The 56409-nt window shown below is 72.9% G+C and carries 53 protein-coding genes (1 of these 53 only partly in view); 33 read left to right on the top strand and 20 right to left on the bottom strand.

Annotated features, from left to right (window positions below; genetic code table 11):
* The 7 genes from AB0H37_RS34505 to AB0H37_RS34475 all read left to right on the top strand — a co-directional run.
* On the top strand, nt 1–44 hold the end of the coding sequence (locus AB0H37_RS34505; RefSeq protein WP_329094292.1) for an FAD binding domain-containing protein. The gene continues 835 nt to the left of window position 1, outside the view; the window shows 44 of its 879 coding nt (coding positions 836–879); the start codon falls outside the window, past its left edge; its stop codon occupies nt 42–44.
* Entirely contained in the window at nt 44–529 is a 486-nt protein-coding gene (locus tag AB0H37_RS34500; protein ID WP_179833206.1) for a (2Fe-2S)-binding protein, read from the top strand. Before AB0H37_RS34505 ends, AB0H37_RS34500 begins: the two co-directional genes overlap by 1 nt.
* The gene (locus AB0H37_RS34495; RefSeq protein ID WP_360616927.1) at nt 526–1893 is read left to right on the top strand and encodes an 8-oxoguanine deaminase; all 1368 of its coding nucleotides are present in this window, start codon (nt 526–528) and stop codon (nt 1891–1893) included. The genes AB0H37_RS34500 and AB0H37_RS34495 overlap by 4 nt, the downstream gene beginning before the upstream one ends.
* Complete coding sequence (gene pucD / locus AB0H37_RS34490; RefSeq protein WP_360616926.1) at nt 1894–4203, top strand: xanthine dehydrogenase subunit D; 2310 nt, start codon at nt 1894–1896, stop codon at nt 4201–4203.
* On the top strand, nt 4200–5498 hold the full coding sequence (allB, locus tag AB0H37_RS34485) for an allantoinase AllB (RefSeq protein ID WP_360616925.1): 1299 nt from the start codon (nt 4200–4202) through the stop codon (nt 5496–5498). The genes pucD and allB overlap by 4 nt, the downstream gene beginning before the upstream one ends.
* Entirely contained in the window at nt 5495–6493 is a 999-nt protein-coding gene (gene alc / locus AB0H37_RS34480; RefSeq protein WP_360616924.1) for an allantoicase, read from the top strand. Before allB ends, alc begins: the two co-directional genes overlap by 4 nt.
* 79 nt (nt 6494–6572) lie before the next feature.
* The gene (locus tag AB0H37_RS34475) at nt 6573–7448 is read left to right on the top strand and encodes a hypothetical protein (RefSeq protein WP_360616923.1); all 876 of its coding nucleotides are present in this window, start codon (nt 6573–6575) and stop codon (nt 7446–7448) included.
* Between the two features lie 57 nt (nt 7449–7505).
* Here AB0H37_RS34475 and AB0H37_RS34470 read toward each other — a convergent pair whose 3' ends face one another.
* Both AB0H37_RS34470 and AB0H37_RS34465 read right to left on the bottom strand, forming a co-directional pair.
* Nucleotides 7506–7739 carry a DUF397 domain-containing protein gene (locus AB0H37_RS34470; protein WP_179833212.1) on the bottom strand — a complete coding sequence of 78 codons (234 nt, stop codon included), beginning with the start codon at nt 7737–7739 and terminating at the stop codon, nt 7506–7508.
* A 103-nt stretch (nt 7740–7842) separates the two neighbouring features.
* Complete coding sequence (locus tag AB0H37_RS34465) at nt 7843–8463, bottom strand: TetR family transcriptional regulator (protein WP_229810478.1); 621 nt, start codon at nt 8461–8463, stop codon at nt 7843–7845.
* A gap of 238 nt (nt 8464–8701) precedes the next feature.
* On the opposite strand from AB0H37_RS34465, the gene AB0H37_RS34460 reads away from it, so the two are divergent.
* Genes AB0H37_RS34460 through AB0H37_RS34450 form a run of 3 tightly spaced genes read left to right on the top strand, consistent with a single transcriptional unit; the run spans nt 8702 to nt 12601 of the window.
* Nucleotides 8702–10321 carry an AMP-binding protein gene (locus AB0H37_RS34460; protein ID WP_360616922.1) on the top strand — a complete coding sequence of 540 codons (1620 nt, stop codon included), beginning with the start codon at nt 8702–8704 and terminating at the stop codon, nt 10319–10321.
* Nucleotides 10322–11428, top strand: a complete 1107-nt coding sequence (locus AB0H37_RS34455; RefSeq protein ID WP_360616921.1) for an acyl-CoA dehydrogenase family protein — start codon at nt 10322–10324, stop codon at nt 11426–11428. It abuts the gene before it with no gap.
* A complete protein-coding gene (locus AB0H37_RS34450; RefSeq protein WP_329094277.1) occupies nt 11429–12601 on the top strand; it encodes an acyl-CoA dehydrogenase family protein in 1173 nt (390 codons plus the stop codon).
* Between the two features lie 60 nt (nt 12602–12661).
* On the opposite strand, the gene AB0H37_RS34445 is transcribed toward AB0H37_RS34450, so the two are convergent.
* Nucleotides 12662–14089, bottom strand: a complete 1428-nt coding sequence (locus tag AB0H37_RS34445; protein WP_329094276.1) for a glutamate decarboxylase — start codon at nt 14087–14089, stop codon at nt 12662–12664.
* A 122-nt stretch (nt 14090–14211) separates the two neighbouring features.
* Nucleotides 14212–14883: a TetR family transcriptional regulator gene (locus AB0H37_RS34440; protein WP_329094275.1), complete on the bottom strand. Its 672-nt coding sequence runs from the start codon at nt 14881–14883 to the stop codon at nt 14212–14214.
* Nucleotides 14884–15023: 140 nt separating this feature from the next.
* Between AB0H37_RS34440 and AB0H37_RS34435 the strand changes: the two genes are divergently transcribed.
* Nucleotides 15024–16643 carry an MFS transporter gene (locus tag AB0H37_RS34435; RefSeq protein ID WP_329094274.1) on the top strand — a complete coding sequence of 540 codons (1620 nt, stop codon included), beginning with the start codon at nt 15024–15026 and terminating at the stop codon, nt 16641–16643.
* Between the two features lie 21 nt (nt 16644–16664).
* A complete protein-coding gene (locus tag AB0H37_RS34430; RefSeq protein WP_360616920.1) occupies nt 16665–17345 on the top strand; it encodes a rhomboid-like protein in 681 nt (226 codons plus the stop codon).
* A gap of 6 nt (nt 17346–17351) precedes the next feature.
* Here AB0H37_RS34430 and AB0H37_RS34425 read toward each other — a convergent pair whose 3' ends face one another.
* Nucleotides 17352–18599 (bottom strand): hypothetical protein, encoded by a 1248-nt coding sequence (locus AB0H37_RS34425; protein ID WP_360616919.1) that lies wholly within the window; start codon nt 18597–18599, stop codon nt 17352–17354.
* 256 nt (nt 18600–18855) lie between these two features.
* Here AB0H37_RS34425 and egtA point away from each other — a divergent pair, with 256 nt between their 5' ends.
* Genes egtA through egtD form a run of 4 tightly spaced genes read left to right on the top strand, consistent with a single transcriptional unit; the run spans nt 18856 to nt 23172 of the window.
* Nucleotides 18856–20070 carry an ergothioneine biosynthesis glutamate--cysteine ligase EgtA gene (gene egtA, locus AB0H37_RS34420; RefSeq protein ID WP_360616918.1) on the top strand — a complete coding sequence of 405 codons (1215 nt, stop codon included), beginning with the start codon at nt 18856–18858 and terminating at the stop codon, nt 20068–20070.
* Nucleotides 20067–21434, top strand: a complete 1368-nt coding sequence (egtB, locus tag AB0H37_RS34415) for an ergothioneine biosynthesis protein EgtB (RefSeq protein WP_360616917.1) — start codon at nt 20067–20069, stop codon at nt 21432–21434. The genes egtA and egtB overlap by 4 nt, the downstream gene beginning before the upstream one ends.
* Nucleotides 21435–22169, top strand: a complete 735-nt coding sequence (gene egtC, locus AB0H37_RS34410; RefSeq protein WP_179833223.1) for an ergothioneine biosynthesis protein EgtC — start codon at nt 21435–21437, stop codon at nt 22167–22169.
* 46 nt (nt 22170–22215) lie between these two features.
* Entirely contained in the window at nt 22216–23172 is a 957-nt protein-coding gene (egtD, locus tag AB0H37_RS34405; protein WP_360616916.1) for an L-histidine N(alpha)-methyltransferase, read from the top strand.
* A gap of 47 nt (nt 23173–23219) precedes the next feature.
* Here the strand turns inward: egtD and AB0H37_RS34400 are convergent, their stop codons facing one another.
* Nucleotides 23220–24002: an SGNH/GDSL hydrolase family protein gene (locus tag AB0H37_RS34400; protein WP_229810477.1), complete on the bottom strand. Its 783-nt coding sequence runs from the start codon at nt 24000–24002 to the stop codon at nt 23220–23222.
* A 201-nt stretch (nt 24003–24203) separates the two neighbouring features.
* On the opposite strand from AB0H37_RS34400, the gene AB0H37_RS34395 reads away from it, so the two are divergent.
* Nucleotides 24204–25367, top strand: a complete 1164-nt coding sequence (locus AB0H37_RS34395) for an acyltransferase (RefSeq protein WP_360616915.1) — start codon at nt 24204–24206, stop codon at nt 25365–25367.
* A gap of 154 nt (nt 25368–25521) precedes the next feature.
* Here the strand turns inward: AB0H37_RS34395 and AB0H37_RS34390 are convergent, their stop codons facing one another.
* The gene (locus tag AB0H37_RS34390; RefSeq protein WP_179833226.1) at nt 25522–26046 is read right to left on the bottom strand and encodes a cysteine dioxygenase family protein; all 525 of its coding nucleotides are present in this window, start codon (nt 26044–26046) and stop codon (nt 25522–25524) included.
* Between the two features lie 182 nt (nt 26047–26228).
* Between AB0H37_RS34390 and AB0H37_RS34385 the strand changes: the two genes are divergently transcribed.
* Nucleotides 26229–27239, top strand: a complete 1011-nt coding sequence (locus tag AB0H37_RS34385; RefSeq protein WP_329094265.1) for a LacI family DNA-binding transcriptional regulator — start codon at nt 26229–26231, stop codon at nt 27237–27239.
* 3 nt (nt 27240–27242) lie between these two features.
* Here the strand turns inward: AB0H37_RS34385 and AB0H37_RS34380 are convergent, their stop codons facing one another.
* Nucleotides 27243–28706, bottom strand: a complete 1464-nt coding sequence (locus AB0H37_RS34380) for an aromatic amino acid ammonia-lyase (protein WP_179833228.1) — start codon at nt 28704–28706, stop codon at nt 27243–27245.
* Between the two features lie 162 nt (nt 28707–28868).
* Between AB0H37_RS34380 and AB0H37_RS34375 the strand changes: the two genes are divergently transcribed.
* Genes AB0H37_RS34375 through AB0H37_RS34360 form a run of 4 tightly spaced genes read left to right on the top strand, consistent with a single transcriptional unit; the run spans nt 28869 to nt 32307 of the window.
* Nucleotides 28869–30035 (top strand): ATP-binding cassette domain-containing protein, encoded by a 1167-nt coding sequence (locus AB0H37_RS34375; RefSeq protein ID WP_329094264.1) that lies wholly within the window; start codon nt 28869–28871, stop codon nt 30033–30035.
* Entirely contained in the window at nt 30035–30682 is a 648-nt protein-coding gene (locus AB0H37_RS34370) for an ABC transporter permease (protein ID WP_179833230.1), read from the top strand. Before AB0H37_RS34375 ends, AB0H37_RS34370 begins: the two co-directional genes overlap by 1 nt.
* Nucleotides 30679–31365 (top strand): ABC transporter permease subunit, encoded by a 687-nt coding sequence (locus tag AB0H37_RS34365; protein WP_149264104.1) that lies wholly within the window; start codon nt 30679–30681, stop codon nt 31363–31365. The genes AB0H37_RS34370 and AB0H37_RS34365 overlap by 4 nt, the downstream gene beginning before the upstream one ends.
* Nucleotides 31366–31383: 18 nt before the next feature.
* Entirely contained in the window at nt 31384–32307 is a 924-nt protein-coding gene (locus AB0H37_RS34360) for an ABC transporter substrate-binding protein (RefSeq protein WP_329094263.1), read from the top strand.
* Nucleotides 32308–32371: 64 nt separating this feature from the next.
* Here the strand turns inward: AB0H37_RS34360 and AB0H37_RS34355 are convergent, their stop codons facing one another.
* The 3 genes from AB0H37_RS34355 to AB0H37_RS34345 form a co-directional block, all read right to left on the bottom strand.
* The gene (locus AB0H37_RS34355) at nt 32372–33259 is read right to left on the bottom strand and encodes an endonuclease/exonuclease/phosphatase family protein (protein ID WP_329094262.1); all 888 of its coding nucleotides are present in this window, start codon (nt 33257–33259) and stop codon (nt 32372–32374) included.
* A 279-nt stretch (nt 33260–33538) separates the two neighbouring features.
* A complete protein-coding gene (locus AB0H37_RS34350) occupies nt 33539–34723 on the bottom strand; it encodes a cytochrome P450 (protein ID WP_360616914.1) in 1185 nt (394 codons plus the stop codon).
* A complete protein-coding gene (locus tag AB0H37_RS34345) occupies nt 34723–35532 on the bottom strand; it encodes an SAM-dependent methyltransferase (RefSeq protein ID WP_329094260.1) in 810 nt (269 codons plus the stop codon). The genes AB0H37_RS34350 and AB0H37_RS34345 overlap by 1 nt, the downstream gene beginning before the upstream one ends.
* A 230-nt stretch (nt 35533–35762) precedes the next feature.
* On the opposite strand from AB0H37_RS34345, the gene AB0H37_RS34340 reads away from it, so the two are divergent.
* From AB0H37_RS34340 to AB0H37_RS34330, 3 genes are all read left to right on the top strand, one after another.
* A complete protein-coding gene (locus AB0H37_RS34340) occupies nt 35763–36326 on the top strand; it encodes a GNAT family N-acetyltransferase (RefSeq protein ID WP_360616913.1) in 564 nt (187 codons plus the stop codon).
* Between the two features lie 222 nt (nt 36327–36548).
* Nucleotides 36549–37184, top strand: a complete 636-nt coding sequence (locus AB0H37_RS34335) for a hypothetical protein (RefSeq protein WP_360616912.1) — start codon at nt 36549–36551, stop codon at nt 37182–37184.
* Nucleotides 37185–37263: 79 nt separating this feature from the next.
* Complete coding sequence (locus AB0H37_RS34330; RefSeq protein ID WP_360616911.1) at nt 37264–38352, top strand: SDR family oxidoreductase; 1089 nt, start codon at nt 37264–37266, stop codon at nt 38350–38352.
* Here AB0H37_RS34330 and AB0H37_RS34325 read toward each other — a convergent pair.
* On the bottom strand, nt 38330–39091 hold the full coding sequence (locus tag AB0H37_RS34325) for an IclR family transcriptional regulator (RefSeq protein ID WP_179833238.1): 762 nt from the start codon (nt 39089–39091) through the stop codon (nt 38330–38332). The genes AB0H37_RS34330 and AB0H37_RS34325 overlap by 23 nt on opposite strands.
* A 92-nt stretch (nt 39092–39183) precedes the next feature.
* Here AB0H37_RS34325 and hutH point away from each other — a divergent pair, with 92 nt between their 5' ends.
* From hutH to AB0H37_RS34295, 6 genes are read left to right on the top strand one after another with little or no spacing between them, the layout of a single operon-like run.
* Nucleotides 39184–40728, top strand: a complete 1545-nt coding sequence (hutH, locus tag AB0H37_RS34320) for a histidine ammonia-lyase (protein WP_329094255.1) — start codon at nt 39184–39186, stop codon at nt 40726–40728.
* 11 nt (nt 40729–40739) lie between these two features.
* Nucleotides 40740–42395 carry a urocanate hydratase gene (gene hutU / locus AB0H37_RS34315; RefSeq protein WP_360616910.1) on the top strand — a complete coding sequence of 552 codons (1656 nt, stop codon included), beginning with the start codon at nt 40740–40742 and terminating at the stop codon, nt 42393–42395.
* Complete coding sequence (locus tag AB0H37_RS34310; protein ID WP_329094254.1) at nt 42392–43591, top strand: allantoate amidohydrolase; 1200 nt, start codon at nt 42392–42394, stop codon at nt 43589–43591. Before hutU ends, AB0H37_RS34310 begins: the two co-directional genes overlap by 4 nt.
* A 10-nt stretch (nt 43592–43601) precedes the next feature.
* Nucleotides 43602–44972 carry a formimidoylglutamate deiminase gene (locus tag AB0H37_RS34305; RefSeq protein ID WP_360616909.1) on the top strand — a complete coding sequence of 457 codons (1371 nt, stop codon included), beginning with the start codon at nt 43602–43604 and terminating at the stop codon, nt 44970–44972.
* Nucleotides 44969–46141, top strand: a complete 1173-nt coding sequence (hutI, locus tag AB0H37_RS34300; protein ID WP_329094252.1) for an imidazolonepropionase — start codon at nt 44969–44971, stop codon at nt 46139–46141. Before AB0H37_RS34305 ends, hutI begins: the two co-directional genes overlap by 4 nt.
* Nucleotides 46142–46161: 20 nt before the next feature.
* Entirely contained in the window at nt 46162–46698 is a 537-nt protein-coding gene (locus AB0H37_RS34295; RefSeq protein ID WP_089314234.1) for a ferritin-like domain-containing protein, read from the top strand.
* Here AB0H37_RS34295 and AB0H37_RS34290 read toward each other — a convergent pair.
* The 3 genes from AB0H37_RS34290 to AB0H37_RS34280 all read right to left on the bottom strand — a co-directional run bounded on the left by AB0H37_RS34290 (nt 46695) and on the right by AB0H37_RS34280 (nt 49472).
* Nucleotides 46695–47186 (bottom strand): flavin reductase family protein, encoded by a 492-nt coding sequence (locus AB0H37_RS34290; protein ID WP_179838469.1) that lies wholly within the window; start codon nt 47184–47186, stop codon nt 46695–46697. The genes AB0H37_RS34295 and AB0H37_RS34290 overlap by 4 nt on opposite strands.
* Entirely contained in the window at nt 47171–48874 is a 1704-nt protein-coding gene (gene sppA, locus AB0H37_RS34285; protein ID WP_179833244.1) for a signal peptide peptidase SppA, read from the bottom strand. The genes AB0H37_RS34290 and sppA overlap by 16 nt, the downstream gene beginning before the upstream one ends.
* Before the next feature lie 67 nt (nt 48875–48941).
* Nucleotides 48942–49472, bottom strand: coding sequence for a PaaI family thioesterase (locus AB0H37_RS34280; protein WP_229810473.1), 531 nt, complete (start codon nt 49470–49472; stop codon nt 48942–48944).
* Between the two features lie 100 nt (nt 49473–49572).
* Between AB0H37_RS34280 and AB0H37_RS34275 the strand changes: the two genes are divergently transcribed.
* Complete coding sequence (locus AB0H37_RS34275; protein ID WP_360616908.1) at nt 49573–50430, top strand: NUDIX domain-containing protein; 858 nt, start codon at nt 49573–49575, stop codon at nt 50428–50430.
* A gap of 14 nt (nt 50431–50444) precedes the next feature.
* Here the strand turns inward: AB0H37_RS34275 and AB0H37_RS34270 are convergent, their stop codons facing one another.
* The 3 genes from AB0H37_RS34270 to AB0H37_RS34260 all read right to left on the bottom strand — a co-directional run bounded on the left by AB0H37_RS34270 (nt 50445) and on the right by AB0H37_RS34260 (nt 53588).
* The gene (locus AB0H37_RS34270; RefSeq protein WP_360616907.1) at nt 50445–50795 is read right to left on the bottom strand and encodes an ACT domain-containing protein; all 351 of its coding nucleotides are present in this window, start codon (nt 50793–50795) and stop codon (nt 50445–50447) included.
* Nucleotides 50796–50804: 9 nt separating this feature from the next.
* Nucleotides 50805–53036, bottom strand: a complete 2232-nt coding sequence (glgB, locus tag AB0H37_RS34265) for a 1,4-alpha-glucan branching protein GlgB (RefSeq protein ID WP_360616906.1) — start codon at nt 53034–53036, stop codon at nt 50805–50807.
* A 333-nt stretch (nt 53037–53369) separates the two neighbouring features.
* Nucleotides 53370–53588, bottom strand: a complete 219-nt coding sequence (locus tag AB0H37_RS34260; RefSeq protein WP_179833249.1) for a hypothetical protein — start codon at nt 53586–53588, stop codon at nt 53370–53372.
* Between the two features lie 214 nt (nt 53589–53802).
* Here AB0H37_RS34260 and AB0H37_RS34255 point away from each other — a divergent pair, with 214 nt between their 5' ends.
* Nucleotides 53803–54570 (top strand): GntR family transcriptional regulator, encoded by a 768-nt coding sequence (locus tag AB0H37_RS34255; protein WP_229810472.1) that lies wholly within the window; start codon nt 53803–53805, stop codon nt 54568–54570.
* 21 nt (nt 54571–54591) lie between these two features.
* Here AB0H37_RS34255 and AB0H37_RS34250 read toward each other — a convergent pair whose 3' ends face one another.
* Both AB0H37_RS34250 and AB0H37_RS34245 read right to left on the bottom strand, forming a co-directional pair.
* Nucleotides 54592–56064 (bottom strand): aminoglycoside phosphotransferase, encoded by a 1473-nt coding sequence (locus AB0H37_RS34250; RefSeq protein ID WP_360616905.1) that lies wholly within the window; start codon nt 56062–56064, stop codon nt 54592–54594.
* The coding region (locus AB0H37_RS34245) for an alpha-glucosidase C-terminal domain-containing protein (protein WP_360616904.1) at nt 56061–56409 on the bottom strand (349 nt) is incomplete at its 5' end. The genes AB0H37_RS34245 and AB0H37_RS34250, both read right to left, overlap by 4 nt.

Raw genomic sequence — 56409 nt, 5'->3', positions numbered from 1 at the left:
GGGACGACTACCGCAAGGCGACCGTGGGAAAGGCGGCCTCGTGATGCGCGTGAACCTGACCGTCAACGGGTCCGAGGAGGCCGTGGACGAGGTGTGGGAGGGCGAGAGCCTGCTCTACATGCTCCGCGAGCGGATGGGCCTGCCCGGCTCCAAGAACGCCTGCGAGCAGGGCGAATGCGGCTCGTGCACCGTCTACCTGGACGGCGTGCCGGTGTGCGCCTGCCTGGTCGCGGCGGGCCAGGCCGAGGGACGGGAGGTCGTCACCGTGGAGGGCCTGGCGCAGGGGCCGCCGGGCGAGGAGCGCCTCGACCCCGTCCAGGAGGCGTTCGTCGAGGCGGGCGCCGTGCAGTGCGGGTTCTGCACGCCCGGCCTGATCGTCCAGGCGCACGACCTGATCGAGCGGAACCCGGCGCCGTCCGACGCGGAGATCCGCGAGGCGCTGGCCGGGAACCTGTGCCGCTGCACCGGCTACGAGAAGATCCTCGACGCGGTGCGCCTCGCGGCCGAGCGCAGGGCGGTCACCCGATGAAACGCGTCGTCATCGAGAACGCCCATGTCGCCACCGTGTCCGGGGACGAGTACCCGGGCGGTCACATCGTGGTCGAGGGTGACCGGATCACGGCCGTCGGGCCCGGCCCCGCCCCGAGGACGGACGCCGGCCCGGGGGAGGTCGAGCGGGTCGATGGCACGGGATGCCTGGCCACTCCCGGCCTGGTCAACTCCCACCACCACCTCTACCAGTGGGCCAGCCAGGGCATGGCCGTCGACGGCACCCTGTTCGAGTGGCTGACCACCCTCTACAAGCCGTGGTCGAAGATGGACGCCGAGGTCGTCGCGGGCGCCGTCACCGCCGGGCTCGGATGGCTCGCCAAGTCGGGCTGCACGACGTCCACCGACCACCACTACCTGTTCCCCAAGGGGCGCGGCGACCTGTTCGCGGCCGAGATCGAGGCCGCCCGGGAGATCGGCGTCCGGTTCCATCCGTGCCGGGGATCGATGGACCGCGGCGAGTCGCAGGGCGGGCTGCCGCCGGACGAGGTCGTCGAGGACCTCGACACGATCCTCGCCGAGACCGAGGCCGCGATCGACCGGTACCACGACCCCTCGCCCGGCTCCCTGCTGCGCGTCGCCGTCGCGCCCTGCTCGCCGTTCTCCGTCACGCGGGAGCTGCTGGTCGAGTCGGCCCGGCTGGCGCGCGACAAGGGCGTGCGCCTGCACACCCACCTCGCCGAGACGCTCGACGAGGAGGAGCACACGCGCGAGCAGTTCGGGATGACGCCGGCCGAGTACATGGACTCGATCGGCTGGCTGGGCCCCGACGTGTGGCTCGCGCACTGCGTCCACCTGCACGACACCGACGTCAAGCGGCTCGCCGAGACCCGCACCGGCACCGCGCACTGCCCGAGTTCCAACGCCCGCCTCGGCGCCGGGATCGCCCGCGTGTCGCACCTGCTGGAGGCGGGCGCGGCGGTCGGCCTCGGGGTGGACGGGGCGGCGTCGGCCGAACTCGTCCCGCTCGCCGGGGAGCTGCGGCAGGCGATCTACATGCAGCGCGCCCGGTACGGGCCGACCGCGCTGAACGCCCGGCAGGCCCTGGAGATGGCGACGCTCGGCGGCGCCCGCTGCCTCGGCCGCGAGGACGAGATCGGCGCCCTCGCACCGGGCCGGCTCGCCGACATCGCGCTGTGGCGCGTCGACGGCTTCCGCGCGGCCGTCGACGACCCCGTCGTCGCGCTGGCGTTCGGCCCGACGCCGCCACTGGAGCGCCTGCTCGTCGGCGGGCGCACCGTCGTGGACGGCGACACGCTCGTCACCGTCCCCCAGGACGAGGCCGCGCGGCGCGGCGCGGACGCCCAGCGCCGCCTGATGCGCCTCGCGGAGGAGGTGCTCTGAATGACGTCCCCGACCAAGAGCCCGGCCCACACGGCCACCCCGGAGATCGGCGGAGTCGGCGAGAGCCCGCTGCGCCCGGACGGCACGCTGAAGGTCGCGGGCGAGTTCGCCTACGCCTCCGACCTGTGGCTGGAGGGGATGCTGTGGGGCGCGACGCTCCGCAGCCCGCACCCCCGGGCGCGGATCCGGTCGCTCGACGTCGGGCCCGCCCTCGCGCTGCCCGGCGTCCGCGCCGTCCTCACCCACGAGGACGTGCCCGGCCGCAAGGTGTTCGGCATCGACCGCACCGACGACCAGCCGGTCCTCGCCATCGACCAGGTCCGGCACCAGGGCGAGCCGGTCGCGCTCGTCGCCGCCGACCACCCCGAGACGGCGCGGCGCGCGATGGACCGGATCGCCGTCGACTACGAGGTGCTGGAGCCGGTCACCGACCCGCGCGCGGTGATCGCCGACCCGGAGGGCCTGAAGGTCCAGGACCGCGGCGGCATCACCCGCCACCAGCCGGTCCGGGTCGGGGACGTGGACGCCGCCAGGGCCGCGGCGGCCGTCGTGGTGTCCGGCGAGTACGAGGTCGGCATCCAGGACCAGGCGTTCCTCGGGCCGGAGGCGGGCCTGGCGATCCCGGCCGAGGACGGCGGCGTCGACCTGCACGTCTCCACACAGTGGATCCACAACGACCTCAAGCAGATCGCGCCCTGCCTCGCGCTGCGCGAGGACCAGATCCACATGACGCTCGCCGGCGTCGGCGGCGCCTTCGGCGGCCGCGAGGACCTGTCGATGCAGATCCACGCGTCGATGCTGGCGCTGCACACCGGCCGGCCCGTGAAGATGTCGTACAACCGGTACGAGTCGTTCTTCGGGCACGTCCACCGGCACCCCGCGCAGATGCGGTACGAGTACGGCGCCACGCGGGACGGACGGCTCCTCTACGCCGACGTCGAGATCGTCCTGGACGGCGGCGCGTACACCTCGTCCACCATGAACGTCGTCGGGAACGCCGCCTCGCTCGGCATCGGCCCCTACGAGATCCCCAACATCCGGATCGACGGGTACGGCGTCTACACCAACAACCCGCCGTGCGGCGCGATGCGCGGGTTCGGCGCCGTCCAGGCGTGCTTCGCCTACGAGTCGATGATGGACCGGCTCGGCGCCGCCTGCGGCCTCGACCCGGTCGAGATCCGCCGCCGCAACGCCGTCACGCAGGGATCCAGGCTCGCGACCGGGCAGGTCATCGAGTCGCCCGCCCCGCTCGCGGAGATGCTGACCCGGCTGGAGGCCATGCCGATGCCTCCCGACCCGGACCGGTCCGACCTGCGGAACCTGCCGGGCGGCGTCTCCCAGACGACCCACGGCGAGGGCGTCGTGCGGGGCGTCGGCTACGGCGTCGGGATCAAGAACATCTGCTTCTCCGAGGGCTTCGACGACCTGTCCACGGCCCGCGTCCGGCTGGAGGTCATCGGCGGGGAGGCCACCGCCCTCGTGCACACCGCCGCCGCCGAGGTCGGGCAGGGACTCGTCACGGTCAAGGCGCAGATCGCGCGGACCGAGCTCGGCGTCCAGAAGGTCACGATCGCCCCGGCCGACAACCGGGTCGGCGACGCCGGGTCCTCCAGCGCGTCCCGCCAGTCGTACATGACGGGCGGGGCGGTCAAGGCGGCCTGCGAGGCGGTCCGCGCCGAACTCCTCGCGCGCGCCGCCCGCCGCTTCGGCCGCACCGACCTGACCGTCGCCGGCGGGAAGATCATGTCGCGCACCGAGGGAGCGCTCGGCACGATCGAGGACGTCCTCGGCGAGACCGCCATCGAGGAGACCCGCGAGTACCACCACCGCCCCACCACGCCCCTGGACCCGGTCACCGGGCAGGGCCGGAGCCACACCCAGCTCGCGCTCTGCGTGCACCGCGCCGTCGTCGACGTGGACGTGGACCTCGGCCTCGTCAAGGTCGTCGAGCTGGCCGCCGTCCAGGACGTGGGCAGGATCCTCAACCGGACGGCGCTGGAGGGGCAGATCCACGGCGGCACCGCGCAGGGCCTCGGCCTGGCGCTGATGGAGGAGATCGTCGTGACCGGCGGCCTGGTCCGCAACCCGTCCTTCACCGACTACCTGATCCCCACCATCCTCGACATGCCGCCGATGCGCCTGGACATCCTGGAGAACCCCGACCCGGAGGCGCCCTACGGCCTGCGCGGCGCGGGGGAGCCGCCCACGCTGTCGTCCACGCCCGCCCTCGTCGCCGCGATCCGGGACGCGACGGGCCGAGCGCTGACCCGGGTCCCCGTCCGCCCGGAGCACATCGTGGCCGGTCCATGACCCGGGACGACCTCGTCATCCGCTCCCGCCGGACCGTCCTGCCGGAAGGGGAGCGGCCGGCGGCCGTCTCGATCCGCGCCGGCCGCATCACCGCGATCTCGCCCTACGACACCGCCGCCTCGGTGGACCTGGGCGACGTCGCGCTGCTCCCCGGCCTCGTCGACACCCATGTCCACATCAACGAGCCGGGGCGCACCGAATGGGAGGGCTTCGCCACCGCCACCCGCGCCGCGGCGGCGGGCGGCGTCACCACGCTCATCGACATGCCGCTCAACGCGCTGCCCCCGACCGTCGACCCGCCCGCGCTCGCGGCCAAACGCGCCGCCGCCGAAGGCGCCTGCGCCGTGGACGTCGGCTTCTGGGGCGGCGCGATCCCCGGCAACGCGCCCTCGCTCCGCCCGCTGCACGACCTCGGCGTCTTCGGGTTCAAGTGCTTCACCTCCGACTCCGGCGTCCCGGAGTTCCCGCCCCTCGCACCCGCCGACATGAAAGCGGCGTTCCGCGAGATCGCCTCCTTCGACGGTCTGGCCATCGTGCACGCCGAGGACCCGGCCTCGCTGTCCCCGCCGTCCGGCGGCGACTACGCCGCCTTCCTCACCTCGCGCCCGCCGTCGGCCGAACGCCGGGCCGTCGAACAGGTCGTCCGGCTGGTGGAGGAGACCGGTGCGCGCGCCCACATCCTGCACCTCTCGGCGGCCGACTGCCTGGACGTCCTCGCCAAGGCGCAGGCGGACGGCCTGCCGGTGACCGCCGAGACCTGCCCGCACTACCTGACCCTCTGCGACGGCGACGCCGGGACCGCCGTGTTCAAGTGCTGCCCGCCCATCCGCGACGCCGCCAACCGCGACCGCCTCTGGCAGGGGCTCGCCTCCGGCGTGATCTCCTGCGTCGTCACCGACCACTCGCCCTGCACGCCCGAACTGAAACGCGGCGACTTCGCCACCGCCTGGGGCGGCATCTCGTCCCTGCAACTCGGCCTGCCCGCCGTCTGGACGGCCGCCCGCGCCCGAGGCCACGACCTGGCCACGGTCGTCCGCTGGATGTCCGAGGCCCCCGCCGCGCTCGCCGCCGTCCCCCGCAAGGGCGGCATCGCCCCCGGAAACGACGCCGACCTGGTCGCCTTCGCCCCCGACGAGACCTTCACCGTCGACCCCGCGTCCCTCCACCACCGCCACCCCGTCACCCCCTACGAGGGCAGGACGCTGACGGGCGTCGTCCAGGCCACCTGGCTGCGCGGCGCACGCGTCGGCGACGCCCCGACCGGACGCCTGCTCACCCGCTCGGAGGCACGATGACCGACTTCACCTCCCTGCCGGACCTGGCCGTCCGCACGCTCGGCGGTTCGGTCATCGCCGCCAGCGACGAGTCCTTCGCCGAGAAGGAGAACCTGCTCAACCCCTGGAAACCCGCTTTCCAGCCGGAGACCTTCGGCCCGAAGGGCCAGCTCTACGACGGCTGGGAGACCGCCCGCCGCCGCACCCCCGGCCACGACTGGGCCCTGATCCGCCTGGGCCTCCCGGGCCAGATCCACGGCATCGTCGTCGACACGGCCTGGTTCAAGGGCAACTACCCCCCGCATGCCTCAGTAGAGGCCTGCTTCGCCGACGGCTACCCCGCCCCCGCCGAACTCGAAGCCGCCGACTGGGTTGAGATCGTCCCGAAATCCCCCCTCAAAGGGGACACCGCACACAGCATGACCAGCGCCAACACGGCCCGCGTCTTCACCCACGTCCGCCTCAACATGTTCCCGGACGGCGGCATCGCGCGCCTCCGCGTCCACGGCAGGGTCGTCCCCGACCCCGCGTACCTGACGGGCCTGACCGTGGATCTGGCCGCCCTGGAGAACGGCGCCCGCGTCCTCGACTGCTCCGACCGCTTCTACTCGTCCCCCGACAACATGCTGTTCCCCGGCCTGGCCCGCACCCAGGCCGAAGGCTGGGAAACCGCCCGCCGCCGCGACGACGGCAACGACTGGGCCGAAATAGCTCTGGCCGCCCCCGGCACCATCGAACTGGCCGAGCTCGACACCACGAACCTCAAATTCAACGCCCCCGCCGAAGCCCAGCTGACGGCCACCACCAGCGACGGCGAACGAACCGTCATCCTCCCGCGCACCCGCCTGCAACCCGACACCCGCCATCGCTTCCGCCTGAAGACCCCGGAGGTGGCGAAAGTCCGCCTGGACATCCACCCCGACGGCGGCCTGGCCCGCCTCCGCCTCTGGGGCCCCCTAAACGCCACAGTCGAACAAGCCCTAACAACCCACTGGAACACGCACATTCACCAATAGCGGGCTGTGTCGCGGATCACATTCACAGTAATTGGATAGTCACGGTATCCAACAACAGTGGTCAAGTAACTTTCTGTGCATGGTATCCGCCAAACACGAAGGACCAATCAAGATCATCCGGGATAACCCGGAAATCGTGGTCCAATTACTCAAAATCGCCTTCGGAATCGACGTTTCGGACGCGGCCACCATCAGATCGACGAGCGAGAGCTGTACCCAGCTGGCCCCCGCCGCCTACGTCGCCGACAACGTCGTGGAGATATGCGAAGGCGGGTCCACCGAACCCACCATCGGCGTCATCGCCGAGACCCAGCTCGCCAAGGACTCCAGGAAGCACGGCAGCTGGCCGCTTTACTTGACCTCGCTGCACGCCAAGCTCATGTGTCCGTGCTACCTCCTGGTCATCTGCCCTAGCAGATCGGTGGCGGAATGGGCGCGCGAGACGATCCAGATCGGCCACCCGGGCTTCAATCTCGCCCCCTACGTGTTGGGCCCTGGCATGGGGCCTCTCGTCACCACTCCCGACCAGGCCGCGCAGATGCCCGAGATGACCGTCTTGGCCGCACTCGCCAACATCATCCCGACCGACAAGGAGTCCCTGAAGATCACACACGCCGCCCTCGCCACCATCTCGAACGAGGATGAGGAAATCGGCAAGCAGTACACTGATCTGGTGGTGGACGTGCTCTCGAAAGCCGCCCAAAAGATCTTGGAGGGGTACGTGGACACCGGTGTCGCCGGATACAAGTACAAGAGCAGCCCGTTCCGCCGCACGCACGCTGAAGGCGAGGTCAGCGGCGAGGCGAAGTCGGTGCTGAAGGTCCTCGACGCGCGTGGACTGTCGGTGTCGGGCGAGGTGCGGGAGCAGATCCTGGCCTGCACTGACCAGGACCAACTGGATCAGTGGCTGGTCCGCGCAGCCACGGCGGAGAGCGTCGATCAACTGTTCGGCTGAGCCGGCGGCGCGTGCGTCAGTGAGAACGCCCCCGGTGGTCGCCGGGGGCGTTCTGCGTCAGGGGGCCTCGGTGGGGTCTTCCAGGAGGTCGTCGAACTCGCCGTCCTTGACGCCGGCGATGAAGGCGTCCCACTCGGCCTCGGTGAAGTAGAGGATCGGGCCCTCGGGGTTCTTGGCGTCGCGCATGACGACGGCCCGCTCACCGAAGTCCTTGTGCTGGACGGGGACGTCCCTGCCATCGATGAACTCGATGATGACCCCGTCGCTGAGGATCGGTTCCTGTCCGGTCACTGGCACCCCTTCTTCGTCCTGGCTCCTGTCGGGTCCAAGGCTAATGGGGAAGGCATGGGCGGCACGGGGGAAAGCGGTGACTCTCCGTTCGCTCCCGTGTCGCTCAGTCGATGAGGAGGCGGGACGCGGTGATCTCCAGGCGGGCCTGGATCTCCTCGGCGGTGGCGTTGCCGCGCAGCATCTCGATCATCTCCATGGTCCAGATGCCGGACAGGGCGCGGGCGACGAGCCGGCGGGGGTCCTCGGCGGGGATCTTCTCCGGCGGGCCGGACGCGGCGCGCAGGAGCAGCTCGCTCATGCGGTCGCCGAAGTCGGTCTTGACGTCGGAGAGGAGGAGGGAGCGGATCAGCGCCTCGGCCAGCTCCGGCTCTCGCATCAGGCCGCGGGTGGCGCGCATCAGCACCTCGACGGCGCGCTCCGGGGCGCCGCCGGCGCGGGGCGGGCGGCGCTCGATGCTGCCTTCGAGGAGGTCGAGCTCCTCGCTGACGACGGCGACGACCAGGTCCATCTTGGACGGGAAGTAGCGGTAGAGGGTGCCGAGGGCGACGCCCGCGCGCTCGGACACGGTGCGCATCTGCATGGCCTCGATCCCGCCGCGCGATGCGAGTGCCGCGGCCGCCTGGACGATACGCTTGCGCCGCTGGTGCTGGCTGCGGGAGCGCACGCCCTGGCCGCCCGGCTGACCCCGGGTCTCGTCCCCGGTCACTGTCGGCTCTGCGGTCACGGTCGCCTTCCCTTCTGTGCGGGCCCGGTCGCCCGATGCCTTCCCCCAAGCGTACCGCTCTTGCGAGAACCTGTTATCTGATCAGCTCATCGCGCTCTCGTTCCCGGCTGCCCCCGCCCGTCCGGTTTCCCATGACACCCAGGGGAACCGCATTGCGAACGAGGGAGATCAGCCCTCTGGACACTTAGTAGAATCTGTTCTACTTTTTCGCCGTGGGACGGATCGGGGAGGTGGGCCGGTGAGCGTCGCGGCGCTGCTGGAGGCGCGGGCGGACGACGACCGCCCCGGGCTGCGGTCCGCCGACGACGGCCGGGCCTGGACGTGGCGGGAGGTCGTCGCCGAGTGCGCGGCCCGCGCCGCGTGGCTGAGCCGTGAGGCGCGCCCCGAACGGCCGGTCCACGTCGGTGTGCTCCTCGACAATCTTCCCGAAGTGGTGTTCCTCCTCGGGGGCGCGGCGCTGTCGGGGGCGGTGGTGGTGGCGCTGAACCCGACGCGGAGCGGTGCCGAGCTGGCGGGCGATGCCGAGCGCGCCGACTGCGACCTCGTCCTGACCCAGCCGCGGTACGCCGAGAAGGCCGCCGCGCTCGGGCTGCCGGTCGTGGACGTGGACGCGTTCCAGGAGCTGATCGCGCCCTTCGCGGGCTCCCCGCCGCCCGGCGCCTCGGCGATCGGGTCCGGCACGCTGCTGATGTTGATCTTCACGTCCGGGACGTCGGGACGGCCGCGGGCCGTTCGCGTCACCCACCGGAAGGTGGTCGTGCCGGGTGAGATGCTCGCCGAGCGCATGCTGTCGCCGGAGGCGGTCGTCTACTGCCCGATGCCGCTGTTCCACTCGGGCGCGGTCATGGCGGCGTACGCGCCCGCACTGGCCGCCGGCGCCGAGCTGGTGCTGCGCGCCCGGTTCTCGGCGTCGGCCGTCCTGCCGGACGTGCGCGCCCACGGCTGCACCTACCTGCACTATGTCGGCAAGGCCCTCTCGTACGTGCTGGCCACGCCGGCCGGGGAGGCCGATGCCGACAATCCGGTGCAGTTCGCCTTCGGGAACGAGGCCGCGCCGCTGGAGCAGAAGATGTTCGGCGAGCGGTTCGGGTGTTTCGTCATCGACGGCTACGGCTCCACGGAGACCGCGATCTCGCTGGCGCCCGACCCGTTCGGCCCGCAGGGCGCCCTGGGGAGGCCGGCGGACGGCATCGCGATCCTCGACCCGGCGGGACGGGCGTGCCCGCCCGGCGTGTTCGACGAGGCCGGACGCCTGGTGAACGGCGACGAGGCCGTGGGGGAGCTGGTCAACACCGGCGACCTCGGCCTGTTCGACGGGTACTACAAGGAGGACGCCCCCGACCGGCTCCGCGACGGCATGTTCTGGAGCGGCGACCTCGCCTACGCCGACGCGGACGGCTACATCTTCTTCGCCGGGCGCAGCGGCGACCGGATCCGCGTGGACGGCGAGAACTTCGGCGCCGTCCAGGTGGAACGCGTTCTGGCGGAGCTGCCCGGTGTCCGCGGGCTCGCGGTGTACGGGGTGCCGGACGCCGCGTCCGGCGACCAGGTGATGCTGGCCGTCGTCGCCGACGCCTTCGACCCGGGGGCGTTCGCCGACTACCTGCGCGGGCGCGCCGACCTCGGACCGAAGTGGATCCCGCGGTACGTGCGGGTGGCGCGGGAGCTGCCCGCGACCGCCTCCAACAAGATCCTCAAGCGCCGGCTGGCCCGGGACGCCTGGCGCACCGACGACCCGGTGTGGTGGCGGCCCGGCCGCGACCTCGACTACCGCCCGATGAGCGCGGCGGACGCGGCCGCGCTGCGGGCCGAGTTCGAGCGCAGCGGCCGGCTGCACCTGCTGGAAGGGAGCGGATGAGTGGACTTCAACCTCGACGAGACCCAGCAAGACATCAAGGGGCTCGCGGCGGACGTGCTCGCGCGGGAGGCCGCGCAGGAGCGGCTGGAGGCGTTCGAGAAGGGCGGGGCGCCCTATGACGACGTGACGTGGAAGGCGCTCGCCCAGGCGGGGCTGCTCGGCGTCGTCCTGCCCGAGGACGCCGGCGGGGCCGGCCTCGGGCCGGTCGAGCTGGCGGTGATCCTGCGGGAGGCCGGGGCCCGCACCGCGCCCGTCCCGGTGTACGCCTCGCTCGCGTTGGCGGCCGTCCCGATCGGGGCGCACGGGACGCCGGAGCAGCGCGCCCTGCTCGCCCCGCTCACCGAGGGCGCGACGATCCTGACGGGCGCGTACCGCGAGGTCGGCCCGGTCGGCGAGGTCGCCGCGACGGCCCGCGCGGACGGCGGCGGCTACGTGCTGGACGGTGTGAAGACGTTCGTCCCGTACGCGCGGGAGGCGTCCCTGATCCTGGTCCCGGCCCGCGTCGAGGACGGCGGGGTCGGGGTGTTCCTCGTGGAGCCCGCCGCCGTGACGATCACCGAGCAGCCGTCGGCGACGACCGAGCCGCTGTCGCGGGTCGCGCTGGACGGTGTCCGGGTCGGCGCGGACGCCCTGCTCGGCGGGACGGCGGACGGCGCCGCCTGGGACACCCTGCGCCGCTCGGCCGTCGCGGGCGCGGTCGCCGTCGCCTCCGGTGTCATCGAGGGCGCGCTGGAGCTGACCAAGGAGTACACGAAGACGCGCGAGCAGTTCGGCCGGGCGCTCGCGCAGTTCCAGGCGGTCACGATGCAGATCGGGGACGTCTACATCGCCAAGCGCGCGCTGGACGTGGCCGTGTGGGCGGGCGTGTGGCGCCTCGCGCAGGGCGCGGACGACGCCGAGGAGGTCCTCACCATCGCCGCCTACAACGCCTGCGACCCCGTGGTGAAGGCGCTCTACATCTGCCAGCACCTGCACGGCGGCATCGGCCTGGACATCACCTACCCGCTGCACCGGTACTTCGCCTGGGGCAGGCACTGCGGGCATCTGCTCGGCGGCGGCGAGGACCGTCTCGACGCGCTCGGCGCCCTCATCGCCCAGGAGGCCTGAATGTTCATCGACCTGACCGACGAGCAGAAGCGGCTGCGCGCCGAGCTGCGCGAGTACTTCGAGAACTGCCTGACCGCGGAGCAGCGCGCCGCGATCCGCGCCGACCCGTTCGGCCCCGCCTACCTGGAGCACTGCCGGCGCCTCGGCCGCGACGGGATGCTCGGGGTCGCGCTGCCGAAGGAGTACGGCGGCCGCGGCTACGGCCCGGTCGAGCAGACGATCTTCGCCACCGAGATCGCCCGCGCCGAGGTCACCTACCCGCTGATCACGCTGAACTCCGTGGCGCCGACGATCCTGCAGTACGGGTCGGAGGCGCACAAGGAGCACTTCATCCCGCGCATCCTCGCGGGCGAGTGCCACTTCGCGATCGGCTACAGCGAGCCGGGCGCCGGCACCGACCTCGCGGCGCTGCGCACCACCGCCGTCCGGGACGGCGACCACTACGTCGTCAACGGCCAGAAGATCTTCACCTCCGGCGCCCACCACGCCGACTACGTGTGGCTCGCGGCCCGCACCGACCCGGAGGCCAAGAAGCACAAGGGCATCTCGATGCTCATCGTGGACTGCCGGGACCCGGGCTTCTCCTGGACGCCGATCATCACGATGGACGGCGCGCACCACACGAACTCCACCTACTTCCAGGACGTCCGCGTGCCGGCCGACATGCTGATCGGCGAGGAGAACAAGGGCTGGGACCTCATCGTCAACCAGCTCAACCACGAGCGGGTCACGCTCGGCCCGGCCGGGAACATCGGGCACACCCACGTCCGGTTCGCTCGCTGGGCCCGCACGACCCGGGGACCCGGCGGCCGCCCGCTCATCGAGGAGCCGGCCGTGCGCCGCGCGGTCGCGCAGGTGTACGCCTACCTGCGCGCGAACGAGTTCCTCAACTGGCAGGTCGCGGCGAACCAGGACCTCGGCTGGCTCGGCGCGGCCGACGCGTCCGCCACCAAGATCTACGCCTCGGAGCGGATGCAGGAGGTCGGGCGGATCGCCGGGGACGTCCTGGCCCGGTACGGCGACCCGGGCGACCCGGAGACGGCGGACTTCATGGAGTCCCTGGACCGGCTCGCCAAGGGCGCGCTCGTGCTGACCTTCGGCGGCGGCGTCAACGAGATCCAGCGCGAGCTGATCGCCATGATCGGCCTCGGGCTGCCCCGGGCGCCGCGCTGACGCCGCAGGAGGCCGGGTCAGGCGGCGGTCCGCCGCCTGACGGTCGGACCCGTCCCGCCGTCAGACCTGCCGCGCCCGCACCTTCTTCGGTTCGGCGCCGTGGGCGAAGCCGCCGGCCTCCCGCGGGTCGCGATGGGCCTGCTCGTGGGAGCGCAGCCGGGACGTGACGCGCTGGAGGTCGTCCATGAACAGGTCGGCGAGGTCGTGCCCCAGCCCGTTGCGCACCACGACGCGCAGGACGTCGAGGTCGGTGCGGTTCTCCGGAAAGCTGTAGGCGGGCACGAGCCAGCCGCACTCGCGCAGCGCGGCGGACACGTCGTAGACGGTGAAGGCGGCGGCGTCCCCCCGGACCCGGAACGCGAACACCGGGAGCTCGTCGCCGCCGGTGAGCGTCTCGTACGGGCCGAGCCGGCCGATCTCGTCGGCGAGGCGGGTGGCGACGTCCCGGCACCCCTGCTGGACGCGGCGGTACCCGTCGAAGCCGAGCCGCAGGAAGTTGTAGTACTGGGCCACGACCTGCGCCCCGGGCCGGGAGAAGTTCAGGGCGAACGTCGGCATGTCCCCGCCGAGGTAGTTGACGTGGAAGACGAGGTCGTCCGGCAGGGCGTCCTCGTCCCGCCACAGCGCCCAGCCCACGCCCGGCATGACCAGCCCGTACTTGTGGCCGGAGGTGTTGACGGAGGCGACCCGGGGCAGCCGGAAGTCCCAGAGCAGGTCCGGGTCGAGGAACGGGGCGATCATCGCGCCGGACGCGCCGTCCACGTGGATCGGGACGTCGAGCCCGGTGCGCGCCTGCAGGTCGTCGAGCGCCGCCGCGACGTCGGCCACGGGCTCGTAGCTCCCGTCGAACGTGGAGCCGAGGACGGCGACGACGCCGATCGTGTTCTCGTCGCACAGCTCCACGGCCTCCCGCGCGCCGAGGTGGTAGCGGTCGCCCTCCATCGGCACGTAGCGGGGCTCGACCTCGAAGTAGTTGGCGAACTTCTCCCAGCAGATCTGCACGTTGACGCCCATGACGAGGTTGGGGCGGTCGGCCGGCTCGCCCGCGGCCCGCCGCCGTTCCCGCCAGCGGCGCTTGAGCGCGAGGCCGCCGAGCATCGCGGCCTCGCTCGACCCGGTGGTGGAGCAGCCCACCGCGTGGTGCGGGTCCTCGGCGTTCCACAACCGGGCGAGCATGTGCACGCAGCGCAGCTCCAGCTCGGCGGTGCGCGGGTACTCGTCCTTGTCGATCATGTTCTTCTCGGCGCACTCGGCCATCAGCGCCCGCGCCTCCGGCTCGGCCCACGTGGACACGAACGTCGCCAGGTTCAGCCGCGCGTTGCCGTCCAGCATCAGCTCGTCGTGGACCACCTGGTAGGCGGTGGACGGCTCCATCTCCCCGGCGGGCAGCCGGTACCGCGGGACCGTCAGCGGCTCCCGGGTGAAGATCGGGTTGACCACCAGGTCGCGGCCGCCGCGCCCGGCGCGGGGCGGGTGCTTCGGAGCCATGTCGCCCTCCTCGTCCGTGCGGGGATGAGGCGTCCCCCCGTACCGCACGACAAGTACCCGCGGCGCCGTCGCGCACACACCGCGTGAGCGTGTCGTCGCAGGTCAGTCGCCCGGTGGGCGGGTCAGTCGTCCGGCGGGGCGGGCTCGTTCAGGCCGTTCTCCAGGATGGCGAAGGCCTGGTCGACGGTCTCCGACAGCGTGGCGAACGCCCCGCCGAGGCGGCTGGTGGCGTCGGCGGCGGCCTGGAACGCGCAGGTGGTGGCGGCGGCGACGACGTGCGGGCGCAGCTCGCTGGCGGGGTCCAGGCCCATCCGCTCGGCGATGACCTCGGTGAGCAGCGCCTGCTTCCGCTGCGCGTGCTCCAGGCTGCCCGCCATGAGCGTCGGGCTGTTGCTCATCATCGCGAGCATGCACTCGAAGCGGCCGGGGTCGAATCCGAGCTCGCCGGCCTCGCAGGCGCGGGCGATCTCCACCACGGTGTGCCGCAGCGCGGTCATGATCGGCTCGTCCCGAGGGCGTTCGGCGAGCTTGCCCAGCACGGCGCGGGTCTGCTCTTCCTGGAAGGTGAGGGCGACGTCCTCTTTCGAGGCGAAGTAGCGGAAGAACGTGCGGGACGAGACGTCCACGGCGTCGGCGATCTCCTCGACGGTGGTGGCGTCGAACCCCTTCTCGGCGAAGAGGGTGAACGCCGCGTCGACGAGCGCCTCCCGGGTGCGCTGCTTCTTGCGTTCGCGCCTGCCCGGGGGCTGGGAACCGGGGCCGGACGTACCGGTCTCGGGGGCGGTCGCGGTCATGCGCGCATTGTAATCGCCCGGCGATCGTCCGTCGAGCGCTGGATGTCGTGACGTGAAACATGTCACGAGCAAACCAAGGGCAGTTGACGACAACTGTCAGGCTATGACAATTTTGAGCCCTGCCAAGCCGGAGGTCGATGATGACTCACTCCCATGGCGCCGAGACCCTCGAACCGGGCGCCGTCCACATCCCGCCGCGCGACCAGGCGCGCGGCCGTCCCGCCAGAGCGGGGCACGGGCATCCCTGGCTCACGCTCATCGCGGTCGCGCTGGGCGTGATGATGGTCGGGCTGGACGCGACCGTCGTGTCCATCGCCAACCCCGCGATCGCCAAGGACCTCGGCGCGAGCCTGTCCGGCCTGCAGTGGGTCACCAACGCCTACCTGCTGGCGCTCGCCGTCACGCTGATCCCGGCCGGGAAGATCGCCGACCGGTTCGGCCGCAAGCGCACCTTCCTCGCGGGCGTCGTGGGGTTCGCCGTGTCGTCGGTGCTGATCGGGCTCTCGGGCGGGCTCGGCATGGTGATCTTCTGGCGGGTGGTGCAGGGGTTCGCGGGGGCGCTCCTGCAGCCGGCCAGCCTCGCCCTCCTGCGCAACACGTTCCCGGCCGAGCGGCTGAACGCCGCGATCGGCATCTGGGGGTCCACGGTCGGCATCTCCATCGCCGGCGGCCCCATCGTCGCCGGGCTGCTGGTGGAGAACGTCAACTGGGAGTCGGTGTTCTTCCTGAACGCCCCGCTCGGGGTCGTCGCGCTGCTCGTCGGGCTGTGGGTGATCCGCGAGTCCAGGGACGAGGAGGCCGCCGGCTCGTTCGACCTGCCGGGCGTCGCGCTGCTCAGCGGCGCGCTGTTCGCCCTGGTCTGGGGGCTCATCAAGGCCGGCGAGAACGGGTTCGGCGACGCCGTCCCGCTCGTGTCGTTCGCCGCGTCCGCCGTGCTGTTCGCCGCGTTCGTCTGGAACGAGCTGCGGGTGGAGCGCCCGCTGCTGCCGCTCGGGCTGTTCCGGTCGGTGTCGCTGTCGGCGGCGACCGGCCTCATCGTGCTCGGCTTCTTCGGGATGTTCGGGACGATCTTCTTCATCACCCTGTACCTGCAGCAGGTGCACGGCATGAGCCCGGTGGACGCGGGCGTGCGGATGCTGCCGATGACCGGCGTGTTCATCGTCGCCTCCCCGGTGGCGGGCGCGCTGACCAGCCGGTTCGGGCCGCGGGTGCCGCTCGTCCTCGGGATGGCGTTCACCGCGACCGCGATGTTCGGCCTGTCGCGCATCGGGGTGGACGCCCCGTACGTGCAGCTGTGGCCGTGGTTCGTGCTGGTCGGCCTGGCGTTCGGGATGGTCATCGTCGCCGGCACCGAGGCCATCGTCGGCAACGCGCCCGCCCACCTCGCGGGCGTCGCGGGCGGCCTCCAGCAGACCGCCGCGCAGGTCGGCGGCGTCCTCGGCACGTCGGTGCTGGGCGTGCTGCTGTCGACCAAGGTCGGGGACGTGCTGTTCGGGCGGCTCACCGGCGCGGGCCTTCCCGGCGAGGCGGCGCACCGGCTCGAAGGGCAGGGCGGGCTCGTCTCGCAGGGGGTGGCGCCCGTCCCGCCCGGCACGCCGAAGCCGGCGGCCGACGCCATCACGACCGGGAGCCACCTCGCGTTCATGGACGGCTTCCAGACGTCCCTGACCGTGGCGGGCGCCGTCGCGCTCGTCGCGATCCTCGCCGCGCTCCTGGTGCGGCGCGGGACCTCTCCGGTCGAGGGCGCGGCGGCCGCGTAGGTCCCGGTCTAGGCTGCCGGTGTGGTGGGTTTCGCGAGGCTTCGCCGGATCCTCAGGTCCTATCCGATGCCGCTGACGTTCCTCGGGCTGTTCACGGCCATGTGGATGGTGCAGGCCCTGATCCTGCCTCCGGGCGCGCGGCAGGCCGTGATCGCCTGGGCCAGCACCAACCTGGCCAACCTCGCGGTCAACCCGGTCGGGACGATGGTCGCCTCGGCGTTCGTCGCCGAGGGATCGCAGGGCGTGCTGCTCGTCGCGGCGGCGATCGGGCTGTTCCCCATCACCCGGCGGTTCGGGAACCTGGGGGCCGTCGCCCTCGTCACGGCCTCGCACGTGCTCGGCACGCTCATCAGCCAGGGCATCGCGCTGGTGCGGCTGGAGGCGGGCCTGCTCTCGGACTCCATCCGCACGATCCCCGACGTCGGGCCGTCCTACGTGCTGTGCGCGGCGCTCGTCGCGGCCTTCCTGTACGGGCACGGGCGGGTCCGGCGGCTGGTCGCGCTGGCCTGGTGGTGCGCGCTCGTGCCCGTGCTGCTGGACGGCCTGCTCACGCTGGAGGTCGCCGCCGTCGGCCACCTGGTGGCCATGCTCACCGGCGCGGTCGCCGGGCGGCTGCTCCTGCTCCGCGAACGCCGGCGCGGGCCCGCGCCGCTCGGCGCGGTGCCCGCCGGCCCTCCGGCCGCCGGAGCCGCCGAGGCCTGACCCCGGTCAGCCCTCGCCGCCCGGCTGCGGGGCCGGGTTCGAGGTGGGGCTCGGGCTCGGGGTCCCCGGGTCCGACGGCGGGTCGGACGGGGTGTCCGTCGGCGGCGGCGTCGGATCCGTGGACCCGTCGTCCGGCGGGGTCGTCGGATCGGACGGCGTGTCCGGGGGAGTGGTCGGCGTCGTGTCGTCCGGGGGCGTGGACGGCTGCTCCGGCTTCGTGGGGGTACTGGACGCCGGCGGCTTCCCGCCCGCGGGCTCCTGCGACGGCGACGTCGCGGGCGGCGCCGGCGCCGCGCCGCCGGCCGGCGCCCCGCCGACCTGCTGCGGCGGCGAGCCGTACGCGCTGGTCACCGGGTTCTGCGAGCCGCCGTCCGCCCGCTCGGAGCCGGTCAGGCCGGGCGGCGGGTCCGGCGGGACACCGTGGCTCGACGTGGACGCCGGGTGCGTCTGCCCCTTGCCCGCCGTCGGCGTGAGCGAGGCGGCGCTGCCGCCCTTGGCCGCGGGCCAGGACACCAGCAGCCCGATGACGGCCGCGGCCGACGCGGCGACGCCCGCGACCGCGCCGAGGCCCTTGGAGGCGAAGCGGGAGGCCCCGCGCCTGCGGTGGTCCGCCCGCGCCGGGCCGATCACGACGAGCGGGCTCGGTGAGATGACGCTCGGCAGCGGCCGGGCGGCCTCCTCCTCGCAGGCCGCGAGGACCTGGTCGCGCAGCCAGCCGGGCGCGTGCGCCGGGGCCCGCCGGGCGAGCAGCCGCGGCAGCCGCCCCTTCTCGAACGCGGAGATGAGGTCGAGCCGCGCCTCGGTGGCGCCGCGCATCAGGATGTCGAGGACGGCCCGCTCCAGCCGCGTCCGCGCCGCGTTGAGCAGCTGCATGACGGTGTCCGGCGCGAGGCCGAGGACGCGGGCGATGTCGTGCGGTTCGAGCCACTCGCCCGCCGACAGCAGCAGCACCTCGCGGTGGTCGGAGCGCAGGCCCCCGGCGGCGCGCAGCAGCGGGTCGGGGTCGGCGAACAGCGGACCGCGCGCGCCGGCGCCGATGCCCGGCCCATCGGTGAACGCGCCGCGCTCGGCGCAGGCCGTCCGGGAGAGCGAGTAGAGCCAGAGCACGCTGTCGCCGCGCGGCGGCTGGTGCACGGCCGCGCTGAAGGTGTCGCCGACGGCCGCCGCCGCGAGCTGGTCGCCCACGAGCGACCAGCAGTAGGCGTACAGGCGGTCGGCGTGCGCGTCGTAGAGCGAGCCCAGGTCTCCGCCCATGTTGCCCCCCGTCTCCGTCCGGTTTCACTTCCGACAAAACGTGCATATCGCAGGCCAGGGGGACTCTAGCGGTTCCGGTCAACCCATGAGAAGCCAGGGATCGGACATCGCGTCGAATAGCACGGAAGGTAGCAGTGAGTGCTGCGGACGGTGACGTTCACGGAGATTTCCGAAAGTTCCTGAAAAACCGTTGATTCCTGATCCGGTTCAGGAGGGAAGGTTCGAACCCGTTATCGAATTACCTGAGGAGTCAATGGTGACCCGGCTCACAGTGGACGACGTCTACCAGCACATTCGCGGCGTCTGCTTCAAGACGGGCCCGCCCGGGACGGTCGGCGCGGAGACCGAGTGGCTCGTCGTCGACGCCGGCGACCCGGCCGCCCACGTGCCCGCCGAACGGGTGCGCGCCCTCATGGACGGGGCCGGTCCGCCGGCGGGCGGGAGCAAGGTGACCTACGAGCCGGGCGGGCAGCTCGAACTCAGCTCCGCCCCGTACGGGACGCTGGACGACCTGACCGCCTCGCTCGGCCGGGACATCGCGCACGTGCGGGACGTGCTCGCACCGGACGGGCTCGCCCTCAGCGGGCACGGCGTCGATCCCGTCCGCGTGCCCCGGTTCCAGGCCGACCACCCCCGGTACGCGTGCATGCGGGACTACTTCTGCGCGGGCGGCTTCCACGACGCGGGGATGGCGATGATGTGCTCGACCGCGTCGGTCCAGGTGAACCTGGACATCGGCGCCGACGACGCGGACGCCGCCCGCCGCTGGCGGCTCGTGCACGCGCTCGGGCCGGTGCTGGTCGCGGCGTTCGCCAACTCGCCGCTGCGGGCCGGCCGCCGCACCGGGATGCGCTCGTCCCGGCAGGGCATCTGGACCGAGCTCGACCCGTGCCGCACGCTGCCGGTGCTGCGGGACGGGGCGGACGGCGACCCCGCCGAGGCGTGGACGCGGTACGCGCTCGACGCCCAGGTCATGCTCGTCCACACCCCGGACGACGAGTGGGTGCCCGCCCCCGGGATGTCCTTCCTGGAGTGGCTGGCCAAGGGCGAGCCCGGCGAGGACGACCTCGCCTACCACCTGTCCACGCTGTTCCCGCCGGTCCGGCCGCGCGGCTGGCTGGAGCTGCGCATGATCGACGCGCTGCCCGGCCCGTACTGGCCGGTGCCCGTCGCCGTCGCCACCGCCCTGCTGGACGACCCGGCGGCCTCGCGTGCCGCCGAGGCCGCGGTCGAACCGGTGGCGCACCGGTGGGCGCAGGCGGCCTGCGACGGCCTGTCGGACCCGGCCCTGGCCAGGGCCGCGCGGGCGTGCTTCGCGGCGACGCTGGACGCGCTGCCGCGGCTCGGCGCGTCCGGGCTCGCCCCCCTGGTCGAGGAGTACGCCCACCGGTACGTCCTGCAGGGCCGCAGTCCCGCCGACGACCGCCCCGCCGACGACAGCCCGACACGTCCGATGGAGGATCCGACATGAGCTCGCCAGGCCCGTCCGCCGACGAGGCCGCCCTGAAGGAACTGATCGCCGATGAGCTCGGCGCGGTGCGCGACCGCAGCTTCGGCCTCACCACCGACGTCCTCACCGAGGACGATCTCACCGCGCAGGTGTCGCCGCTGATGTCACCGCTCGTGTGGGACCTCGCGCACGTCGGCAACTACGAGGAGCTGTGGCTGCTGCGCGCGGCCGCCGGGCGGGAGGCGATGCGCCCCGAGATCGACGACCTGTACGACGCGTTCGAGCATCCGCGGGCGGAGCGCCCGACGCTGCCGCTGCTGAAGCCGGGGGAGGCGCGGTCCTACATCGGCACGGTCCGCTCCAAAGTGCTCGACGCGCTGCCGTCGGTGCGCTTCGACACCCCGGACCCGCTGACATCGGGCGGGTTCGTGTACGGGATGGTCGTCCAGCACGAGCACATGCACGACGAGACCATGCTGGCCACCCACCAGCTACGCCGCGGGGCGCCCGCCCTGCTCGACCCCAAGGCGGAACCACTCCAGGTCTCGGGCGAGGCGTCCGGCGCCGAAGAGGCGCTCATCGAGGCGGGCCCGTTCCAGATGGGCACGTCGGACGACCCGTGGGCGTACGACAACGAACGTCCCGTGCACATCGTCGACCTACCCGCGTTCTACATCGACGTGGAACCGGTCACCAACGCGGCCTACATCGCGTTCATCGAGGCCGGTGGCTACGACGACGCCCGCTGGTGGGACCCGGCAGGGTGGGAGTGGCGCAACAGCAGCGGCAAGCGCGCCCCCGCCTTCTGGGAGCGGGAAGGGGGACAGTGGGCGCGGCGCCGCTTCGGACGGTCGGAACCCGTCCCGCCCGGCGAACCCGTCCAGCACGTCTGCTGGTACGAGGCCGACGCTTACGCGCGGTGGGCCGGGAAGCGGCTGCCGACCGAGGCCGAGTGGGAGAAGGCCGCCCGCTGGGACCCCGCCGCGGAACGGTCACGCCGCTACCCGTGGGGCGACGTCTACGAAGAGGGGCGCGCCAACCTCGGACAGCGCGCGCTCCGTCCGTCCGAGACCGGCTCCTACGCGGCCGGTGCGTCGGCGTACGGGGTGAGGCGACTCCTGGGGGACGTCTGGGAGTGGACGTCGTCGGACTTCCACGGATACCCCGGCTTCCGCTCGTTCCCCTACAGGGAGTACTCGGAGGTCTTCTTCGGGCCCGACTACAAGGTGCTGAGGGGCGGATCCTGGGCGACGCACCCGCTCGCCATACGCGGCTCGTTCCGCAACTGGGACTACCCCGTCCGCCGGCAGATCTTCTCCGGGTTCCGCTGTGCCCGGTCGACGGCGGAACCGGCGACGGCGCCGGCGAAGGGGGAGGCGCGCTAGATGTGCCGCCATCTCGGCTACCTGGGCCCCGAGCGGACGCTGCATTCCCTCGTCTACGAGGGGGAGCACTCGCTTGAGACCCAGTCGTACGCGCCGCGCATGACACAGGGCGCCCTCCTCAACGCCGACGGGTACGGCGTCGGCTGGTACCAGGACGGTGAGGCGGTCCGCTTCCGCCGCGCCCAGCCCATCTGGACCGACCAGTCGTTCCGGGAGGTCGCCGGGGCCGTCCGGGCGTCGTGCGCGGTGGCGGCGCTGCGGTCGGCGACCGTCGGGTTCCCCGTGGACGAGTCGTGCGCGCAGCCGTTCCGCGCCGGGCCGTGGCTGTTCAGCCACAACGGGAGGATCGAGGGCTACGGCGGCGTCGAGTCCAAGCTGCGGGAGCTGGCCGGGGAGATCGCCGAGATCCCCGACGCCCGCGCCCCGGTCGACTCCGCCCCGCTGTTCGCCCTCGCCGTCCGCAACTGGCGGGAGGGCGCGCCGCTCGGGGAGGGCCTCGCCGCCGTCGTCACCGCCATCACCGCGCTGGCCCCCGGCCGCTACAACCTGCTCGCCTCGGACGGGGCGTCCCTGGCCGCCACGACCTGGGGCGACTCCCTGTTCGTCCGCGAGGGCGGGGACGCGATCCAGATCGCGTCCGAGCCGCTGGACGGCGACCCCGCGTGGCGCCGCGTCCCCGACCGCTCGCTCGTCACCGCCGGGCTCGCCGCCGGCGTCCGCATCTCCCGACTCTGAAGATCTCCCAGTCTCCGCATCCGCACCACCTCCGAAGGAGAACCACGTGGACCGGTTCCTGACCGACGACGACCTCGCCAAGACGCTCCGCCAGGACGTCAGGGAGGGGCTCGCCGGCACGCCCAAGACCCTGCCGTCCAAATGGTTCTACGACGAGCGCGGCAGCGCGCTCTTCGAGGAGATCACCCGGCTGGAGGAGTACTACCCGACGCGGCGGGAGCGGGAGATCCTCGCCGCCCGGGCGTCCGGCATCGCCGCCGCCACCGGCGCCCGGACGCTGCTGGAGCTCGGCGCCGGCTCGGGGGAGAAGACCCGGCTGCTGCTGGACGCGCTGTCCGGCACGCTGCGCACCTACGTGCCGGTGGACGTCAGCGGCGACTTCCTGGAGCAGGCTGCGGCCGGGATCGCCGCCGACCATCCCGGCCTGACCGTCCGGGCCGTCGCCGCCGACTACGAGCAGCACCTGCCCCTGCTGCCCGGCGGCGAGCGGCGCCTCATCGCCTTCCTCGGCGGGACGATCGGCAACATGCCGCCCGCCGAGCGCATCGGGTTCCTCGGCGGCCTGCGCGCCACCATGGACGAGGGCGACTTCCTCCTGCTCGGCGCCGACCTCGTCAAGGACCCCGGGCGGCTCGTGCGCGCCTACGACGACGCGGCGGGCGTCACCGCCGAGTTCAACCGCAACGTCCTGTCGGTCATCAACCGGGAACTGGACGCCGACTTCGACATCGGCGCGTTCGAGCACGTCGCGGTCTGGAACGAGGCCGAGGAGCAGATCGAGATGCGGCTGCGGTCGCTGCGCGCCCAGAACGTCCGCGTCGGCGGCCTCGACCTCGACGTGTCGTTCGCGGAGGGGGAGGAGATGCGCACCGAGATCTCCGCCAAGTTCCGGCGGGAGCGGATGGAGGCGGAGCTCGGCGCCGCCGGGATGGAGCTCGCCGAGTTCTGGACGGACGAGGCGGGCGACTTCTCCCTCACCCTCGCCCGCCCGGCGTCCCGCTGACGCTCACCCCGTGCGGGCCGGGCGACCGGCCCGCACCGGGTGGAGGCTCAGCTCTTGCGGACGGGGTGCGCGAGGCCCAGCCGCTTCAGGTCCGCCGCCAGGCGGGTCGCCACGTACAGGTGGCCCGCCGGCGTCGGGTGGGTGCGGTCCCGCTTGATGAGGCGCGGTGCGTTGCCCTGGCCGGTCACCAGGTCGCCGGTGATCCAGCCCTCGCCCATCGGGTCGACGAACGGGACGCCGAGCTGCCCGGCGAGGTTCTTCAGGGCGTCCCGGACGGCGAGCGCGCCGGGCAGCGGCGTCCCCGTCCCCCAGAGCGGGCCCACCACCACCAGGCGGGTACCGGGCCAGCGCTGCCGGGCGCGCTCCAGCAGCACGTGCGCCGCCGCCGCGACCTGCGGCGGGGGGATCCGCCAGTCGTTGTGGCCGCCGGACACGACCAGCATGTCGGGCGCCGGGCGCCAGCCGAGCTGGCTCTCGAACTGGCCGAGGAAAGCGTGCGGGGCGCGGCCCCTCTGGACGTACCCCGTACCGGACCGGCCGCCGACGACGACCTGCCAGCCGAGCAGCCGCGCGGTCGCGGAGGCGTAGGTCGACTCCGGCTCGACGCCGCGGTCGCCGACCGTGTAGCTGTCGCCGAGGAACATCACCACGGGCGGGGCCTTGCGCGCCCCGTCGTCCTTCGGGCCGTCCGCCGCGGCTTGCTTGCGCACCGAACCCGCGAGCAGGGAACACCCCGCGAGCAGGGAACTTCCGGCGAGCGACAGGACCGCCGCCAGGCTCAGGCACAGCATCCGGGTCGCCGCGCCGCGTCGGGCGCGGCGAGATGTCATGGAATACCACCAATGAAATCGGGGGACGCATCCGCATCTTACTGACCTCGCGCCGCTCCCGCGCGCACTCCGCGACCATGCCGTCACCGTCCTGCGGTCATGTCGTCACCGGCCGCCGCGGCGGCGAATCGCGTCCTTCCCTACATCCGCCGTTCACCCGGCGGATCGGACCGGGCCACCTGCCGACGGGAGGGTTCCGCGGTGACTCGACGGGAACGGCTGCGCGAACTCGACCTGCTGCGCTTCGGGGCCGCGCTGGCGGTGGTGCTGTACCACTTCACGGGATTCGGCGGCGCCGGGGCGTGGCCCGTCCCCTCGCAGGAGGTCTTCCCCGAGATCGCCCCGGTCACCCGGTTCGGGTACCTCGGCGTCGACCTGTTCTTCGTCATCAGCGGCTTCGTGATCCTCATGAGCGCGTGGGGGCGCGGCCCGGGGGAGTTCGGCATCTCCCGGCTCGTCCGGCTGATGCCCGCGTACTGGGTGAGCGTGCTGCTGGGCGCCGCCGTCTACGCGCTGTTCGGGACGGGGCACGGCGTCCCCGGCCTGATCGTCCCGAACCTGACGATGCTGCAGGGCGGGCTCGGCCTGCGGAACGTGGACGCCGTCTACTGGACGCTCTGGGTCGAACTGCACTTCTACGTGCTCGCCGCCGTCCTCGCGGGGATCGGGATCACCTACCGCTCCTGCCTGATCTTCATGGCGGCCTGGATGCTCGGCGGGGTCTTCGCCGACGAGGCCGACAGCAAGGTGCTCCAGGTCATGCTGGTCCCGACCTGGAGTTGCTACTTCATCGCGGGCATGGCGCTGTACATGATCCACCGGTTCGGCCCGACGCTGCTGCTCTGGGGGTACGTCGCCGCGTCCTACCTGGTGGCGCTGCGCTGGGGGGCCTGGCGCGCGGAGCACGTGTTCAGGGGCGCGAACGAGACCGTGGTCAGCGCCGTCATCACGGGCATCTTCGCGGTGATGATCCTCGTCGCGACCGGGCGGCTGAGCCGGCTGCGGCGGCGGGGCCTGACCGTCCTCGGGGCGCTCACCTACCCCCTCTACCTCGTCCACTCCCAGCTCGCGCTTCCTCTGCTGGACGCGGTGTATCCGGGGCTCGACCGCTGGACGGCGCTGGCGGTGGTCATCGGGGCCTCGCTGCTGGCCGCCTACGCCGTGCACCGCCTCGTGGAGCGCCCCGGCGCGGCATGGATGAGGGCCCGGCTCACGGCATCGTTGAAGCCCATGCGACCGCCTGAGGAGGCGTCCACCCCGATCGCCACGGCCGTCGCCCGTGGCGATCGGGGGCGACGCGGCGGTGCCGACCTGAACGGCGGTGAGCCCCGCGATCGCCCCCCGCTGGACGCGGCCCACACCTGACGGCGCTCAGCCACCGCTGTTTCGGACGGCTCTGTGACACATTCGAGGCTGTCCGCGCTGAGTGGGTAGGTGCGTCCGGCCGTTGCGAGCGGGCACGACCGGACGCGCCGCCTCTGGCGGGTCCGCCTCCCCCGGGCGGGCCCGCCGGGGCACCTCAGGCCGGCTCGTCCGGTGACTGGAGTTCCTCGGTGTAGCTGACCGGCGTCCGGCGCATCACGCCGGACTCGTCGACGGAGTACTGGCCGAGCCGCCACAGCGGCGGCGAGTAGGCGTGGATCGAGACGCTGGCGTCCTCCACCCCCGTGAGCCGGTGGATGTGCTCGGGGCCGAAGCAGAAGGACGCGCCCTCCCGCATGACGGTCCGCAGGGGTTCGCCGCCCATGCGCGGGTTGTTCTCCTCGATGGCGCCGGCGACGACGCGGACGGCTCCCGAGGAGATGTCGTGGTCGTGCCAGCCGGTGTCGTTGTCCGGCGTCCAGCACAGCAGCCAGACGTCGACGTGCTCGTCCCTGTGCAGGGAGACGTAGTGGCGGCGCCCCTCGGGGAAGGCGACCTGCGGCCGCCACAGGCCGGGCCGCTCGGCCAGATCGTCGACCAGTTCCCGCAGTTCCCGCTTGTCGAGGGCGCGGCCGGGCAGGCGCTCCAGGCCGCTGGGACGGGGCAGGACCTCGGAAGACACGGGGTTCGCTCCTTTCCAAAACTGTCGGTGGGTGCGGTCCGATACGCCCGCTACCCGGCGCGAACCGCCAGGTGGAAGCTTCTGAACCGCATCAGTTAACCGTTTCAGTGAACCGCTTCAGTGACGATTTCGTCAAGGGCTGCTGCCGTGCTCTGTCGGTGGCGGCCTCTACGCTTGGAGGGGTGTCGGAAAAGCGCAAGCGCGCGACCATCCGGGAAGTGGCGCAGGCGACGGGGCTGTCGCCGGCGGCCGTCTCCTACGCGCTGCGCGGCATTCAGACCTCCGAGGAGACGCAGGAGCGCGTCCGCGCCGCGGCGCGCGAGCTCGGCTACGAGGCCCACCCGATCGCGCGTGCGCTGGCGAGCGGGCGCACCGACCAGGTCGGCCTGCTGTGCGGCTCGCTGGAGGACTACTGGCAGCAGTCCCTCGCGGTCGGCATCGGGCGGGCGCTGCTCGCCCGCGGCCGCTACGCCCTGATCGTGGACGCCGGCGGCGACCCCGAGCGCGAGCTGGCCCTCGCCCGGCGGCTGCGCGACCAGCGGGTGGACGGCCTGATCGTCCAGCCGCTCGACCCGTCCGCCGCGCTGTGGTCGGAGCTGGCGGCCGCGGTCCCCGTCGTGTCCATCGGCGACGCCCTGCACGGCGGCCAGGCGCAGGGCGAGGTCGTCTTCGACAACCGGCGGGGCGTGACGCTCGCGCTGGAGCACCTGCGGGCGCTCGGGCACGAGCGCGTCACCGTGTTCACGCCCACCCTCGACAGCACCCCGGACCGTCCGGCCGACGTGTACGTCAACGCCGAGGCCGAGCGGCTCGGCCTGTGCGTGGACGTCGTGGTCGTGCCGCAGTCCCTCGCCGAGTCCACCGAGGTCGCGCTGCGGGTGCTCGGCGGCCCGAGGCGCCCCTCGGCCGTCTTCTGCTTCGCCGACTCCATCGCCTACGGCGTCTACGCCGCCACCCGCGAGCTGGGCCTGGGCGTCCCCGGCGACGTGGCCGTCTGCGGCTACGACAACCATCCGATGTCGGCGCTGCTGTCCCCGCCGCTCACCAGCGTCGAGTGGGACATCGACGGCATCGTCCACTCCGCCGTCCGGCTGGTGGTGGACGTCATCGACGGCAAGCCGCGCAAGCGCCGCGTCGTCCGCGAGCCGTCACTGCGCGTCCGCGCCTCGACCGGCGAGACCGCGGCGGGCTGAGGGTCAGGGGTGGAGCCGGGCCAGGTGCGGCAGGAGGTCCGCGGCGGCGGCGATGTCGGCGTCCAGCGGCCGGTCCTCGATCCGCGGGTCGAGGACGGCGCCCGCCATGTCCGACGCCGAGCGCAGCGGGCCGCCGGAGGGCGCCCGCCCCTGCATCCGCAGCGCGCGGACGGCGGCCACCAGCTCGCAGCCGAGCCCGAGCCGGTAGGCGGCGACCGCGTCGGTGGTCGCGCGCGCCGACTGCGTCGAGAAGCCGGCGTGCTCCTCGACGCCGCGCGACAGCACCGCGCTGCCGAGCGCCGCGGGGGTGGCGAGGCGCCGGACGTCGGCCAGGCACGAGTGGGCCACGTACTCCAGGATCATGATCCCGGACGAGGCCTCCGTCTCGCCCTGGAACGGGTAGAGGCCGGTGAACGACGGCTCGGCGAGCGTGCCGAGGCGGGCGGCGGCCAGCGCCATCGTCTGGAACAGGGCGGCGCGGGCCGCGTCCAGAGCGAGCCCGACATAGGCGGTGTGGAAGTTGCCGTTGTGCCAGACCGTCCGCCCGGGGACGTCCACCAGCGGGTTCTCGGAGGCGGCGTTGATCTCCCGCGTGACGACCTCCTCGGCGTAGCCGGCCGCCTCCAGCGCGGGGCCGTGCACCTGCGGGAACGCCCGGTAGCCGTACGGGTCCTGGATGCGCATCGGCGCCGGCCGGTCGAAGGCGAGCAGCGCGCGCATCGCCGTCGCGGCCTGCCGCTGGCCCGGATGCGGGCACGCGTCCTGCACCGGCTGCGCGAACGGCTCCTCCGAGCCCCGGACGGCGAAGTGCGACAGCGCCGCCACGACCGTCGAGGCGCGCAGCGCCTCCCGCAGGTCGGCGACCGCGAGCGCCGCCTCGCCGAGCGTGGCGGCGTTGGAGCTGATGAACGCCAGCGCGTCGGCGGAGCGGAGCCGGTAGCCGGGGCCGCGCTCCTGCCCGCCGTCCGGGCCCGGCAGCCACGGCCGCTCGCCGAGCAGGCACAGCGCGGTGGACGCCAACGCCGTCAGGTCGCCGGTGCCGATCGCCCCGTAGACCGGCACTGGGGGGAGCAGGCCCAGGTTGAGCACGTCCGCCAGGGCCTGCAGCACGCCGGGCTCCACGCCCGAGCCGCCCGCGGCGATCTGGTTCAGCCGGACGGCCAGCATCGCCCGGACGATCTCCGGGGCGACCAGCGGCCCGGCCCCGGCAGCGTGGCTGCGCAGCAGCCGCAGCCCGTGGGCGTCGGCGTCCTCCCACTCGACGTCCACGACGCGGTTGGCGCCCACCCCCGTCGTCCGCCCGTACACCGGCTGCGCCTCGGTGACCTCGCGGACGACCCGCCAGGCGTCGCGCGCCCGCCGCACGCCGGCCGCGGCTATGGCGACCGTCACATCCTCACGGGCCGCGCGCGCCACCTGAGCGCATGTGAGCAAAGTCCCGTCGATAACGATTCGGCTGTTCTCCACGCCGACACGCTACTTTCCCTGCATTACCGGTAGATATGCTTTCGTGCTCGACGTTCCGGACATGCCGGGACACTGAGATGACGGTACCCATTGGTTACGGTTGGTTCGTAGTCGGAATTCGATCATCGGCGTCATGCGGGACGCCGGCGAGGACGTGATTCGTTGATCACCTTTGAGGGCGTCACCAAGCGCTATACCGGGGGGACCGTCGCGCTCGACGACGTGAGCCTCGAATGCCCCACGGGCCGCATCACCGTGTTCGTCGGTACATCCGGCGGTGGCAAGACCACCGCGCTGCGGACCATCAACCGGATGGTCGAACCGACGTCAGGCCGTGTGCTGATCGACGGGAAGGACGTCCGCGAGCGCAAGCCCGCCGAGCTGCGGCGCGGCATCGGCTACGTGATCCAGCACGCCGGGCTCTTCCCGCACCGCACCATCCTCGACAACATCGCCACCGTCCCGTACCTGCTCTCCTGGAACAAGAAGAAGGCGCGGGCACGGGCGCTGGAGCTGATGGAGCGGGTCGGGCTCGACCCCGCGATGGGCAAGCGGTACCCGTTCCAGCTGTCGGGCGGGCAGCAGCAGCGCGTCGGCGTCGCGCGGGCCCTCGCCGCCGACCCGCCGATCATGCTGATGGACGAGCCGTTCAGCGCGGTCGACCCCGTCGTCCGCGCCGAGCTGCAGGACGAGTTCCTCCGCCTCCAGGAGGAGCTGCACAAGACGATCGTGTTCGTCACCCACGACATCGACGAGGCCATCAAGCTCGGCGACCGGATCGCGGTGTTCCAGACCGGCGGCAAGCTCGTCCAGATCGACAGCCCCGAGAACCTCCTGGCCCACCCGGCCGACGACTTCGTCGCCGGGTTCATCGGCCAGAACCGCGGCATCCGGACGCTCTCCTTCGCCGAGACGAGCGCCCTGCGGCTGAGCGACGACGCGGTCCGCGCGGCGAGCGCCGACGCGGCGCAGGCAGCCGGGGCGGATTGGGTTCTCGTCGTCGACGACGACCGGCGCCCCCTCGGCTGGGCCCGCCCGGCGCAGGCGACCGGGCCGCTCGGCAAGGCGAAGCTCAGCCCGGTCGGCCCCACCTTCCAGGTCGGGGGCGACTCCGTGCGGACCGCGCTGGACGCGGCCGTCCTGTCCCCCTCCGGCCTGGCGGTCGGCGTCGACGAGGCCGGCGCGGTCGTCGGGACCGCGAGCGGGACCGACCTGCTCGCCGTCCCCACCCACGGCCGCGACGCCGCCGTGTCGGACCGTTCCGAGCAGCCCGGCGAGCCGGAGCGGCCCGCCGATCCCGAGGAGACCGACGCCGGAGGCGCCGGCTGATGGACATCGACTGGGGCTGGATCGGCGAGCACACCGACACGCTGACCGAGCACGCCCTCATCCACCTGCGGCTCGCGCTGCTGCCGGTGCTGTTCGGCCTGATCATCTCGCTGCCGGTCGGCATGCTGTGCCGCCGCTGGGGCTGGCTCTACCCGCCGGCGCTGACGGTCTCGAACATCTTCTACGCGATCCCCTCGCTCGCGCTGTTCATGGTCTTCATCCAGTACACCGGCCTGACCGCCGCCACGGTCATGATCCCGCTGACCCTGTACAGCCTGTCGGTGCTCGTCCCGAACGTGGTGGACGGGCTGGCGTCGGTGTCCGATCCCGTCCGGCAGGCGGCCACCGCGATGGGCTTCGGCCCGCTGCGGCGCCTGCTCCAGGTGGAGCTGCCGATCGCCGTGCCCATCGTCATCGCCGGGACGCGCGTCGCCGCCGTCTCCTCCATCAGCCTCGTCGCGGTCGGCCAGCTGATCGGCCAGGGCGGCCTCGGCTACGACATCATCCGCGGCTACCAGCTGCAGTTCCAGACGCAGATCGTGGCCGCCACCGTCCTGATCGTCCTGCTGGCCCTGGTCACCGACGCGATCCTGGTCACCGTCCAACGCCTGCTCACCCCGTGGGCCCGAGCCCGGATGACCTCATGAACGAGCTGTGGAACCAGATCGACCTGTTCTGGACGTGGCTGACCACGTCCTCGCAGTGGCACGGCGGCGACGGCATCCCGCACCGCCTGCTCCAGCACGTCTACTACAGCGGCGTGGCGCTGGTGTGCGCCGCGGTCATCGGACTCGCGCTCGGCCTGCTCGTCGGGCACACCGGCCGGGGCGGATTCCTCGCGATCAGCCTGGCGAACGTCGCCCGCGCCGTCCCCACCTTCGGCCTGGTGCTGATCGTGGTCGTGATCGAGTACAGCATCACGCCGGTGCTGGTCGCGCTCGTCGCCCTCGCCGTCCCGCCGATCCTGGTCAACACCTTCGAGGGCATCCGCGGCGTCGACGCCGACGCCAAGGACGCGGCCAGCGGCATGGGCATGACCGGCTGGGGCGTACTGTGGCGGGTCGAACTGCCGATGGCGCTGCCCCTCATCCTGCTGGGGCTGCGCACCTCCGCGATCCAGGTCGTCGCCACCGCGACCATCGCCGCCTACCCCGGCTTCGGCGGCCTCGGCCGCTACATCATCGACGGCCTGGCCCGCAACGACTACCAGCTCGTCGTCGGGGGCACCGTCCTGGTGGTGCTGCTCGCGCTGATCGTCCAGGCTGCCTTCGCGGCACTGCGCCGCCTCCTCGTCTCACCGGGCCTGCTCGGCTCCGCCCGATCCTCCTGACACCGAAGGAAGAGCACCATGAACAAACTCATCAGGGGCGCGGTCGTCGGCCTCGTGGCCGCCCTGTCGCTGTCCGCCTGCGGCAGCGGCGACTCCGGAGACGACGGCAACCCGCTCTCCGGAGGCGGCGGGAACGGCACCGTCACCGTCGGCGGCGCGAACTTCCCCGAGAGCAACCTGCTCGGCGAGCTGTACGCGCAGGCGCTGGAGGCCAAGGGCGTCAAGGTCACCCGCAAGTTCAACATCGGGGCCCGCGAGATCTACTACGACCAGGTCGTCAAGGGCGGCATCAGCGTGATGCCCGAGTACAACGGCGCCCTGCTCACCACCTCGGTCGACAAGACCAGCACGGCCGCCACCACCGAGGAGATCAACGCCGCGCTCAAGGCCAAGCTGCCCGCCGGCGTGGAGATCCTCGACTCCGCGAAGGCCGAGGACAAGGACTCCGTCACCGTCAACCCGCAGACGGCCGCCAAGTACAGCCTGAAGTCCATCGCCGACCTCAAGCCGGTCGCCAAGGACCTCGTCATCGCCGGGCCCTCGGAGTTCAAGACCCGCCAGCAGGGCCTCGTCGGCCTCAAGAAGGTCTACGGCCTGGACTTCAAGAAGTTCCAGCCGTTCGACGCCGGCGCCCAGGCGACCCTGGTGAAGCTGCTCACCGAGAACAAGATCCAGGCCGCCGACCTGTTCACCACCGACCCGACGATCCAGCAGAACAAGCTCGTCGTCCTGGAGGACCCGGAGAACGTCTTCTCCGCCCAGAACGTCACGCCGCTGGTGAACAAGTCCGCGGTGGACGAGAAGGCCAGGGCGGCGCTGAACGGCGTCTCCGCCAAGCTCACCACCCAGGACCTCCTGGACATGATGAAGCGCGTCGCCATCGACAAGGACGACCAGGAGAAGGTCGCCGAGGAGTGGCTGAAGAAGTCCGGCCTCGCCTGACCCCTCGCACACCGCCGACGGCCGGGCCCCGCGCGGGGCCCGGCCGTTCGCCGTCCCGGCGGGGTCAGTCCCGGAAGGCGAGGCGGGCGACCACGGGGTCATGGTCGGACGGGTAGACCCCGCCGGCCCGGTACGGGTCGATCCCGGCCCAGGTCGTCCTGATCCGGCCCCGCACGAGGATCCAGTCGATCCGCCTGCCGCCCGGTTCCGGGGGCCGCCAGTGGTTCTCGGTGCGGTACTGCGGCCCGTGCCGGTCGGCCGCCGTCCAGGTGTCGCGCAGGGCGTCGGGTCCGGTGAGGATCGCGTACGCCGGGGACGCTCCGGCCGTGTCGTTGAAGTCGCCGGTGAGAACGACCGGCGCCCCCGCCTGGAACCCGCGGACGCGGTCGAGGATCAGCCGGGCGCTCTTCACCCGCGAGCCCGCCGACATGTTGTCCAGATGCGTGTTGGCCTGGTAGAACACCGTCCCGGTGCGGCGGTCGCGGAACTTGGCCCACGTCACCATCCGGACGTACCGGTTGCCCCAGGTGGCCGAGCCGATCGCGGAGGGCGTGTCGGACAGCCAGAAGTGGTCGAAGTCCAGCACCTCGAACCGCTCCTCGCGGTAGAAGATCGCGAGGAACTGGTCGCGGGTGCCGCCCTGGCTGCCGAGCCCGATCCAGCGGTACGCCGGCAGCGTCCGGGCGAGGTCCCGCACCTGGTGCCACCGGGCCTCCTGCACCCCGAGCAGGTCCGGGTCATGCTCGCGCAGCAGGCGCCTGACCAGCGGCAGCCGGGTCCTCCAGTCGCGCGGCGGCGGGTCGTTCACACCGCGCAGGTTGTAGGTCATGACCCGTACGGACCCGTCGCCGGCCGCCCTGGGCTCGACCAGCACGAACCCGGAGATGAGCAGGATCGCCGCGGCCGCGACCACCGGCCAGAACCACCGCCGGCGCAGCAGGCGCCCGGCCATCCCCGTCCTCACCCGCCCGGCGCCGGTGCGCGCCGGGGCCGGCCGCCTTCTGCCGTCGCCATGTCACCACCCCGCCCGTCCTGCCGCCCTCCGAGCATAGATCGCGACCTGCGATCTGGACATGCTGCTTGAGCACCGCGGACGGACCCCCGCCCTTCCCGGGTCGGCGTACGTGGCCCCCGGCAGTCCTGTGCGGCCCCGTCGTCCGGGGGGAACTCAGCCGGACTTCTACGCCGTCCATCGGCATGACCGCCTGCTCGACGGCTGACGGAGCGGCGTTCAGACCCGGACGGGAAGGGAGACCAGGCCGCGGACGATCGAGCCGTTGCGGTGGTGGCGCAGTTCGGCGGCCGGCACGGCCAGGGCGAGATCGGGGAAGCGGTCCAGCAGGCCGCCGATGGCGATCCGGCCCTCCAGCCGGGCCAGCGGGGCGCCGAGGCAGAAGTGCGGGCCGTGGCCGAAGGCGACGTGCCCCTGGGGGGCGCGGGTCACCTCCAGCCGGTCGGGGGACTCGAACACCGCGGGATCCCGGTCGGCGGCGCCGAGCGAGACGTGCACCCAGGCGCCCTTGGGGATCGCCGTTCCGGCGATCTCCATGTCCTCCAGGGCGATGCGCTGGCTCGCGCGTTCCACCGGGCCGTCGAACCGCAGCAGCTCCTCGACCGCGGACGGCAGCAGATCGGGCCGCGCCCGGAGCAGTTCGAGCTGACCGGGCGCCCGGAGCAGGGCGAGCACCCCGTTGCCGATGAGGTTGACGGTGGTCTCGTGCCCGGCGATGAGCAGCAGCGCGACGGTGCCGACCATCTGCGCCTCGGTGAGGGCGGCGTCCCCGTCGCGGGCCGTGATCAGGGCGCTGACCAGGTCGTCCTCGGGGCGGGCCCGCCGCTCGGCGATGACGTCGAGCAGGTAGCCGTTGAACGCCCGGGCCGCCTCGCGGCGGCGCTCGCGGGCCTCGGCGGTCAGCGCCGGCACGGTCAGCACGGCCGTCCACTCGCGGAACCGGGCCCGGTCGCGCGCCGGTACGCCGAGCAGCTCGCAGATGACCTGGATCGGCAGCGGGACGGCGAAATCCTCGATCAGGTCGGCCTCACCGCGGGCCGCGATGCCGTCCAGCAGCCCGTCGGCGATCTCCTGGACGCGGGGGCGCAGCCGCTCCACCCGCCGGGTGGTGAACGCCTTGGCCACCAGCCCGCGCATCCGGGTGTGGTCGGGCGGGTCCATCCCGAGCATCGTGCCGCCGAAGAACAGCTCGGCGTTCACGGGCACGGCGCTGTAGGCGGTGTCCTTGGACAGGCGCGGATCGCTCAGGGCCGCACGGCCGTGCTCGTGGTCGACCACGAGGAAGGCGGCGGCGCCCGGAGGGAAGTCGATCGGATGGACGGGCCCCGCCGCCCGCAGCTCGGCGTACACGGCGTACGGGTCCTCGCTGAACGCCCGGCCGAACAGCAGATTCGTCGGCAGCATCAGATCACCCTTCCAACGCCGGCGAGGAAGCCCGGCCGGGACATGTCGGGCGGGGACGGCTCGGCGTCCGCACGCCAGTCGGCCACCTGGACCAGGCCGGGTCCGACCAGTTCGGTGCCATCGAAGAACGCCATGACCTCGTCGATCCCGCGCGGAATGATGTCGCCGGCGCCCGTCCTGCCGTAGGCGCCCCGGACCTGCTCCTCGACCTGCGTGGTGACCTCGCCGCGGTGGCCGTGCGTGATGGCCAGGCAGCTGCCGGGGGCCAGCGGCGCGCGGAGCCTCGCCACGATCTCCGCCGGGCGCGCCTCGTCCGGGATGAAGTGCAGGATGGCGAGTAACAGAAGGCCCACCGGCCGGTCGAAATCGATCCGGGCCTTCACCTCGGGGTCGTCCAGGATGCTCTCCGGTTCGCGTAAGTCGGCCTGGATGACCGTCGTCAGCGGGTTGTCGGCCAGCAGCGCCCGCGCGTGCGTGAGCACGATCGGGTCCTTGTCGACGTAGATGACGGTGGAGCCGGGGGCCGCGCGCTGGGCCACCTGGTGCACGTTCTCCTGCGTCGGAAGCCCGGAGCCGATGTCGAGGAACTGCCGGATGCCGCGGTCGGCCATCATCGTCACGGCCCGCGACAGCAGCCTGCGGTTGGCGCGGGTGAACTCCAGCACGTTCGGCATCGCGGCGACCACCTGGTCGGCGGCCTCGCGATCCGCCGCGAAGTTGTCCTTGCCGCCGAGGTAGTAGTCGTACATCCGGGCGACACTGGGCGTCTCGGAATCGACCCCCCACTCCGGATGGTGCTCATCGTTCACGGACGGACCTCCCTGTCCGGGTATCCGGTCGCATGATTCTAGAGGCGAACTCGGACGATTTCGATCATTCGCGATCTCTGGTCCATAAGGACCGTTCCAAGGGCGTCAAGGACGGAACGCCCATTGAGCATCAACCTTCACATGTCGAGGTCTAGACTGACCTGTACGGCCATGGCACGAGATGATCACGCCGTGGCCCTCTCCGTCGGCGTATCGGAGGGCCCGGCTCCGTGCAGGCATTTCTCACCACCGACCGGCTGCTGCTGCGGCGTTTCACCGAGTACGACCTGGACGACCTGGTCCGGCTCGACGGCGATCCGAAGGTCATGCGGTTCCTCACCGGCGGCAGGCCGACCCCTCGCGCCCACCTGAGGGACCAGACCCTTGCCAAGATCCTCGACTGGTACGAGCAGGGCCCGCTCAGCCGCTGGGCCGCGGTCGAGCGCGCCACCGGCGACTTCGTCGGCTGGCTCGCCCTCGAACCCGGCGGCGGCCACGACGCCGAGCAGGCCGAACTCGGCTACTGCCTGCGCGCGGCCAGTTGGGGACGGGGGTACGCCACCGAAGCGTCGCGCGCCCTGATCGCCAAAGCGTTCACCGACCTCGGCGTCCACCGCGTCTTCGCCCAGACCATGGCCGTCAACGCCGCCTCACGCCGCGTCATGGAGAAGTCCGGCCTGACCTACCTGCGCACCTTCCACCGGCACTGGGACGACCCCATCCCCGGCACCGAGCACGGCGAGGTCGAATACGAACTCCTCCGCCCCGAATGGACCCGACGCCAGAAGACCTGACCCTTGAGTTTCCGCAGGAGAAGCGGCGTGGTGGGGCCGACGGAGCGCATCCCGTTCACCGCCGGTGATCCTCATGTGTGAGGTCTCCCCCGAGGAGGCCGGGCCAGGGCCCGGGGGCCGGGGAGTTGGGGTCCTAGGGCCCTGATCTTGAGATCGGCTTTCTCCATTTAATGGCTCGTGCGAGCCCAGGGGATGGGTCGAGTCATAGAGGGGAAGTCTCGAATGAAGAAGGCAGGATTGACGCTGGCGGGTGTGGCGGTTCTGGGCACGGCGGCCGTGGTGGGGACCACGGTGGTGTCCGGCGGCGACGCCACGCCGACCACCAGCGTCGCGGCGAAGAAGGAACTCGGCGCGCAGTCGGGGAAGGCCGGGCAGTCGGCGAAGAAGAACGGCCAGAAGTGCACCGACAAGCGGGTCGCGCGCGGGAAGCGGCACTTCGCCGGGACCTGGACCCGCTGGGAGAACCGGGACCCGTGGACCGTGTCGGGCTGGGGCCCCGGCACCCTCAACGCCGCCACCTCGTACACGGTGGGGCACACGGTCACCATCTCGGTCGGCGCCACGGTCGAGAGCATCAACACCGTGCTCGGGTACCAGGGCAACAAGCAGTGGCAGCGGAGCCTCGGGTACACGCCGACGCTGAAGGAGAAGAAGCACTACCGGCTCGACATCGGCCGGGCGTACAAGATCTACCAGTTCGACGTGTACGAGCCGACCGGCAGGTGGATGGCCGACCTGTCCGGAAGCGGGCGCAGCCAGTGCGTCGGCCTGCATGACGTGTACGTGGGCAAGGGCAAGGCCCTCTGGTTCTGGAAGCTTGACCACCGCCTCCGCGTCACCCCCAAGAAGAAGCGCTGACCCTCGCCCCGCGAGCCCGCCGACCACACCCGGCGGGCTCGCGCTGGACAAAATAGGTAGACCGGTCTAGTTTTTCTCCATGGCGTTCAACGAGGGTGAGACCGGCGATGCCCTGGTCGTCGGGGCGACGGGGTTCATCGGGCGATGGTTGGCGGCGGAGCTGCTGGGACAGGGGCGGGCGGTCGTCGCGGCCGTTCGGGGCGGCGCCGCGCGCGGCGGTGAGCTGCGGGGATGGCTGCGGGAGCACGGCGTCGACGATCGGGGGCTCGTGGTCGTCGGCGCCGACATCTCCCGGCCGGATCTCGGGCTGGTGGACGATGATCATGGGCGGTCGGAGGCGGTTCGGGACGTCTTCAACGCCGCTGCCCTGTTCAGGTTCGGGTTGGGGCGTGAGGAGGCGCGGCAAGCGAATGTCGACGGTGCCGTGAACGTCGTGCGGTGGGCCGCCGCGCTTCCTCGGCTGCGGCGTCTCGTCCATGTGTCCGGTTATCGCGTGGCCTCTGACGGGAGGCTCGCCCATCCGGTCCCCGCGAAGGAACTCGATGCGCTGTACCGGCGGCTGGGTGCTTACGAGGCGTCCAAACTCGAAGGGGACGCGGCGGTGCGGGCGGTCGCGGAGGAGGAGGGCGTCGCCCTCACCGCGGTGCATCCGGCGACCGTGATCGGGCACTCGGTCACCGGGGAGGCCGGGCAGTACATCGGGCTCGCCGGGATGGTGCGGGATCTGTGGGCCGGGCGCCTGCCCGCGCTGGCCGGGTCCCGGCGCACGTTCGTGCCCGTGGTCGCCGTCGACCACCTGGCCCGCTTCATGGCAGCCGTGCCCGAGCACGACGAGGGGCCCTACCGCGCTCACCGGGTCCTGGACGACGCCACGCCGCACCTGCCGGAACTGGTCGGGCTCCTTGCGCGGCACCTTGAGGTGCGTCCGCCCCGGGTGACGCTGCCGGTCGGGCTGGTGCGGCGGCTGCCGCGCGCGGTCACCGGGGTCGAGCCCGAGACGCTGTCCTTCCTGTCCGAGGAGCGGTACGACACGTCTTCCGCCGACGCGCTGGCCGAGAAGGCGGGTCTGAGCCATCCGCCCGTGGAGGACGCGCTTTGGCGCTGGGCCGACCGGCTGGTCGCGGACCGCTTCGGGGACGCGGCGATCAGGCCGGGGGACGGCCGGTGAGGCGGGTCGTGAGAGCGGCGGCCGTGGCGCGCACCTGGGCCGCCAGGGCGGGCCAGGCCGGTTCCGGGTGGTCCTCGCGGCGGAACGTCACCGTGATCGCGGCGGTGGGGTGGCCGGTGTGGTCGAAGGCGCAGGCGGCGATGCTCGCCAGGCCCTCGGTGATGTGGCCGTCCTCGGCCGCCCACCCCCGGCGGGCGTCCTCGGCGAGGGTGCGGCGCAGGTCGCGCAGGGTGGAGGGGCCCCGGCCGGTGCGGTCCACGAAACGGCCGGGGAACAGGGCCCTGACCTGTGCGGGCGGCAGGTAGGCCAGGATCGAGCGGCCGCTCGCGGTGAGCTGGGCGGGCATCCGGACGCCGACGTCGGTGACCAGGGTGGCGTGCCGGGGAGGCTGCTCCTTCAGCAGGTAGAGGGTCTCGGCGCCGTGCAGGACGCCGAGTTGCGCGATCTCGCCGACGCGGTCGACCAGCCGGCGCAGGAGGGGGCGGGCGAGGCGTTCCAGGGGCTCGTGGCGCAGGTAGGCGGAGCCGATCTCGAAGGCGGCGACGCCGAGGCCCCAGCGGCGCTCCTCGGGGATGTAGGTGACGAAGCCGTCCTCGGCCATCGCGGTCAGCAGGTGGTACGCGCTGGAGCGCGGAAGGCCGAGGGAGCGGGCGATCGCCGAGGCGGGCAGGGGGCCGGGCGCGCCCGCCAGGAGGCGCAGTACCGCGAGGGCGCGGCGGGCGGCGGGGACCTGGCTCATGCTCCGAGTGTCTCGTATACGAGACAGAGAGCGCGGTCCGGGGCTGGGGTCGCGGCCCCGGAGGCGCTCCAATGGTGGGTATGGGTTTTGGTATGGGGGACGCAGGGGTCGAGGTCGGGCCGGAACCGCTGACCTTCGAGCAGGTCGCGGCGGTGGCCAGGGACGGCGCCACGGTCGCGCTGTCGGACGGGGCGCTGAAGCTGATCGGTGAGGCGCGGGCCCACATCGAGGAGCTGTCGGCGCGCCCGACGCCGGTCTACGGCGTCTCGACGGGGTTCGGAGCGCTCGCCACCCGGCACATCGCGCCCGAGCTCCGGGCGCAGCTCCAGCTGAACATCGTCCGGTCGCACGCGGCGGGGTCGGGGGCCGAGGTCGAGCGGGAGGTGGTCCGGGCGCTGATGCTGCTCCGGCTGCGGACGCTCGCCACGGGACGGACCGGCGTCCAGCCCGTCACCGCCAGGACCCTGGCCGAACTGCTCAACGCCGGCATCACCCCGCAGGTCTTCGAGTACGGGAGCCTCGGCTGCTCCGGCGACCTCGCGCCGCTCGCCCATGTGGCCCTCGCGCTGATCGGCGAGGGGTCGGTCCGGGACGCCGCCGGTGAGCTGAGGCCGGCGGCCGACGCCCTGCGGGACGCCGGCATCACGCCGGTCACGCTCGGCGCCAAGGAGGGGCTCGCCCTCCTGAACGGCACGGACGGGATGCTCGGCATGCTCGTCCTGGCCATCGGCGACCTGCGGAGGTTGTTCACCGCCGCCGACGTGGCCGCCGCCATGAGCGTCGAGGCGCTGCTCGGCACCGACCGCGTCTTCGCCGCCGACCTGCAGAACCTGCGGCCCCACCCCGGCCAGGCCGCGTCCGCCGCGAACCTGCGGGCGCTGCTGGCCGAGTCGCAGATCATGGAGTCGCACCGCGGACCCGACTGCACCCGCGTGCAGGACGCCTACTCGCTGCGCTGCGCCCCGCAGGTGAACGGCGCCGCCCGCGACACGCTCGCGCACGCCGAGCTGGTCGCGGGACGGGAACTGGCGTCCGCCGTCGACAACCCCGTCGTCCTGCCGGACGGGCGGGTCGAGTCCAACGGCAACTTCCACGGCGCCCCGGTCGCCTACGTGCTGGACTTCCTCGCCGTTCCGGCGGCCGACGTCGCCTCGATGTCCGAGCGCCGCACCGACCGGATGCTCGACCGGGGACGCTCGGGCGGGCTGCCCGCCTTCCTCGCCGACGACCCGGGCGTCGACTCCGGCCACATGATCGCCCAGTACACGCAGGCCGCGATCGTGTCGGAGCTGAAGCGCCTCGCCGTGCCCGCGAGCGCCGACTCGATCCCGAGCTCGGCCATGCAGGAGGACCACGTCTCGATGGGGTGGAGCGCGGCCCGCAAACTGCGCCGCGCGGTGGACGGCCTCACCCAGGTGGTCGCCGTCGAGATCCTCACCGCCGCGCGGGCGCTGGAGCTGCGCACCCCGCTGCGTCCCGGCCCGGCCACCGCCGCCGTGGTCGCCAGGCTCCGCGAGGCCGTCCCGCCGCCCGGCCCGGACCGCTACCTCGCCCCCGAGATCGCCGCCGCGACCGCGCTGGTCCGGGACGGCTCACTGGTCGCCGCCGCCGAGGCCGTCACCGGCCCGCTCTCCTGAAGGAGTCCCACATGTCCGGTCCCCGTCCCGTCCGCGCCCCGCGCGGCACCTCGCTGACCGCCGCCAAGGGGTGGCCGCAGGAGGCCGCCCTGCGCATGATCCAGAACAACCTCGACCCCGAGGTCGCCGAGCACCCGGACGAGCTGGTCGTCTACGGCGGGTCGGGGAAGGCGGCGCGGAACTGGGACGCCTTCGACGGCATCATCCGGTCGCTGTCCGACCTGGAGGGGGACGAGACGCTGCTCGTCCAGTCCGGCAAGCCGGTCGGGATCTTCCGGACGCACGAGTGGGCGCCGCGCGTGCTCATCGCGAACTCCAACCTCGTGCCGCAGTGGGGGACGTGGGAGGAGTTCCGCCGCCTGGAGTCGCTCGGCCTGACGATGTTCGGGCAGATGACCGCCGGGTCGTGGATCTACATCGGGACGCAGGGGATCCTGCAGGGCACCTACGAGACGTTCGCCGCCGTCGCCGAGAAGCGGTTCGGCGGCACCCTCGCCGGGACGGTCACCCTCACCGCCGGGCTCGGCGGGATGGGCGGCGCGCAGCCCCTCGCGGTCACGATGAACGGCGGCGTCGCGATCTGCGTCGAGTGCGACCCGTCCCGGATCGAGCGGCGGGTCGAGCACCGGTACTGCGACGTGCGGGCCGGTTCGCTGGACGAGGCGCTGCGGCTCGCCGAGGAGGCCAGGGCCCAGCGCCGGCCGCTGTCGATCGCGGTGCTGGGCAACGCCGCCGACATCGTCCCCGAACTGCTGCGGCGCGGCGCCCCGATCGACATCGTCACCGACCAGACCAGCGCGCACGACCCGCTCGCCTACCTGCCGCAGGGTGTCGCGTTCGAGGACATGGCCGCCGAGCGCGACAAGGACCGCGACGGGTTCATCGCCAAGGCCCGCGCCTCGATGGCCGTCCACGTGGAGGCCATGGTCGGCTTCCAGGACGCGGGCGCCGAGGTGTTCGACTACGGCAACTCCATCCGGGGCGAGGCGCAGCTCGCCGGGTACACGCGCGCGTTCGAGTTCCCCGGGTTCGTGCCCGCCTACATCCGGCCGCTGTTCTGCGAGGGCAAGGGGCCGTTCCGGTGGGCGGCGCTGTCGGGCGACCCGAGGGACATCGCCCGCACCGACCAGGCGATCCTCGACCTGTTCCCCGACAACGAGCCGCTGACCCGGTGGATCCGGATGGCGAAGGAGAAGGTCCACTTCCAGGGCCTGCCGTCGCGGATCTGCTGGCTCGGCTACGGCGAGCGGGACAAGGCGGGCGAGGTGTTCAACGACCTGGTCGCGCGCGGCGAGATCAGCGCGCCGATCGTGCTCGGCCGCGACCACCTCGACTGCGGCTCGGTCGCCAGTCCGTACCGGGAGACCGAGGGCATGAAGGACGGATCGGACGCGATCGCCGACTGGCCGCTGCTGAACGCCATGCTCAACACCTCCTCCGGCGCGACGTGGGTGTCCCTCCACCACGGCGGCGGGGTCGGCATCGGCCGCTCCATCCACGCCGGGCAGGTCTGCGTCGCCGACGGCACGGCCCTCGCCGGGGAGAAGCTCCGGCGCGTCCTGACCAACGACCCCGGCACCGGCGTCATGCGGCACGTCGACGCCGGCTACGAGCGGGCCGCCGAGGTCGCCGACGAGCGCGGGGTGCGCATCCCCATGCGGTCATGAGCTTCGAGGAGATGTGGGCGGAGCTGCTGCCGGTCGGGCGGGACGCCGCGACCGGCGGCTACCACCGGTTCGCGTGGACGCCGCCGGAGCTGGAGTGCCGCGCCTGGTTCGCCGACGAGGCGCGCCGCCGCGACCTCGAAACCGAGCACGACCCCAACGGGAACATGGTCGCCTGGTGGTACCCGGAGGACGGGTCCCGCACGGGCGCCGTCCTGACCGGCAGCCACCTCGACTCCGTGCCCGGCGGGGGAGCGTTCGACGGGCCGCTCGGCATCGTGTCGGCGTTCGCGGCGGTCGACCGGCTCCGCGAGCGCGGCGTCCGGCCCGCGCGGCCGATCGGGATCGGGGCGTTCGCCGAGGAGGAGGGCGCCCGGTTCGGGGTGGCGTGCCTCGGCTCCCGGCTGCTGGCCGGGGCGATCGACCCGGCCCGGGCGCGCGGCCTCACCGACGCGGACGGGCACACGTTCGCCGAGGTCGTGCACAACGCCGGGCTCGACCCGCACGCGATCGGCCCGGACGAGGACCTGCTCGGCCGGATCGCCTGCTTCGTCGAGCTCCACGTCGAGCAGGGCCGGGCGCTGGAGGAACCGGTCGGCGTGGCCGCCGCGATCGTGCCGCACGGCCGGTGGCGGTTCGACTTCGCGGGCGAGGGCAACCACGCCGGGACGACGGGGCTGCCCGACCGGCGCGACCCGATGCTGCCGTTCGCGCAGATGGTCATCGCCGCGCGGGAGGCCGCCGAGCGCAACGGGACCGTCGCGACGGTCGGGAAGGTCAGGGTCGAGCCGAACGGCGTCAACGCGATCCCGTCGGCGGTCACCGCCTGGCTGGACGCCCGGGGCCCCGCCGACGACGCCGTCCGCCGGACCGTGCTGGAGATCGACGAGGCCGCGCGGGTCGCGGCGCGCCCGCACCGGGTGAGCGTCGACCTCGCGGAGGAGTCCTACACCGAGATCGTCGACTTCGACCTGGCGCTGCGCGACCGTGTCCGCGCGGCGCTCGGGGGCGTCCCCGTCCTGCCGACCGGCGCGGGCCACGACGCGGGCGTCCTGTCGGCGCGGCTGCCGACCGCGATGCTGTTCGTGCGGAACCCGACCGGGGTGTCGCACGCGCCCGAGGAGTTCGCCGAGCCGGCCGACCGCCTGGCCGGAGTCGAGGCCCTCGCCGCGGTACTGGACGACCTGGCGCGCGGGTAGGGAGACCGGTATGCAGTGGCATGCCCAGTTCGCCTGGCTAGGCGACGGCGTCGCGGCCGACGTGCTCATCGAGTCCGACGGCGAGCGGATCGCCGGCATCACCCCCCGGGTCCCGGCGCCGGCGGGCGTCCGGCACCTGCCCGGCCTGACCCTGCCGGGCCTCGCCAACGCCCACTCCCACGCGTTCCACCGGGCGCTGCGCTCCCGCGTCCAGGCGCACTCCGGGACGTTCTGGACGTGGCGCGAGCAGATGTACCAGGTCGCCGACCGGCTCGACCCGGGCTCCTACCGCGCGCTCGCGACCGCGGTGTTCGCCGAGATGGCCCTCGCGGGGATCAGCTGCGTCGGCGAGTTCCACTACCTGCACCACCGGCCGGGCGGCGCCCCGTACGGGGAGCCGAACGCGATGGGCGAGGCGCTGATCGCCGCCGCGTCCGACGCGGGCATCCGCATCACCCTCCTCGACACCTGCTACCTGACCGGCGGTATCGGCCGGCCGCTCGCCGGGCCTCAGCTGCGGTTCGGGGACGGCACCGCCGGGAACTGGGCGCGGCGCGTCGACAGCCTGCACGAGCAGACCGGCAAGGCGGAACGGCGCCACGCCCGCGTCGGCGCCGCGATCCACTCCGTCCGGGCCGTGCCGCGCGAGCAGCTGCGCGCCGTCGCCGCGTGGGCGCGGGAGCACCGCGCGCCGCTGCACGTCCACCTGTCCGAGCAGCCCGCCGAGAACCAGGACTGCCTGGACGCCTACGGCATGACGCCGACCCGCCTGCTGGCCGAGGCCGGGGCGCTCGGCGCGCTCACCACGGCCGTGCACGCGACGCACCTCTCCGAGGACGACATCGGCCTGCTCGGGACGACGATGACCGGCGTGTGCATGTGCGCGACCACCGAGCGGGACCTCGCCGACGGCATCGGCCCCGCCCGCGACCTGGCGGACGCCGGCTCCCCGATCTGCCTCGGCTCCGACCAGCACGCCGTCGTCGACCTGTTCGAGGAGGCCCGCGCGGTCGAGCTGGACGAGCGGCTCCGCACCCGCGCCCGGGGCCACTGGACGGCCGGGGAACTGCTCGCCGCCGCCACGTCCAACGGCCACTACGGCCTCGGCTGGCCCGAGGCGGGACGGCTGGAGCCCGGCGCCTACGCCGACCTCGTCACCGTCGCCCTCGACTCGGTCCGCACCGCCGGCGCGGGCCCGGACCACGCCGCCGAGGCCGCCGTGTTCGCCGCCACCGCCGCGGACGTGCGGCACGTCGTCGTCTCCGGCCGCCAGGTCGTCCAGGACGGCCGGCACCTGCTGGTCGACGACGTCCCCGCCGCGCTGGCCCGCTCCATCGCCGCCGTCACCGCCGACCCGCCCCGTGAGATCCTGCGCCGATGAGCACGGTCATCACCAACATCGGAGAGCTCGTCACCAACGACCCCGCCGCGGGCGGCGGCCTGGCCGTCGTCCGCGACGCCGCGCTGGTGATCGAGGACGGCGCGGTCGCGTGGACGGGCCCGGCGTCCGCCGCCCCCGCCGCGGACGAGTCGTTCGACGCCGCCGGGCGGGCGGTGCTGCCCGGCTTCGTGGACTCCCACGCCCACCTGGTCTTCGCCGGCGAGCGCGCCGAGGAGTTCGCCGCCCGGATGAGCGGCGAGAAGTACGCCGCGGGCGGCATCCGCACGACCGTCGAGCGCACCCGCGCCGCGTCCGACGACGACCTGCGCGCCAACGTGCGCCGCCTCGTGCACGAGATGGCCCGGCAGGGCGTGACGACGGTCGAGTGCAAGTCCGGCTACGGCCTCACGGTCGACCAGGAGGCGCGCGCCGTCCGCATCGCCGCCGAGTACGCCGACGAGGTCACCTACCTGGGCGCCCACGTCGTCCCCGCCGAGTACGCGGGCGACGCCGCCGGATACGCGCACCTCGCCGCCACCGACATGCTCGCCGCCTGCGCCCCGCACGCCCGCTGGGTGGACGTCTTCTGCGAGGAGGGCGCCTTCGACGCCGACCAGGCCCGGGAGGTCCTCACGGCGGGCGTCAAGGCGGGCCTGTCGCCGCGCCTCCACGCGAACCAGCTCACGCAGGGGCCCGCCGTGCGGCTCGCGGTCGAGCTGGAGGCCGCGTCCGCCGACCACTGCACGTTCCTCGGCGACGCCGACGTGGACGCTCTGGCGTCGTCCCGGACGGTCGCGACGCTCCTGCCCGGCGTCGAGTTCTCCACCCGCCAGCCCTACCCGGACGCCCGCCGCCTCCTGGACGCCGGAGCCACCGTCGCCCTCGCCACCGACTGCAACCCCGGGTCCTGCTACAGCTCCAGCATGGCGTTCTGCATCGCCGTGGCCGTCCGGGACATGCGCATGACGCCCGCCGAGGCCGTCTGGTCGGCGACCGCGGGCGGCGCCCGCGCGCTGCGCCGCACCGACGTGGGGCACCTGTCACCGGGCGCCCGCGCCGACGTCCACGTCCTGGACGCCCCGTCCCACATCCACCTCGCCTACCGGCCGGGCGTGCCTCTGACGCACGCCGTGTGGAAGCACGGGCGCCGGGTAAAGGGCCTCCTGTAGTCGACTGTGGAGGCCCCTAGATGGCGGAGTTCCTGACGGACATCAAGACCCTGCGCGAACGTGCTCGGCAGGAGATCGACAAAGGCCCGATCACCGAGGCGTACGGCGCGGACGTCGAGCGCGTGATCCAGGTCTGCAACGAGGCCCTGGCCACGGAGATCGTGTGCGTGCTGCGGTACAAGCGGCACTACTACACGGCCACCGGGATCCACGCCGAGACCGTCGCGAGCGAGTTCCTCCAGCACGCGGCCGAGGAGCAGCAGCACGCCGACATGCTGGCCGAGCGGATCGTCCAGCTCGGCGGCGAGCCCGACTTCTCCCCGGACACCCTCACCACCCGCGCCCACGCCGAGTACAACGCCAGCCTCGACCTCGTCGAGATGCTCAAGGAGGACCTGGTGGCGGAGCGGATCGCCATCGCGTCCTACACCGAGATCATCCAGTGGCTCGGCGACGGCGACCCCACCACCAAGCGCGTCTTCGAGCAGATCCTCGCGCAGGAGGAGGAGCACGCCGACGACCTGCGCGGCTTCCTGGAGCGCTTCCCGAAGTCCTAGCCGGGCAGATAGCGCCGGGCGGCCCTCACCAGAGGGGTCCGCCCGGCGCTGACGTAGTCGGTCGAGACGATCTCGGCGACGAAGAGGGTGTGGTCGCCCGCCTCGACGATCTGGCGGGTCTCGCACTCCAGGGCCGAGACGCCCGTGTCGGGGACGAGGGCGCCGGAGTGCTCCCCGCGGTGGTGGGGCTCGCTCGCCAGCAGGATGCGGGCGCTCGGCCGCCCCTCGGAGGCGAACCGGCCGGCCAGGGCGCGCTGGGACGCGGACAGGATCGTCGCCGCCCAGCGCGGGCGCCGGCGCAGCACCTCGGTGAGGTAGGACGAGGACGCCACGCTCGCCAGCACCAGCGGGGGATCCAGCGACACCGACATGAACGAGGTGATCGTGGTGCCGAGGTCGTCCCGGCCGTCGCGGACGGTCAGCACGACCACTCCGGTGGCGAAGCCCGCGACGGCCTCGACGAAGTCGGCGCTCAGCGGATCTCCCAGGCTCCGGGCAGGGTGAGCGGGCCCGCGGAGGGCAGGCCGAGGCGCGCGGCGACCCCGCCGAGGGAGCCCCACCCGTCGAAGCGCGCGGACGCGGCGGTGCGGTCCTCGCTGGACTCCGGCGGGCGCAGCCGCTCCAGCGGCGAGGTGTGCGGGTAGATGCGGACCGGCGCGTCGGAGGCCATGCCCGCCTTCTTTCGGGCGAGGTCCAGGGCCAGGTCGATGCCGCCGAGCTCGTCGACGAGGCCGCGCTCGCGCGCGTCCGCGCCCGTCCAGACCCGGCCCCGGGCCAGTTCGTGGACGCGGTCGCGGGACAGGTCGCGGCCCTCGGCGACCTTCGCGGTGAAGTCGTCGTAGATCCTGTCGAGGGAGGCGTTGACGCGCTCCCACTCGGAGTCGCTGAAGTCCTTGGTGGCGCTGAACATGCGGGCGTGGTCGCCGTCGGCGACCGAGCCGAGGCCGACGCCGACCCGCTCCAGCAGGTCGTTCACCACGGCCTTGCCGACCACGACGCCGATCGAGCCGGTGATGGTGCCGGGCTGCGCGACGATCGTGTCGGCGGCCATCGAGACGTAGTAGCCGCCGGACGCGGCGACGTTGCCCATGGAGACGATCACGGGCTTGCCGGCGCGGCGGGCGAGGACGACCTCGCGCCAGATCGAGTCGGAGGCGACGGCGGAGCCGCCCGGGCTGTTGACGCGGAACACGATCGCCTTGACCCGGTCGTCCTTCACGGCGGCGCGGAACGCGGCCCCGATCGTGTCCGAGCCCATCGCGGGCCCGGAGTTCGGGAGCGGGCCGCCCCGGCCGCTGCGGCCGAGCCGGATCGGGCCCTGCCCGTTGACGAACGCGACGACGTCCTGCCTGCCGGGCTGCGGGAGGCGGTTCGCCAGTCCGTGCGCGCGGTTGTAGCGGGAGACGTAGCGCAGTTGCGCCTCCTGGCCGAACTCCTCGCGCAGGGCGCCGTAGATCTCGTCGCGGTAGGCGAGGCCGTCGACGAGGCCCTCCTCCAGCGCCTCGGCGGCCAGCAGCGGCCCGCGGTCGGTGAGCTCGCGGACCTTCTCCTCCGGCAGGCCGCGCGACCCGGCGATCCCGGCGGTGATCTGCTCGCCGAGCGAGGTGACGAGGCGCTGCGACGACTCCTCGTGCTCGGGCGTGTAGGTCTTCTCCATGAACGTGTTCGCCATGGTCTTGTACTCGTAGCGCTTGGCGAACCGCGGCCGGACGCCCGCCTTCTCCAGCGCGCCGGCGAAGAACGGCTCCTCGATCGCGATGCCGGTGAGCCCCACCTCGCCGGTGGGCTGCAGGTAGACCTTGTCGAACCCGGTGGCCAGGTAGAACGGGACGGTGCCGCGGCCTCCCTCGCCGAACGTCTCGGCCCAGGCGACGGTGTGCTTGCCCGCGTCCCGCAGGCCCTGCACCGCCTCGCGCAGCTCCTGGGCGAGCGCCAGCCCGACGGTGCCGCTGACCTTCACGACGAGGGCGCGCACCCGGCTGTCGGAGCGGGCGCGGCGCAACCCGTCCAGGACGTCCCGCAGGCCCGGCCGGCGCATGGACAGGAACGCCGAGACGGGGTCGGCCGGCGCGGTCTCGACGATGCCCTCGGTGAGGTCGAGTTCGAGGATCAGCGGGGCCGTCCGCCGGTCGCGGGCCTGTTTGATCACGTTGACGACTGTGCCGGGATCCACCATGGCCCCAGCCTATGCGTTCGCCGCGCGCCGTTCCCGCGCCCCGGCCGGGCCCGCGCCGGGCGACGGGTCAGCGCGCGAACGCCTTGTTGGGGATCACGCTGGCCGACGCCTGGGCGACCGGGCGGCCGCGCCCGTCGGCGACCACGGCGTTGGAGACCATGCGGGTGGCGCCGGGGTGCACGCACGTCCCGGTCACCGTGTAGGCCTCGCCCGCCCGGACGCCGCGCAGGTAGTCGACGTTCAGGTTGAGCGTGAGCATCGGCATGAAGCGCTCGCAGGTGCTGCTCGCCGCGAGGCAGACCGCGTTGTCGAGGATCATCGCGATGTAGCCGCCGTGCACGGTGCCGCCGGGGTTGCAGAGCCGCTCGCCCGGCGTCCACGCGAGGGAGACCCGGCCCGGTTCGGCGGAGGCGACGTCCTGCCCGATGTAGTCGTTGATGTCGGAGATCTGCGGGAACCGGCCATCCGCCATCGCCTGGATCAGCTCGGCGCCCGACAGGGTGTTCCACAGGTCGGCGGCCTCCTGGAGGGCCCCGGCTTCCTGAGGGTCCTCCTGAGAGGCCTTCCATAGGGCCTGCGGGGTCGCCTCGACGCTCAACTCGCACTCCCTGATCACGGTGACCTCCGAATGGTATTCGGCGAGGCGGGTGAGGGCACTGTGCCCTTCGTCACGAGTCCGCGGCGCTATCGTCGGACGCATGGGAGACGGCGACGGCTGGGCCAGTTGCGGCCTGGGGCACACGCACTGGGGGCGGTTCGGCGCCGCGGGCCTGCTGGCCTACCACCGCGACTCCTCCGGTCAGGTGTGGGTGCTGCTCCAGCAGCGCGCGTGGTGGGGGCTCGGCGGCGGGACGTGGGGCATGTTCGGCGGCGCGCTGCACAGCCACGAGGACGTCGTCACCGGCGCGCTGCGCGAGACGTCCGAGGAGTGCACGCTCGACACGGGAACCGTCCGCGTCCACGGGACGAGCGTGGAGGACCACGGCGGATGGTCGTTCACCTCCGTCGTGGGCTCGCTGTCGGAGCGCGCGCGGGTGCTGCCCGCGTCGCGCGAGACGCGCAGGGCCGAATGGGTGCGCGCGGAGGAGGTCACCGACCGCAAGCTGTTCGAGCCGTTCGCGCGTTGCTGGCCCCGCGTGCAGGAAGCGATGCGGGGGGTCGTCCTCGTCGTGGACGCGGCGAACGTCGTGGGCGCCCGCGCCGACGGCTGGTGGAAGGACAGGGCGGGCGCGAACGCGCGGCTCCGCGACGACCTGAAACGCCTGGACGGCGGCGTGCACGGCCTGCCGGACGGCCTCTACCCCTACGACCGCTGCTTCCCGGAGGTCGTCCTCGTCGTCGAGGGCGCGGCGCGGAGCGTCGCCGACGAGCCGGTCGACGGCCTGCGGGTCGTGGCCGCGCCCGGCAGCGGCGACGACACGATCGTCGACCTCGTCCGGCAGGGCGACCCGGGCAAGGCCCACCTGGTGGTGACGGCCGACCGGGAGCTGCGCGCCCGCTGCGCGGAGGCGGGCGCCGCCGTCACCGGTCCCCGCTGGCTGCTCGAACGCCTCTAGATCCTCACGCGGGCTCAGTTCTCCACGCGGTGGCCGGCGCCGCGCAGCGCCTCCGCCGCCTGCCCCGACCGGTGCTCCGGGACGAGCACGAGGTCGGAGTGGTAGGTCGAGGCGACGAAGACGGGCACCCCGGCCTCGGCCAGCGGCCCCACGATCCCGGCGAGCACGCCGGGCAGGTCGAGGCCGTGCGCCGTGTCGCCGTAGAAGCCGACCCACCGCTCCGTCTCGGCGAACGGTGAGGCGTCCCGGATCACGGTGAGGCCCTCGGGGGCGCGTACGAGCGCGACCCACTCGTCGTCCTCTGGGAGCGTCGCGTGCGGAAGGTGCTCCACCATGAACTGACCGGGGACGATGTGCAGGCGCATCCCCTCACCCTATTCAGGGACGAGCCACACCGCCCCCAGGGGTGGGACGCGCATCTCCGCGGACGCGGGCAGCCCGTGCCACGGCTCCGGCGCGGCCTCGACCCGGCCGAGGTTGCCGACGCCGCTGCCGCCGTACTCGTAGGCGTCGGTGTTGACGAGCTCGCGCCATCGGCCCGCCCGCGGGAGGCCCACCCGGTAGTTCTCGTGCGGGTTCCCGGCGAAGTTGACGACGCACGCGACGACGGGCGGTTCGGCGCCGTCCGGGGCCGTCCCGTAGCGCAGGTAGGACAGGGTGTTGCCGCCCGCGTCGTTGCCGTCGATCCAGCGGAACCCGTCGTGGTCGCTGTCGCGCGTCCACAGCGCGGGCTCGTCCTTGTAGGCGTGGTTCAGGTCGCGGACGAGCTTCTGCAGCCCCAGGTGGTTGGCCCCCTCGGCGGCGTTGTCCAGCAGCCACCAGTCCAGCGGGCGCTCCTCCGCCCATTCGGCGCCCTGCCCGAACTCCTGCCCCATGAACAGCAGCTGCTTGCCGGGATGCGACCACATGTAGGCGAGCAGCGCCCGCAGCCCGGCGAACTGCTGCCAGGAGTCGCCCGGCATCTTGCTCAGCAGCGAGCCCTTGCCGTGGACGACCTCGTCGTGCGACAGCGGCAGGACGTAGTTCTCCGAGAACGCGTACACCAGCGAGAACGTGATCTCGTTGTGGTGGTAGTTCCGGAACACCGGCTCGTGGCGCAGGTATTCGAGCGTGTCGTGCATCCAGCCCATGTTCCACTTGAACCCGAACCCGAGCCCGCCGAGATGGGTCGGACGGGACACCCCGGGCCACGCCGTCGACTCCTCCGCGATCGTCATGACGCCGGGGTTGCGCTTGTAGACCGTCGCGTTCATCTCCTGGAGGAACGAGATGGCCTCCAGGTTCTCCCGCCCGCCGTAGATGTTGGGCGTCCACTCGCCCTCGTTGCGCGAGTAGTCGAGATACAGCATCGAGGCGACGGCGTCCACGCGCAGCCCGTCGATGTGGAACTCCTCCAGCCAGAACGACGCGTTCGCCACCAGGAAGTTGCGGACCTCGGCGCGGCCGAAGTTGAACACGAGCGTCCCCCAGTCGGGGTGCTCGCCCCGCTGCGGATCGTCGTGCTCGTAGAGGGCGGTGCCGTCGAACCGGGCCAGCGCCCACTCGTCCTTGGGGAAGTGGGCGGGCACCCAGTCCATGATGACGCCGATACCGGCCTGGTGGAGGCGGTCGATGAGGTAGCGGAAGTCGTCGGGGTCGCCGAACCGCGCCGTGGGCGCGTAGTAGGACGTCACCTGGTAGCCCCAGGATGGGCCGTAGGGGTGCTCGGTGACCGGCAGCAGCTCCACGTGCGTGAAGCCCATGTCGCTGACGTACCGCGTCAGCTCCTCCGCCAGTTCCCGGTAGCCGAGCCCGGGACGCCACGACCCGAGGTGCACCTCGTAGGCGCTCATGGGTTCGTGCAGCCAGTCGTGCTCCTTGCGCGAGTCCATCCACGCGCCGTCCTCCCACTCGTAGGAGGAGGTGAAGACGCGGGACGCCGTCGCGGGCGGGCACTCGGTGGCCTGCGCCATCGGGTCGGCCTTGGCGCGCCACACGCCGTCCGCCCCGAGGATCTCGTACTTGTAGCGCGTGCCGTCGCCGACGCCCGGGACGAACAGCTCCCAGATGCCGGTGGAGCCGAGCGACCGCATCGGGTACGCGCGGCCGTCCCAGTGGTTGAAGTCGCCGACCACCCGCACGCCCCGCGCCGTCGGCGCCCACACCGCGAAGCCCGTCCCGGTCACGGTGCCGAGCGCGGAGGCGTAGGAGCGGACGCGGGCGCCGAGCGCGCGCCACAGCTCCTCGTGCCGCCCCTCGCCGATCAGGTGCAGGTCGAGCTCGCCGAGCGTCGGCAGGTGCCGGTAGGGGTCGTCCTGGATCGTCTCGATCCCGTCGCCGTAGGTGACGGCGAGCCGGTAGTCGGGGACGGCGAGGGGCGCCCGGTCCTTCTCGGGGCCCGCGAGCGACGAGCCGGCGGGCAGCGTCCCGGCGAACAGCCCCTGGTGGAAGTGCCGCAGGGGGTGCCGGTCGCCGTTCGGCAGGACGACCTCGACCTTCTCGGCGAGCGGGCGCAACGCCCGCACCGTCACCCCGTCCCGGCCGGGATGCGCCCCGAGGACACCGTGCGGATCATGGTGGTCGCCGCCGACGAGCCGATCGATCTCCGCGCGCGTCACCCGTGCCATGGCGTCATGGTCTCCCGTCACTGAGCGGTTTACCCCATGAGGTTGCCCCGAGAACCGGCGCTCTCACATGACGGGCCGACCTGTTTTCGCGAATCCGGCATTCCGGTGCGGATGTTGCGGCCGCACGGACGACACGACTCTTCGTCGTGGGGTCGCGTCGAATGTGTCGTCCGTGCGGCCACGTCTACCTCGCCCCAGGGGTGACCCCGACCCCACCGCCCAGGGCTCCATTCCTGTGTCACCTCAGCGCCACAGGTACCTTCCGTACCGGAATGTCCCAGCCCGGTCCGCCCCCGCGCGCGGACCGGGCCGCTTCGAATCCCCTGTCTCCCGTCACCGGTCTCCGGACTCCCCGCGCGTCTGGTCGAGCAGCATCCGCCGGAGCCCCTCCGAGTCGTCCGCGGCCACCGTCATCGCACATCCCGCCTGGAGTTGGGCATCGGTGAGGTCGCCGCTGCGGGTCGCGTACCAGCGCCCCGCGTCGCTGCGCCACACCTGCCAACCCGGATGCTCTCCCTCGATGGCCGCCTTCAGATCCTCGAAGTCGCCCATCAAGGTCGTCCCTTCCCCGAGGCCGCTCTTCTGTATACAAAAGTCTTACTCGGCCTGAGAGGTGTCAAGCTGTCCGTAAGCGGACCGTGCCCCCGCGGATAGCGCCTGGAAGGTATGGATGACGGGAGGGGCGAGCAGGATCGAACGCGGCGTCGAACGCTGTTCGAACATGGCCGCGGGTTGGAGGCCGGGGGGCGCGCCCGAGGAGAGGGAGGTGACGCCGGTGCCGGACCGTCCCGCCTACCTGCGCATCGCCGACACCCTGCGAGAAGGGATCCGGGACGGCAGTCTCCCGCCGGGGACGCGGCTGCCGACCCTCGCCGAGCTGTGCGGCCTTCACGGCGTCTCCGAGATCGTCGTGCGGCAGGCCGTCGCGCTGCTGCGCGGCGAGGGCCTGGTGGAGACCCGCCGCGGCGGCGGCACGCTCGTCCGGGCCGTCCCGCCGGCCCGCCGCGTGGCGATGGAGCGCTACCGCGCGGTGGCCGAGCCGACGGCGGTCCCCGAGACCACGTTCACCCGCGACCAGAAGATCACCTGGGAGAAGTACCGGCTGGACCGGGAGTTCTCCCGCGTCAGGGCCGACGACGACCTCGGCGCGCTGTTCGAGCTGCCCTCCGGCACCGAGCTGCTGCGCCGCCGGTTCGTCTTCTACGCGCGCGACGAGCCGCAGCAGATCTCCGTCAACTACCTGCCGTGGGACGTGGTCGGCGACACGCCCGTCGCCGACCCGGCGCGCGAGCCCTGGCCCGGCGGGACGCTCGCGCAGCTGGCCTACCTCGGGCACCCGCCGATCCGGGTCGAGGAGGCCGTCCGGTCCCGGATGCCGACGCCCGAGGAGGCCGAGACCCTGAACATGACGGGCGGGGTGCCGGTGCTCGCCATCACCCGCCGCCTGCTGTCGCGCGCCGGCGTCATGGAGGTCTGCCGCGAGATCGTGCTGCCCGCCGACCGGGTCGTCCTCGACTACGCCATCGACCTGTGACGGCGGCCCGTCCCGGTCCGGTCAGCCCGCGAGCCGGGCCAGGGACCGCAGCGGGACGGGCAGCCACGACGGCCGGTTCCGCGCCTCGTACCGGATCTCGTAGACGGCCTTGTCGAACTCGAAGGCCCGCACCAGCGTCTCGTGCGCCGCCGGGTCGGGTCCGCCCGCGGCCGCGTAGCCGGCGCAGAACGCCGCCCGGTTCCGTTCGGCCCACGCCTGGGCGCGCAGTTCCAGCGCTTCCGCCGCCTGCGGCGGGACGTCGCCTTCCCGGGCCAGCAGGAAGCGCGCGGCGTACTCGAACGAGCGGAGCATCCCGGCGACGTCGCGCAGCGGGTGGGCGGAGGCCCGGCGCTCGGCGGGCGTGCGGGCCGGCTCGCCCTCGAAGTCCAGCAGCGTCCAGCCGGAGTCGGTGCGCAGGACCTGGCCGAGGTGGTAGTCGCCGTGCACGCGCTGGAACGGCAGCGGGGCCGCCTCGGAGGCGACGCGGTCGAACACCGCGCGGATCGCGGGCGCGTAGGGGCGGAGCTGCGGGACGGCGGCGCTGACCTGGTCGAGCTGCTCGTGCATCCCGAAGACGATCTTTCGCAGGTTCTCGGGCGGCGCCTGCACCACCCCGAACGCGACGGCGAGGTCGCGGTGCACCTCGGCGGTGGCCGCGCCGAGCCGTTCGGCCTCGGCGGCGAAGTCGCCGCCGGCGGCTCCGGCGTCGTCGGCGGTGAACGCGGGCGTGCCCGGCGCCGCGGGCTGGGCGAACCAGTCGCGGACGCTGGTGAGCGCGAGCTGCCAGCCGTCCGTCGCGGTGCGCAGGAACTCCGACAGCAGCGCGAGCGTGACCGGCTCGTCCCCGCCGGGGTCCGTGCCGCTCGAAGGATTCCCCAGCGCGCCCGGTTCCAGCTCGATCCAGCCGTGCACGCTCGGGACGTGCTCGCAGCCCCGCCGGGAGAGGGCGAGGTTGACCTCCAGGTCGGGGCTGACGCCGGGGGACAGGCGGCGGAACAGCTTGCAGATGTAGGCGTCGCCGAAGATCAGCGAGGTGTTGCTCTGCTCCCCCGGGATCGGCACGCCGTCCAGGTCCGTGCGCACGCCGGTGCCGGGAGCGCGGCGGAAGGTCAGCGGTCCGACCGTCCGCTCGTCCGCCATGAGGCCGAGCAGCGGGCGCGTCAGCTCCGCGTCGTGGGCGGCGTCGTAGACGTACCCGGTGATGCCCTGCTCCGGGCCCTCCAGTCGTCCCATCACGACCGGCGCCAGATGCTCGGGCAGGTCTCGGCGGGCGCCGAGGAGGAGCTGGTAGTGGTCGGTGGTGTCGTCCTGGCGGACGTCGAGTATGAGGTGGTGCAGGGCGGGGTCGCCGGTTCTGAGCTCGGTGGCGGTGCCGATGGTGAGGTCGTGGATGGGGCCGTCTTTGCCGCCGAACCACCGCTGCCGGGGCAGCCAGCCGGCCAGGAGCCGGACGAGCGAGGTGTCGGTCGGCGGAGCGGACGGCGCCACGGTCACATCACTCCCTCTCCCGGCTCCTGTCCGTCCGGCGGCGGCGGGAGCAGGAACCAGTAGAAACCATGCCCGGGAAGGGTCAGCAGGTAGGGCAGGTCGCCGATGGCCGGGAACTGGACGCCGCCCATGCACTCGATCGGGGACGAGCCCCGGAAACGCCGCAGGTCCAGTTCCACGGGCTGGGGGAACCGGGACAGGTTGTTCACGCAGAGGACCGTGCCCATGCCGCCCCACTGGTTGGCGTCCCCGCCGTTGATCTCGCGGGTGAAGGCGAGGACGGAGGGGTTGGAGGCGGAGAGTTCGACGTAGGAGCCGACGCCGAAGACGGGGTGGCGTTGGCGGATTTCG

This window comes from Actinomadura sp. NPDC023710 (assembly GCF_040639875.1).
Lineage (GTDB): Bacteria > Actinomycetota > Actinomycetes > Streptosporangiales > Streptosporangiaceae > Spirillospora > Spirillospora citrea.
The sequence above is the reverse complement of the archived record's forward strand: the minus strand, read 5'-3'. Positions and strand labels throughout refer to the sequence as shown.

Excerpts from the sequence above, each read along its gene's own strand:
- AB0H37_RS34500 (WP_179833206.1), top strand. The coding sequence starts at position 44 with ATGCGCGTGAACCTGACCGTCAACGGGTCCGAGGAGGCCGTGGACGAG.
- AB0H37_RS34495 (WP_360616927.1), top strand. The coding sequence starts at position 526 with ATGAAACGCGTCGTCATCGAGAACGCCCATGTCGCCACCGTGTCCGGG.
- pucD (WP_360616926.1), top strand. The coding sequence starts at position 1,894 with ATGACGTCCCCGACCAAGAGCCCGGCCCACACGGCCACCCCGGAGATC.
- allB (WP_360616925.1), top strand. The coding sequence starts at position 4,200 with ATGACCCGGGACGACCTCGTCATCCGCTCCCGCCGGACCGTCCTGCCG.
- alc (WP_360616924.1), top strand. The coding sequence starts at position 5,495 with ATGACCGACTTCACCTCCCTGCCGGACCTGGCCGTCCGCACGCTCGGC.
- AB0H37_RS34475 (WP_360616923.1), top strand. The coding sequence starts at position 6,573 with ATGGTATCCGCCAAACACGAAGGACCAATCAAGATCATCCGGGATAAC.
- AB0H37_RS34450 (WP_329094277.1), top strand. The coding sequence starts at position 11,429 with ATGTTCATCGACCTGACCGACGAGCAGAAGCGGCTGCGCGCCGAGCTG.
- AB0H37_RS34445 (WP_329094276.1), bottom strand. The coding sequence starts at position 14,089 with ATGGCTCCGAAGCACCCGCCCCGCGCCGGGCGCGGCGGCCGCGACCTG.
- AB0H37_RS34440 (WP_329094275.1), bottom strand. The coding sequence starts at position 14,883 with ATGACCGCGACCGCCCCCGAGACCGGTACGTCCGGCCCCGGTTCCCAG.
- AB0H37_RS34435 (WP_329094274.1), top strand. The coding sequence starts at position 15,024 with ATGACTCACTCCCATGGCGCCGAGACCCTCGAACCGGGCGCCGTCCAC.
- AB0H37_RS34425 (WP_360616919.1), bottom strand. The coding sequence starts at position 18,599 with ATGGGCGGAGACCTGGGCTCGCTCTACGACGCGCACGCCGACCGCCTG.
- egtB (WP_360616917.1), top strand. The coding sequence starts at position 20,067 with ATGAGCTCGCCAGGCCCGTCCGCCGACGAGGCCGCCCTGAAGGAACTG.
- egtC (WP_179833223.1), top strand. The coding sequence starts at position 21,435 with ATGTGCCGCCATCTCGGCTACCTGGGCCCCGAGCGGACGCTGCATTCC.
- AB0H37_RS34400 (WP_229810477.1), bottom strand. The coding sequence starts at position 24,002 with ATGACATCTCGCCGCGCCCGACGCGGCGCGGCGACCCGGATGCTGTGC.
- AB0H37_RS34370 (WP_179833230.1), top strand. The coding sequence starts at position 30,035 with ATGGACATCGACTGGGGCTGGATCGGCGAGCACACCGACACGCTGACC.
- AB0H37_RS34365 (WP_149264104.1), top strand. The coding sequence starts at position 30,679 with ATGAACGAGCTGTGGAACCAGATCGACCTGTTCTGGACGTGGCTGACC.
- AB0H37_RS34360 (WP_329094263.1), top strand. The coding sequence starts at position 31,384 with ATGAACAAACTCATCAGGGGCGCGGTCGTCGGCCTCGTGGCCGCCCTG.
- AB0H37_RS34355 (WP_329094262.1), bottom strand. The coding sequence starts at position 33,259 with ATGGCCGGGCGCCTGCTGCGCCGGCGGTGGTTCTGGCCGGTGGTCGCG.
- AB0H37_RS34350 (WP_360616914.1), bottom strand. The coding sequence starts at position 34,723 with ATGCTGCCGACGAATCTGCTGTTCGGCCGGGCGTTCAGCGAGGACCCG.
- AB0H37_RS34335 (WP_360616912.1), top strand. The coding sequence starts at position 36,549 with ATGAAGAAGGCAGGATTGACGCTGGCGGGTGTGGCGGTTCTGGGCACG.
- AB0H37_RS34330 (WP_360616911.1), top strand. The coding sequence starts at position 37,264 with ATGGCGTTCAACGAGGGTGAGACCGGCGATGCCCTGGTCGTCGGGGCG.
- AB0H37_RS34325 (WP_179833238.1), bottom strand. The coding sequence starts at position 39,091 with ATGAGCCAGGTCCCCGCCGCCCGCCGCGCCCTCGCGGTACTGCGCCTC.
- hutH (WP_329094255.1), top strand. The coding sequence starts at position 39,184 with ATGGGGGACGCAGGGGTCGAGGTCGGGCCGGAACCGCTGACCTTCGAG.
- hutU (WP_360616910.1), top strand. The coding sequence starts at position 40,740 with ATGTCCGGTCCCCGTCCCGTCCGCGCCCCGCGCGGCACCTCGCTGACC.
- AB0H37_RS34310 (WP_329094254.1), top strand. The coding sequence starts at position 42,392 with ATGAGCTTCGAGGAGATGTGGGCGGAGCTGCTGCCGGTCGGGCGGGAC.
- AB0H37_RS34305 (WP_360616909.1), top strand. The coding sequence starts at position 43,602 with ATGCAGTGGCATGCCCAGTTCGCCTGGCTAGGCGACGGCGTCGCGGCC.
- hutI (WP_329094252.1), top strand. The coding sequence starts at position 44,969 with ATGAGCACGGTCATCACCAACATCGGAGAGCTCGTCACCAACGACCCC.
- AB0H37_RS34295 (WP_089314234.1), top strand. The coding sequence starts at position 46,162 with ATGGCGGAGTTCCTGACGGACATCAAGACCCTGCGCGAACGTGCTCGG.
- sppA (WP_179833244.1), bottom strand. The coding sequence starts at position 48,874 with ATGGTGGATCCCGGCACAGTCGTCAACGTGATCAAACAGGCCCGCGAC.
- AB0H37_RS34275 (WP_360616908.1), top strand. The coding sequence starts at position 49,573 with ATGGGAGACGGCGACGGCTGGGCCAGTTGCGGCCTGGGGCACACGCAC.
- AB0H37_RS34270 (WP_360616907.1), bottom strand. The coding sequence starts at position 50,795 with ATGCGCCTGCACATCGTCCCCGGTCAGTTCATGGTGGAGCACCTTCCG.
- glgB (WP_360616906.1), bottom strand. The coding sequence starts at position 53,036 with ATGGCACGGGTGACGCGCGCGGAGATCGATCGGCTCGTCGGCGGCGAC.
- AB0H37_RS34260 (WP_179833249.1), bottom strand. The coding sequence starts at position 53,588 with ATGGGCGACTTCGAGGATCTGAAGGCGGCCATCGAGGGAGAGCATCCG.